45 protein-coding genes and 1 tRNA gene (2 of these 46 running past the window's edge) are annotated in these 57671 nt (G+C 34.2%); 20 read left to right on the top strand and 26 right to left on the bottom strand.

The annotated features are described in order from the left end of the window. From ACWNT5_RS02040 to ACWNT5_RS01995, 10 genes are all read right to left on the bottom strand, one after another. Positions 1–3064: the 5' portion of a DNA repair ATPase gene (locus ACWNT5_RS02040; protein WP_456516450.1), read on the bottom strand. Its footprint begins 1802 nt before the window's first position; only the first 3064 of its 4866 coding nucleotides appear in the window; the start codon lies at positions 3062–3064; its stop codon lies beyond the left edge, outside the window. Between the two features lie 71 nt (positions 3065–3135). Then, complete coding sequence (locus tag ACWNT5_RS02035; protein WP_456516449.1) at positions 3136–4140, bottom strand: tetratricopeptide repeat protein; 1005 nt, start codon at positions 4138–4140, stop codon at positions 3136–3138. Between the two features lie 106 nt (positions 4141–4246). Beyond that, complete coding sequence (locus tag ACWNT5_RS02030) at positions 4247–4600, bottom strand: DUF3592 domain-containing protein (RefSeq protein ID WP_299603646.1); 354 nt, start codon at positions 4598–4600, stop codon at positions 4247–4249. Positions 4601–4654: 54 nt separating this feature from the next. After that, positions 4655–4915: a hypothetical protein gene (locus tag ACWNT5_RS02025; RefSeq protein ID WP_299603643.1), complete on the bottom strand. Its 261-nt coding sequence runs from the start codon at positions 4913–4915 to the stop codon at positions 4655–4657. Beyond that, positions 4915–5166, bottom strand: a complete 252-nt coding sequence (locus tag ACWNT5_RS02020) for a hypothetical protein (RefSeq protein ID WP_299603640.1) — start codon at positions 5164–5166, stop codon at positions 4915–4917. The genes ACWNT5_RS02025 and ACWNT5_RS02020 overlap by 1 nt, the downstream gene beginning before the upstream one ends. Positions 5167–5363: 197 nt before the next feature. Further along, positions 5364–7454, bottom strand: a complete 2091-nt coding sequence (locus ACWNT5_RS02015) for a flotillin family protein (RefSeq protein WP_299603637.1) — start codon at positions 7452–7454, stop codon at positions 5364–5366. Positions 7455–7477: 23 nt separating this feature from the next. Next, positions 7478–8176: a hypothetical protein gene (locus ACWNT5_RS02010; protein WP_456516448.1), complete on the bottom strand. Its 699-nt coding sequence runs from the start codon at positions 8174–8176 to the stop codon at positions 7478–7480. 159 nt (positions 8177–8335) lie between these two features. After that, positions 8336–8650 carry a YbjQ family protein gene (locus tag ACWNT5_RS02005; RefSeq protein WP_299603633.1) on the bottom strand — a complete coding sequence of 105 codons (315 nt, stop codon included), beginning with the start codon at positions 8648–8650 and terminating at the stop codon, positions 8336–8338. A 255-nt stretch (positions 8651–8905) separates the two neighbouring features. Further along, complete coding sequence (locus ACWNT5_RS02000) at positions 8906–9613, bottom strand: PspA/IM30 family protein (RefSeq protein ID WP_299603630.1); 708 nt, start codon at positions 9611–9613, stop codon at positions 8906–8908. Positions 9614–9616: 3 nt separating this feature from the next. Continuing rightward, positions 9617–10012 carry a type III secretion system chaperone family protein gene (locus ACWNT5_RS01995; protein ID WP_299603628.1) on the bottom strand — a complete coding sequence of 132 codons (396 nt, stop codon included), beginning with the start codon at positions 10010–10012 and terminating at the stop codon, positions 9617–9619. A 328-nt stretch (positions 10013–10340) separates the two neighbouring features. Between ACWNT5_RS01995 and ACWNT5_RS01990 the strand changes: the two genes are divergently transcribed. The 3 genes from ACWNT5_RS01990 (at position 10341) to ACWNT5_RS01980 (ending at position 12366) form a co-directional block, all read left to right on the top strand. Next, complete coding sequence (locus ACWNT5_RS01990) at positions 10341–11099, top strand: helix-turn-helix domain-containing protein (RefSeq protein WP_456516447.1); 759 nt, start codon at positions 10341–10343, stop codon at positions 11097–11099. Positions 11100–11317: 218 nt separating this feature from the next. Continuing rightward, entirely contained in the window at positions 11318–11785 is a 468-nt protein-coding gene (locus ACWNT5_RS01985; RefSeq protein WP_456516446.1) for an ankyrin repeat domain-containing protein, read from the top strand. A 71-nt stretch (positions 11786–11856) separates the two neighbouring features. Beyond that, positions 11857–12366, top strand: a complete 510-nt coding sequence (locus ACWNT5_RS01980) for a hypothetical protein (protein ID WP_456516445.1) — start codon at positions 11857–11859, stop codon at positions 12364–12366. Positions 12367–12377: 11 nt separating this feature from the next. Here ACWNT5_RS01980 and asnS read toward each other — a convergent pair whose 3' ends face one another. The 9 genes from asnS to rplM form a co-directional block, all read right to left on the bottom strand. Continuing rightward, entirely contained in the window at positions 12378–13820 is a 1443-nt protein-coding gene (asnS, locus tag ACWNT5_RS01975; RefSeq protein WP_299894912.1) for an asparagine--tRNA ligase, read from the bottom strand. 745 nt (positions 13821–14565) lie between these two features. Next, positions 14566–16977 (bottom strand): efflux RND transporter permease subunit, encoded by a 2412-nt coding sequence (locus ACWNT5_RS01970; protein WP_343911582.1) that lies wholly within the window; start codon positions 16975–16977, stop codon positions 14566–14568. A gap of 84 nt (positions 16978–17061) precedes the next feature. Continuing rightward, positions 17062–19503 (bottom strand): DUF5686 family protein, encoded by a 2442-nt coding sequence (locus tag ACWNT5_RS01965; RefSeq protein WP_456516444.1) that lies wholly within the window; start codon positions 19501–19503, stop codon positions 17062–17064. An 88-nt stretch (positions 19504–19591) separates the two neighbouring features. Continuing rightward, positions 19592–20155 (bottom strand): ribosome recycling factor, encoded by a 564-nt coding sequence (gene frr, locus ACWNT5_RS01960; RefSeq protein WP_219007079.1) that lies wholly within the window; start codon positions 20153–20155, stop codon positions 19592–19594. Between the two features lie 60 nt (positions 20156–20215). Beyond that, the gene (gene pyrH, locus ACWNT5_RS01955) at positions 20216–20923 is read right to left on the bottom strand and encodes a UMP kinase (RefSeq protein WP_299604669.1); all 708 of its coding nucleotides are present in this window, start codon (positions 20921–20923) and stop codon (positions 20216–20218) included. A gap of 458 nt (positions 20924–21381) precedes the next feature. Further along, entirely contained in the window at positions 21382–22344 is a 963-nt protein-coding gene (gene tsf, locus ACWNT5_RS01950) for a translation elongation factor Ts (RefSeq protein WP_299894918.1), read from the bottom strand. A 165-nt stretch (positions 22345–22509) separates the two neighbouring features. Next, positions 22510–23325 (bottom strand): 30S ribosomal protein S2, encoded by an 816-nt coding sequence (gene rpsB, locus ACWNT5_RS01945; protein ID WP_456516443.1) that lies wholly within the window; start codon positions 23323–23325, stop codon positions 22510–22512. Positions 23326–23456: 131 nt separating this feature from the next. Beyond that, positions 23457–23843, bottom strand: coding sequence for a 30S ribosomal protein S9 (rpsI, locus tag ACWNT5_RS01940; protein ID WP_299603607.1), 387 nt, complete (start codon positions 23841–23843; stop codon positions 23457–23459). Continuing rightward, complete coding sequence (gene rplM / locus ACWNT5_RS01935; RefSeq protein WP_299603604.1) at positions 23843–24298, bottom strand: 50S ribosomal protein L13; 456 nt, start codon at positions 24296–24298, stop codon at positions 23843–23845. Before rplM ends, rpsI begins: the two co-directional genes overlap by 1 nt. Positions 24299–24575: 277 nt before the next feature. Here rplM and ACWNT5_RS01930 point away from each other — a divergent pair, with 277 nt between their 5' ends. The 3 genes from ACWNT5_RS01930 (at position 24576) to ACWNT5_RS01920 (ending at position 29117) form a co-directional block, all read left to right on the top strand. Continuing rightward, complete coding sequence (locus tag ACWNT5_RS01930) at positions 24576–27269, top strand: DUF5916 domain-containing protein (RefSeq protein WP_456516442.1); 2694 nt, start codon at positions 24576–24578, stop codon at positions 27267–27269. 80 nt (positions 27270–27349) lie between these two features. Further along, on the top strand, positions 27350–28543 hold the full coding sequence (locus ACWNT5_RS01925; protein ID WP_456516441.1) for a serine hydrolase domain-containing protein: 1194 nt from the start codon (positions 27350–27352) through the stop codon (positions 28541–28543). A 91-nt stretch (positions 28544–28634) separates the two neighbouring features. Beyond that, positions 28635–29117 (top strand): lipocalin family protein, encoded by a 483-nt coding sequence (locus ACWNT5_RS01920; protein WP_456516440.1) that lies wholly within the window; start codon positions 28635–28637, stop codon positions 29115–29117. Between the two features lie 73 nt (positions 29118–29190). Here ACWNT5_RS01920 and ACWNT5_RS01915 read toward each other — a convergent pair whose 3' ends face one another. Together ACWNT5_RS01915 and polA are read right to left on the bottom strand one after the other, a co-directional pair. Next, on the bottom strand, positions 29191–30045 hold the full coding sequence (locus tag ACWNT5_RS01915) for a TerC family protein (protein ID WP_456516439.1): 855 nt from the start codon (positions 30043–30045) through the stop codon (positions 29191–29193). A gap of 66 nt (positions 30046–30111) precedes the next feature. Continuing rightward, a complete protein-coding gene (polA, locus tag ACWNT5_RS01910; protein WP_299603588.1) occupies positions 30112–32925 on the bottom strand; it encodes a DNA polymerase I in 2814 nt (937 codons plus the stop codon). A 399-nt stretch (positions 32926–33324) separates the two neighbouring features. On the opposite strand from polA, the gene ACWNT5_RS01905 reads away from it, so the two are divergent. Further along, positions 33325–34563, top strand: a complete 1239-nt coding sequence (locus tag ACWNT5_RS01905) for a metallophosphoesterase (RefSeq protein WP_456516438.1) — start codon at positions 33325–33327, stop codon at positions 34561–34563. 82 nt (positions 34564–34645) lie between these two features. Then, complete coding sequence (locus ACWNT5_RS01900; RefSeq protein WP_299603584.1) at positions 34646–34942, top strand: thioredoxin family protein; 297 nt, start codon at positions 34646–34648, stop codon at positions 34940–34942. A gap of 20 nt (positions 34943–34962) precedes the next feature. Here the strand turns inward: ACWNT5_RS01900 and ACWNT5_RS01895 are convergent, their stop codons facing one another. Both ACWNT5_RS01895 and ACWNT5_RS01890 read right to left on the bottom strand, forming a co-directional pair. Continuing rightward, positions 34963–35601: a polysaccharide deacetylase family protein gene (locus ACWNT5_RS01895; protein ID WP_456516437.1), complete on the bottom strand. Its 639-nt coding sequence runs from the start codon at positions 35599–35601 to the stop codon at positions 34963–34965. A 43-nt stretch (positions 35602–35644) separates the two neighbouring features. Continuing rightward, positions 35645–38947 carry a glycosyltransferase family 117 protein gene (locus ACWNT5_RS01890; protein ID WP_299603580.1) on the bottom strand — a complete coding sequence of 1101 codons (3303 nt, stop codon included), beginning with the start codon at positions 38945–38947 and terminating at the stop codon, positions 35645–35647. Between the two features lie 213 nt (positions 38948–39160). Here ACWNT5_RS01890 and ACWNT5_RS01885 point away from each other — a divergent pair. After that, positions 39161–39233, top strand: a tRNA-Gln gene (locus ACWNT5_RS01885). 196 nt (positions 39234–39429) lie between these two features. Here ACWNT5_RS01885 and ACWNT5_RS01880 read toward each other — a convergent pair. After that, positions 39430–39621, bottom strand: coding sequence for a hypothetical protein (locus tag ACWNT5_RS01880; protein ID WP_456516436.1), 192 nt, complete (start codon positions 39619–39621; stop codon positions 39430–39432). A gap of 95 nt (positions 39622–39716) precedes the next feature. Then, complete coding sequence (locus ACWNT5_RS01875; RefSeq protein WP_456516435.1) at positions 39717–40550, bottom strand: universal stress protein; 834 nt, start codon at positions 40548–40550, stop codon at positions 39717–39719. Positions 40551–40780: 230 nt separating this feature from the next. Here ACWNT5_RS01875 and rimP point away from each other — a divergent pair, with 230 nt between their 5' ends. Genes rimP through infB form a run of 3 tightly spaced genes read left to right on the top strand, consistent with a single transcriptional unit; the run spans position 40781 to position 45363 of the window. Next, complete coding sequence (rimP, locus tag ACWNT5_RS01870) at positions 40781–41281, top strand: ribosome assembly cofactor RimP (RefSeq protein WP_456516434.1); 501 nt, start codon at positions 40781–40783, stop codon at positions 41279–41281. Positions 41282–41293: 12 nt separating this feature from the next. Continuing rightward, positions 41294–42526, top strand: coding sequence for a transcription termination factor NusA (nusA, locus tag ACWNT5_RS01865; protein WP_219007061.1), 1233 nt, complete (start codon positions 41294–41296; stop codon positions 42524–42526). Between the two features lie 44 nt (positions 42527–42570). Then, positions 42571–45363: a translation initiation factor IF-2 gene (infB, locus tag ACWNT5_RS01860; RefSeq protein WP_456516433.1), complete on the top strand. Its 2793-nt coding sequence runs from the start codon at positions 42571–42573 to the stop codon at positions 45361–45363. 72 nt (positions 45364–45435) lie between these two features. On the opposite strand, the gene ACWNT5_RS01855 is transcribed toward infB, so the two are convergent. Next, a complete protein-coding gene (locus ACWNT5_RS01855) occupies positions 45436–45888 on the bottom strand; it encodes an SPOR domain-containing protein (protein ID WP_299894953.1) in 453 nt (150 codons plus the stop codon). A 224-nt stretch (positions 45889–46112) separates the two neighbouring features. On the opposite strand from ACWNT5_RS01855, the gene ACWNT5_RS01850 reads away from it, so the two are divergent. The 8 genes in view from ACWNT5_RS01850 to ACWNT5_RS01815 are tightly spaced (at most 54 nt apart) and all read left to right on the top strand, a layout consistent with a single transcriptional unit that may run on beyond the window. Further along, a complete protein-coding gene (locus tag ACWNT5_RS01850) occupies positions 46113–47435 on the top strand; it encodes a c-type cytochrome (protein ID WP_456516432.1) in 1323 nt (440 codons plus the stop codon). Positions 47436–47489: 54 nt separating this feature from the next. Then, positions 47490–50606, top strand: a complete 3117-nt coding sequence (locus ACWNT5_RS01845) for a TAT-variant-translocated molybdopterin oxidoreductase (protein ID WP_456516431.1) — start codon at positions 47490–47492, stop codon at positions 50604–50606. A 34-nt stretch (positions 50607–50640) separates the two neighbouring features. Beyond that, positions 50641–52374, top strand: a complete 1734-nt coding sequence (nrfD, locus tag ACWNT5_RS01840) for an NrfD/PsrC family molybdoenzyme membrane anchor subunit (RefSeq protein ID WP_299604665.1) — start codon at positions 50641–50643, stop codon at positions 52372–52374. A gap of 4 nt (positions 52375–52378) precedes the next feature. Then, positions 52379–52918, top strand: coding sequence for a DUF3341 domain-containing protein (locus ACWNT5_RS01835; protein WP_299603561.1), 540 nt, complete (start codon positions 52379–52381; stop codon positions 52916–52918). A 5-nt stretch (positions 52919–52923) separates the two neighbouring features. Continuing rightward, positions 52924–53571 carry a c-type cytochrome gene (locus ACWNT5_RS01830; protein WP_299603558.1) on the top strand — a complete coding sequence of 216 codons (648 nt, stop codon included), beginning with the start codon at positions 52924–52926 and terminating at the stop codon, positions 53569–53571. A gap of 45 nt (positions 53572–53616) precedes the next feature. After that, positions 53617–54963, top strand: coding sequence for a quinol:cytochrome C oxidoreductase (locus ACWNT5_RS01825; protein ID WP_299603555.1), 1347 nt, complete (start codon positions 53617–53619; stop codon positions 54961–54963). Between the two features lie 32 nt (positions 54964–54995). After that, positions 54996–56072: a cytochrome c oxidase subunit II gene (locus ACWNT5_RS01820; RefSeq protein ID WP_299603552.1), complete on the top strand. Its 1077-nt coding sequence runs from the start codon at positions 54996–54998 to the stop codon at positions 56070–56072. Between the two features lie 48 nt (positions 56073–56120). After that, positions 56121–57671, top strand: partial view of a cytochrome c oxidase subunit I gene (locus ACWNT5_RS01815; RefSeq protein ID WP_299603549.1) — the 5' portion only. The gene runs 270 nt beyond the window's last position; 1551 of the gene's 1821 nt are visible here — the first part of the coding sequence; it begins with the start codon at positions 56121–56123; its stop codon lies off the right edge, out of view.

Raw genomic sequence — 57671 nt, 5'->3', positions numbered from 1 at the left:
TGTACTCAGTACTATCCGAGAATATAGCTAATACTTCACCTGAAGCTTTAATAGTATTGTTCCAATACTCTTTTTTGTCATCATCCAAACTATTCCAAAAATATTGTGAATACGACCTTGATTTGGAATCGTATCTTAATAAGCCGAGATCATGATCTTTCTGAACTAAAACTTTTAGAATTTTTGCAGCGTCTACATCATGTACGCCTTTTACATAACCTTCTGCATAGTTCTTGCTACTTTCTGATTTTATAATTTCTAGTAGATCTTTTTCAGATATACTAGAAAGGTCTTCTTTTGAGTTTTTGAAAATCTTGTAAGCTAGATAAGCAGCACGATACATATCTTGATTTTCGGAAATAAGTTCTTGATCCCAGTATTTTTTAGAAACTAATAAGGTCTCATTTTCAATCTCCTGATAAAAATCGGTCCCTGTAAGATGATATTGTAAGGTCTTATCTTTGTAGACAATGGTAAGGTCTAGTGGTTGCTTGTTGACACCAAACTTGTGTTTTCCTAATTTGATGATATTTTCACCATCTTCATATAGGTCTTGTTTGTCTTTTAGTTTACGAGTAGCATCTTCCTTGGCAACTTTTAATGCCGTTTCAATGGTTTCCGCTTTACCAGCATCATTTAATTCCATTAAATTGGAGATGATATCACGCAGTTTATTGATCATCAAATCCGAAGCAAAATATCCATTAATATCTGCAACAGTATCAAAACTTAATGCCTTTTTAGTAACTCCTTTGAGTATTCTGTTTGCAGCATTTTCTAAGGCAACTGCCTTTTTGTTTCTTGCCTCGATCAGACTATTTTTTCTAGCTTCAAAAGCATTGTATACTTCTTCTCGCTTTTCTATAATCTGAGTGATGAATTCTTCAAAATCTGCAAATCGACCTTCTAAATCTTCTAGTTGAACAGATACTTTGTTTAACAACTCATCTGTTTTTTCTGGAGTGTTTGCGATATCCAGATAATTGATAATACTCTGATCTACTAGTTTTAATTGGGCTGCAAACTCTGCATTGGCTTCTTTGCTGCCAAGCGATTTTATCGTGTTCTTTATTCCAGCCTTTAATTGATTAATAGTAGCAAAAATCAAAGAAATATTATCGATAATCTTAGTAGAATGAGATGTGTCTTCAATCTGAAGGTTGGAAACAATATCAATAAGCATTTCCAAGTCCGTTGCAATCTGATTTACTTCGTCTTCTAACTTTTTAGCATCGATTACTTTTTTGATGTTATCCAGCGATTGCTTTTTTTCTTCTACTCTCTCGTGATAGGGTAGTAGTGCCTTGTCATCTAGTAAGAATTGCACACAGCGCTGAGAAATTTTATCCGTTTGCTCTGCAATTTCTGTTTCAAGCTCAGTGATAAAGGTTTTATCTACATAACGAATGTCTTGTAAACCAATTACTTCACCGCGCAGGGTTCTTAGTTGTGATAAAACTTGCACAAAATCATCTATAGATCGGAAGGAGCTACTTTTTATCTTCCCAAAGATTTCTTCTGCTTTTGCTTTGGTTTCTTTGGTTACATTGGCAGCAGTTCTTCTCAGTTGGACAACTTTTTCAAATTCATCGATAGCTGCATTTGCTGCATTACTTATTTCTCCTAACGGAATATCTAAACGGAAGGTATCATCTTCTCTAATCCAATAATAGCTGTCTACAATTTCTCCCGAAGATTTAGCCAGATCATCATACAAACCATCATAACTATCTTCTTTATTCAGAAGTGTAATGAGTGCATGGCATTCTGCCATTGCTTTTACGATATCTTTATTTCCTATTTTGTAAATTAAAGTGTCTGTATGCTGAGAAGGAATTTCGTTTCCAGTTAAGAAAGGAGTTTGCCAAATTTGAATAACATGATGTTTCGTTTGCTCATCTTCAGTTTTGAAATAGCACAACTCTCCATCTTCTAAAATGGTAAACCCATTACAAACGATAGGAGTTTTTACCTCTTGCTCTATTACATTATATGAAATCAAAGTATAAAGTCCTTTTTCGCTTTCATAGAAAACATATAGAAAATCTTCACCATTAGGAGAGCTTATTTTTTCTTGAAATTGAACATCAGAAACTTCATTGGTGAACAGTTTTACTTCTCCAGATTGTAGATAATAACCATTAGGATAGATGATTCCTTGATCATCAGGCAAAAGCACACAAGCGTCTTTTATACACTCGATTTTTTTTACTTCTTGTACTTTATGATTGTATACAAAGTATCTAGGAGTTTCCTGAAATGGTTTTATTTCTAAGGCGATGAGGTTGCCTAAATCTGCATAACGATATTGACCATCATCTAAGGTTTGATCTACTTGCGCTACCGCTTCATTGTAGATTCCTTTTCCATCATCTGTGTTGTCTTCGATTTTAATGGTGAGATCTCCACCAACGGTTTCTACAAATACTTTATCTAAAATAGAGATATGCGGATGGGTTCCGTATCTATGCATATCTCGAGTTACTTCTGTCCACTCGAAATCATACTGATTCGGAAATTTAAATTCGTGCTCACTTCGGTTATCAACATAGGTAAGTGTTCCTTCATTGATTAACCATTTAAAGGTTTTAATATCGGATACGCTTTCGCTTAACTGAAAAACCATATGAAGATAGTTGCCTACAATAGCAAACTTCGAAAAAATGGTGTTTCTGTAGTACTTGTATAAATTCGTGAAATCATTTATAAAAACAGTATCCTGAATAAGGTCTAATTTTTTATTTACAAAGTGATCATCGGTGTAAGTATAAATACTAAAAACATCTTCCAGCTTGATCTCTGTTCTTAAACCAAAATGTACATTGTAACCAAAGAGACAATATTTACCAATGGTTACGATGTCTCTGGCGATACAATTATTTTCGGTATTGATGCGATTATTGGCAATTAGTTTAGTTTCTACACTACCAAAAACTTCTTTTCTTGCATCATTTAGTTGGGTAAGACGATTCTGGAGTTCACCTTTTTGTTTTTGCAAACGATTTTGGATGATCTCATAGGTTCCACCGTCTAATTGTATAGTATTTTTATTGGTTTCTTCCATAGTTGTTACCCTAGGTTTTTTTAGCTTTGATTCAAGTTTATCAATTTGTTTAAAAAAATATTATTTCAGATTTAATATTTAATTTTTATAACATCGAATCCTCCTGAATCAGTTATATATAAAATAGTTCGTTCTCTTCTCTTTAGATATTTTAATTCCGTCAATAAATCTGTATCTGGTTTATTTAGTTCTTTTATTCTTTCATAACAGTAATAATAGTTTTGTTTATCAGATTCATAGAGTTCTTGATAAGTTATAACTGCATTTGCTTTGCTTTTAATTATTTCGTAGTAATTACCGATTAACCACTTGAAATCTTTATTGATCATTGATGCTTCCTTAAGTAACTCTAAAGCTTGTTTGTACTGCTGTTTTTTGATATAACATCCAGCAATATTTGCATCATTCTTTAAGTTTTTTGTTGACTGTTTTTTTATTAAAAGAAATTGATCTAAAGCTAAGTCTATTTTATTGTTATCATAAAGAATTTCTCCTATGATAGTTTGTATTTCTATTGTCTTATTTTCTTTATGCAAGAACTTGTCATTTTTGATTAAGGAATCTGCATATTTAAGAGCATCGACAACGTTTTTGTCTGATCTTTTATAAATTTCTTGTATTCTTAAATGTAATTGAGCATTTCTTTTGTCTAATTGCTTATACAGAGGTGTTTTTTTCTGAACTTTAGAGTAATCTTTTTTGAAAGGTAATTTAATAATGTTATGTGGTACAGTATTCCATAAAATATTTGTAAACAGACCTTTATGTTTAATATAAATAATAGAATCACCTATAGAGGTGCTGTAATACATTTCCTGATTTGGGATTACATTAATAGTTTTATTTGATTCTCCTTTTATAGAGAAAGAGAAGCCCTTAGGGTCTGTTTTTTGTGCAGGTATTGGTGCAAAAGGGGTTTCTCCAGTTGAACTCCCTCCTGCACGACCAGTATTATTTTGGTATTTTTTTTCCACGATAATCCCGCCATGATGTTCTTTTTTTGAAAATACACCATCAATTACCAAAAGAATTATTAGTGAAATAATTAAATAAATACCGACTTTGAATATGGACACTTGTTAATGTTTTTTGCTCTAGTTGTAAATCCTATTTGTATTTATCATTTAAATAAGTACTTCTCGCTTTATTAAATTATACGTTTAGTTTGCGAAGTTGAACAATCTATTCTTTAATCTTCTCAATCCTTGAATTCGTTGGTTTTTCTGAATCATAGACAATTTTCAAAGAATCTCCAACTTTTCCTGGTTTTTCAAAATACAAATCATGCTCTTGTCGTACTATTTCTTGGATCTTTTGATAACTCTTTCCATTTACCTCGTATTCATATGTTACATGAAAGTTGTCAATGTCCAAACCAATATCACTATCTAATTTGTTGGTAGTGATTTTAGTTATCACCGCGGATGTTTGGACTCCATTTTTTGCTAAACCTTCTTTTTTGTAATAGGTATTAAATGCTAATACGCCAATGCATATAAATAATACTGCGATTAGTCCTAAAAATTTTCTACTCATGATTTCGTTTTTTTATTATCTAAACGATCCAAAACTTACACCTGGATCGTAATACTATTGATAAAGAACAAACCAGAAAAGCAAAATAAAAACAGCGACACTTAGTATAATTGTTAGTATGTGTTTTCTACGAGTTTGTTTTCGTTGTTTTTTTAGTTTATCCCTAATCTCTTGCAATAGCTCTTCAGAAACGGGTACGGTTTCAATGCCTTTACTTTCACTGTCAGTTTCTGTCCATCCATCATAGGCTTTTCGTTCTTTTCTTCTACTATTTTTAAGAAGATTACTTAAATTATGACCATATCCTCCCATCACTACGCTATGTATATCAGAATAGATGTTATCAGAACTATTATCATCCCAAAGACAACAACTTGTTTTCTATAAAGTACTTGCCTTTGCCTTTTTAGCTTATCTCGTATCTTTTGTAAAGTTTCTTCCGAAATGGGTTCTACTTTGATACCTCTACTTTGGGTATCCGTATTTCCATTTATATGGCTAAAAGCATCTCTTTTATTTCTTCGATCATTAAACTTAATCGAAGCAATCATTGCAGCTATACTCATAATTAAACCAGTATTAAAAGTTAAACAAATCCCATCTAGTCAATCACTCGCTACCCCAAAGAGAGTTCAAGACTTTCAGGGATTGACTTTTATGGGTCTAAAAATGTATATGTGTTAGTATGCATATATTTCATGAAAAGAAAAGGGTAGGTGATACCCTTTTCTTTTTGTTTTCTCTGCACAGAGAGAAGTTTATATTATTTCAATTTCTTGTCTGAAATTCCTAATCCTTTAGCTAGATTAAACAGGTTACTAAACAAGGTGTTTTCTTCTTCGTTAGTAGATTTCTGTTTTAAATCCATTAGGATATTGGCAATCGTTAGATTTTTGATGTCTTCAGAAGAGATTCCGTATTTGGTAGCAAAATCTCTTACTTTTTCCAAAAGGTTTCCTTTTACATCATCACTTCCTAGAATAGCATCTTTTACTTCTTGTACCGTACTAGAATGTTGTACCAATCTATCGTATCCTTTGGCTTTGGTAATTTGACCAATAATTTGCTCGAAGAACATAGTTTCACCACCTACAATATCAATATTAGCAGCTTTTAATGCAGCTCCGATAACATCTGCTTGTGCAAAGGCAATCTCTTTCTGAATATTGATCTGTGCAAGATCCACTTGTAATTCCTTATCTAATTTCAACTTGAATTCTTCGTGTTCTTTACCAACACCATCCAGCTTCTTCATTGCTTCCGCTTTCTCTTCGATTCCCGCAGCTTCTGCTAATGCAATTTCTTTATCACCTATAGCCTGTGCAAGTGCTTTTTCTTTAATCACTTCAGCTTCTGCGATTCCTTCTTCTTTAACAGCTTCTGCTTTTGCAAGAATACCTGCAGCTTCTGCTTTTGCTTTTTTCTCGATGATATTCGCTTCCACTAATCCCTGACGCTCGTTAGCATCTGCTTTGGCATGCATTACTTGTGCTTCAGACATTCCAATAGTAGCTTCTTCTTTAGCTTGTGCTTCTGCCAATGTTTTACGAGCTTCCGCTTCTTTTTCACTAGCTTCTTTTTGCGCTTGTGCTTCGATATTGATTTCTTCAGCTTTTTGCTTAGCAGCTTCTTTTTGCGCTTCCGCAGCTTTGATTGTAGAGATCAACGCTTCTTCTGCATTTGCTTCAGCAATGGTAATTTTTACTTGCTTCTCACGATTTGCAGTTTTGAATGCTTCGATATCTTTCATGTTTTCTTGCTCTTCGACCACGCCTTTTTCTAGCATCACGCGATCACGAATCACATCCTGAATGTTCTTTTTCTCTACTTCAACTACTTTTTCTTTTTCTATTTGTGCTAAGGTTACAATTCGCTCACGCTCTGTTGCTTCTAGCATTCTATCTTTTTCTACTCTTTCTGTTTCAACAGCATTAGTACGTTGCTTGTTTTTCTCAGCAACAATAATTTGACGTTGCATATTTTCTTCGGCAACTTTTACTTTCTCTTCGGTAGCAATACGTGCTGTTTCAGATTTAAGTCTTTCTTCTTCTCCTACTTTTAATATTTCAGCTTCTTCACGCGCTTTGATATTAGCAATTTCTCTTCTTTGCTGTTCTTCTTTTTCTGCCAATTGCTTATCAAGTTCTAGGATAGCTTCTCGTGCCTCTACATCTTGCTTGCGAATAACTTTTTCCTCATCCCGCTTGATCAGATTGGATTTTACATTCTGTGCAGCAGTTAACTCAGTGATTTTCTTAATACCTTCAGCATCCAGAATATTATCTGGTTTCATAACGCTTAGTGAAGTTTGTTCTAAGTCATCGATTGCGCAATCATCTAACACGTATCCATTTAGATCTGTACCAATGATATTTACAATTTCATCTCTGAATTCTCTACGCGCTTCATATAACTCTACAAATTCAAACTTTTTTCCTACGGTTTTTAAGGCTTCAGAGAACTTAGCATCGAATAAATTACGAAGAACATCGATTTCTGAGGCTCTGGCACATCCGATAGTTTGTGCTACATTGATAATATCTGCTTTTGATTTATTTACACGTACAAAAAACGCTACTTTAATGTCTGCTCGAATGTTATCTTTACAGATTAATCCATTGGTTCCTGTTCTTTCAATTTCTAGCTTCTTTACAGCGATATCCATAATCTCCATTTTATGAAGTACTGGAACTACTAATCCTGCATTAAAATAAACTTTGGTTCCGCCAGCTCCTGTTCGCACTAGGACTTTACCTTGGATTATTTTTTTGTACATGGATATAATCCATACAATTAATCCAAAAGCTACAATTACGATAGCTATTAAGACTATTATTGATGATTTCTCTAACATATTAATTTGAATTTGTCGGTTATTTATGATTGAAATTTTTCTATTAAATAATATTTCTTGTCTTTTGATTCGTTGACAATTAAAGCTTCTTCTCCAGATGAAATAGATGCTCCTTTAAAACCTTTAGCTTGAACTCTTATAGGATCACCTTTTACCACGACTTCTATTTGTCCTAGCTTATCTCCGGATACTGGGGATTTTACAATACATCTTCTTCCTAAAAAGTCAATTTCTTCTTCTCCTTTATGATCTATCATTCGATAAAGTTTAGCAATAGGCTTGGTTAACAATTTTGTAATAAACAAGCTCACTATTAGATTGGGAACTAGCATCAGAAAACCAATCCAATTAGATTGCCATCCAAATGAATAGGTGATATTTATAGATATGAACCAAATTGAAAAAAAGAGAATTGTAAGCATAAACATTAAGGGCAACTCATCAAAGTTGAAATACCTTAAAAATTGTATGCCTGCACTTTCGGTCTGAACTTCAGAATTGATATTTTTTGGTGGTAAGTCCACATCGGGATTGTAATTATCCAGATCGGCGTCCATATCTACATTAAGATCTATGTCTGTCGAAGCATCAAACTCAACATCAAAGAAGTCCAAATCCAATCCTGTAAGTATGGTTAAAATCCAGTACAACAAAAGAGCTAAACACATAATGGAGAAAAATGCGTTTACCGGTGAAAATGCTATCTCTACTAATTCTTTCAATGTTTCAGTTGTTTAGTAAGTTAATTGTTATCTCATTAATTATCCCTCTTTTCAAAATCTTCGGTTTGATAGATTTTTATTCTTCATATTGCTAGATAAATCAGAGCAACGAAGATACTTGTCCAAAAAATACCTATAAATAATGCTCCCATCTTCTTATTATTTAAGTTTTACTGCGGTTCCATACGCAAGGATTTCTGAAGCTCCTTGCATAACCATAGAAGTAGTCAATCTTACATTAATAACCGCATCTGCTCCTAATCGTTGCGCATCCTGATGCATTCTTTGTAAAGCTTGTTCTCTGGATTGTGCCTGTAGTTTGGTGTATTCTTCTATTTCTCCTCCTACAATATTTTTTAGCCCTGCAAAAACATCTCTACCAATATTTCTGGCTCTCACTGTACTTCCTCTTGCAATTCCTAAAATTTCAATAACTTCCTTATTAGGTATCTTTTCTGTCGTAGATGTTACCATGATTTATTAGTTTTTTTGTTATTATTTTTTGAGTAGACCAAAAGCATCTGATAATCAATTACTTGATTGGATTCGATAAGATCTTATAATAGTCTATTGTTTCTTTGTTTTTTGTAGGAAACATAGAAAATGTCATTAACCTGTCTTTGACCTTCAAAAAGAATAGTCAATACTTTATTTTTAAGTTACCAGTTAAGGTTGCAAGTTAGTGCCTTAAAGCTTTAAAATGTTACCCCTTTTCTGGGGTTTTTTGAATTACGAGTCTTTCATTCCAAGCTGTTCTTTTAGCTTAGCTAAATCGTCTTCTGCATTCGTTCGCGTTACATCAACAGCTTTGTCTAATTCTTCGTCTATAGATTTAGAAGCGTTTGCAATATCACCATAAGCTTCTGCTAAAGCTTCTTCCTGATTTACTTTGTCCTTCATTCTTTCCAACATAGAAACAGTACTAGAACTATCTATTTCTGCCATTTGCTTATTCACATTTTTGGTAGCAGCAGAAACTTTTACTCTTGCTTTTAAAGTTTTTAGCTCGTTTTCCCACTTGCTAATGTTTTGTTTGATTTCGTCAACATTTTTTTCTAACTGAGATACGGATTTATCAAACTTTTCTGTTTCACCCTTACCACGAGTAACATGCTGTAGTGATTCTTCCTTTTTAATTAAAGCTTCTTTAGCTAATCTATCAGCCTCTGCAGTATCTAGATCTCCGCTTTGTGCTTTTTTTAGAATTAGCATGGCTTTTTGTTGGTAATCTTCTGCTTTAGCAGCAAATTCTTCTGTATCATTTTTAGATCGAATTGCTAAAGCTTTTACCTGTGCTAAAGCTTCCAGGCTTTTTTCTAGATCAACTTTCATATCTCTAATTCCCTGCTCTGTCATCTTAATAGGATCTTCCATTTTATCGATCGCAGAATGCGCTTCAGCTTCACCTATTTTAAATAGTCTTTTGAAAAAGTTCATAATTTAATATTTTGAAAAATTTATAATTTGTTCTGAGTATTCACTTAATAATAATCCTAGTGAGTTTAATGTCCCTTCTAATTCATTAAGATCTAAGTTTTCTATTTGTAATGTATCTCTGAAGATTACCTTTTCACCAGTTTCATCTAGGACAAATGCTCCATGAACAATATCTCTGTTCTTTTGAAGCAAACTACGATACACTAGTTCATTCTTATTTTTTATATTAAAAATGTGCTGTTCAATGATCAAAATAGGTGGTGCAACACCTAGAATCAAGTTTTTAATCCCTTCGTTTTCTTTACTAATCATTATAATTCCATCACCGATATTTTCATGAATGATGTTGAAATTAAGGGTTAGTAAATATTCTTTCACCAGTTGGAAGTGATCTTGCATATGATGGTTGTTTTGATTGACAATTAGTAATTTATTCGCTGTTTATGACTTAGTATCAATATTACAAAAAGTAAGATAACTTTTCTACTATATCGACGGCTAAATTGACAATGTATTGTACTACGGATATCATGGGTATGTTGTTGTTTTATGATTAATGAATTTAGTTATGATGCTAAAATTTTTAGTATGTCCTATGATTTTGCCCAAAATCATTATACTTTTAAAAAGTATTTCTACTAAAATTAGCATTTATTAAATATATTAGCTAATATTGTTAGTGTAAAAGTACAATAATTTTTTATAATTGCAAATAAAATTAGCAAAAATGTCATTTTTTGGAAAAAATATTAAAAAAATTAGAAGTGTAAAGAGTTTGAGTCAACAAGCTTTTGCGGAGCTATTTGACTTAAAAAGAGGGACTTTGGGGGCGTATGAGGAAGGTAGGAGTGAGCCTAAAATAGATACGATAATAAAAATAGCTAATTATTTTAGCATAGCTATTGATAAGTTGCTAACTGATGAACTGACGGTAAATGAACTTTTAAAGTTTAAAGGAGATCTCACTACCTATGCAGAGGATATAAAGAGAGAACAATTTGCTGTGATACCTTGTATAACAGAAAGTACAGCTGGAGAATATATCTCCTTATATACTAAAGACAACTTTATAAAAGAGTTACCTACAATTCAATTACCAGTAAATCCTGCTAAAAAGTTTAGAGGCTATACGGTACTGAATTTAGAAATGACAAATCATGATCAAGGTTTTTATCCAAAGGATATCGTTATAGGAGAAGAAGTGCCTTCTAATGTCATTAAGAAATTGAATAATGGGACCTTGGTAGTAGCGTTAACAGATGCTAAATTAATCTTTAGAAGATTGTATATAACAAACAACAATGTTGTTTTGAGAGCGGATCATAAAAATATAGAAGACGAAGAATATCCAATTTCTGAAATTAAGGAAATGTGGCGGGTACGTTATGTGTTTTGTAAACGTATTCCTGAGTTTGCGGATGGAATGGAAGATAAATTACAAATGATAGAACAAGAGCTATTAAGAATGAAAGAAAAATTGAGATAAAACTTATCATCAAAAGCAGCGTAATTTTAAAAAGAGGTGCAACGGCTCCTCTTTTTTTATAGTAAGTATATCATTAAAAGATGCGTATTCATCTGTTTTTCATTGTAAATTATAAAATTCTCCTAATTAGCGCGTTGCTCAATATTTTTTTGATATCTTCCATTGGTTAATAAAGACATTAGCGTAAATTCCAATATAAATATTGCAACTCCATTTTGATGAATACAATTTTTGATGCGATCCGTTCTCAGAATTTAGAAGCGGTAGATAGCTTTCTAAAACAGGATCCAAGTTTAGTACATACAAAAGATCAAAGAGGATCTACACCTCTCTTACTTTCTACTTATTATGGTTTTTTGGATATAGCCAAATTGATTATAAGTCGAGGAGCGGATATTAATCAACAGGATGCTTCTGGAAATACCGCTTTGATGGGAGTTTGTTTTAAAGGGCATTATGAAATTGCAGAACTATTAATTTCTAATGGTGCAGATGTGGATATTAAAAGTTATAATGATGCCACGGCATTAATTTTTGCAGCTACTTTTGGTCAAAAAGAAATAATTAGATTATTGATTTCTAAAGGAGCAGATGTTGCCATCAAAGATAATACCGGTCGAACAGCTGAAATGCATGCTCAAAGTCATGGAATTGATTTTGCTGAATTATTGAATGAAACGGAGTGAGTTTAGATTCTCATATAACAGATATAAAATCGGTTAATATACGGTCCACAAATATTAAAAGACGGTTATTAATGTCCTCCACTACTGTAGGCACTCTCACGAAATATCTTCAAGATCATATTGGAACTGAAATATTGATTATTAATACCAATGTAGGTATGGAAATCTATTACTACGATAAGAATGATCATAGTCATTTTATAAAAGAGACTGCATTATTGCATACTATTAAGTTTGTAGATGCTTCGAAATTAAGATTTAAGAACTCTCTTAGTTCTGAAGAAGTTCGGAAAAATTTCACAGAGACTATAATTACTTTTGCACAATATCCGCAACTATTCTTGGCGTATGCAAAGAAATTTATTCATCTAAGAAATAATAATTCCCAAAGTAAATACATCATGCCTGCTTTGAATAGTTTTTTTGAAGATGCAATGGCGTTTTTGACTGAGACAGGTAAAGTGCCACACTATGATAAAATTCAAAGAGCAAAAAATAAATCCCAGAAGTTAGATGGAAATCAAAAAATAATTTACGATCTAATTTCTGAGATTTTACTTAAGAAACATAGAAAAAACTAAATATCTATGTGTTAGAATTCTGCGTTTAAAGGAGTTCTAGGGTAAGGTATTACATCTCTAATATTACCCATTCCTGTTACAAATAATACTAGTCGTTCAAAACCTAATCCAAAACCACTGTGCGTACAAGTTCCAAAACGACGAGTATCTAAATACCACCATAATTCTTCTTCAGGGATATTTAGAGCAGCCATTTTTTCTTTTAATACATCTAAGCGCTCTTCTCTCTGAGAACCTCCTACGATTTCACCAATTCCAGGGAATAAAATATCCATCGCTCTTACCGTTTTTCCATCCTCATTAAGTCTCATGTAAAAAGATTTAATGTCTGCTGGATAGTCAAATAAGATAACAGGACATTTAAAATGTTTTTCTACTAAGAAACGCTCATGTTCACTTTGTAAATCCGCTCCCCAATCATCGATAGGAAATTTAAATTTTTTCTTTTTATTAGGTTTAGAATTTTTAAGAATCTCAATTGCTTCCGTATAACTTACTCTTTTAAAGTTGTTCTCTAAGACAAACTTCAGCTTATCTCTAAGTAGCATCTCCGCTCTTTCGGCTTGAGGTTTTTGTTTGTCCTCCTGCACTAATCTGTTTTCTAAAAATTCTAGATCATCCTGGCAATTATCTAACACATATTGAATTACATATTTGATAAAATCTTCAGCCAAATCCATATTTCCATCGAGGTCACAAAAAGCAACTTCTGGTTCTACCATCCAAAACTCGGCAAGGTGACGAGAAGTATTAGAGTTTTCTGCTCTAAAAGTAGGTCCAAAGGTATATACCTGACCTAATCCCATAGCATAGGTTTCAGCTTCTAATTGTCCGGAAACTGTTAGATTAGTTTCTCCTCCAAAAAAATCTTGTTTGTAATCTACATTTCCATTTTCGTCTTTTGGAATATTGTTGAAGTCTAAATTAGTTACCTTGAATGCTTCTCCGGCTCCTTCAGCATCACTTTTAGTTATTACTGGCGTGTGTACGTAGTAAAAGTCATTTTTTTGAAAGTATTCATGAATGGCAAAAGATAATTTAGATCTCATACGCATAATTGCTCCAAACGTATTAGTTCGAACGCGTAAGTGAGCTTGTTCTCTTAACTTTTCCAAAGTATGACGCTTTGGAGACAAAATGGTAAGTTTCAATTCTTCTGGATCTGCTTCACCTTCAATAACAATATTCGAAACTTTTATTTCTACGCGTTGTCCTTTACCTTCACTTTCAGTAAGTGTTCCTTCTATAGAAAGTGCTGCACCAACATTAATTTTGGAAGTAATTTCACTATCGATCGTATTATCTTCAATTACACACTGAATGTTCTTAATAGTTGACCCATCGTTAATCGCAATAAATCGATCATTTCTAAAAGAACGAACCCATCCTTTTACAGATACAGGTTGCAATAGTTTGTCACTTGCTAGTACTTCTATTACTTTCGTATGTTTCATCTTTGTTTTTATTCTTTTTAATTGTTAGTTATAAATAACCATAATACATTTTAAGTTTATTCAAAATGATGTCATACATAAGGTTATTTATATCTATTTAGTTCATTTGTATGATAACAGGTTCATCGATTTCTGAATTTCTATTCTTCAATCAATATGGCACCTATTTCTGTTTGTACGTTATACCAAATAAATAGTATAAATTTTAAGTTAGCAAAGATAATTTTTTAATCTAATTAGGGCATTAGAATCTTACTCAAAAAATAAATGAATTATGTTCTTAGATGTTTTAATTCTTTTTTGAAGGGCAAATTGATGCTTTTTTCTTGTAGAACAGGATTTAGCGGTTTTTTCTAGAAGAATTTGATGTAAAAACCGTAAAAATAGAGGTTTTTGGGGAAAAAATCGCTTTTTTTGAAGTTTTTTTTATAATTGTATATAAAAATTCTTACATGATTATTTTTTGTAAATAATTGATAATGTGAATTTTGATTTTTACCAAATCTTTTAAGGACTACAAAAAAAAAGTTAAATATATATTTTTTTTATCGAAAGGGGGAAATTCCCCCCTAAAATGTGTTTCAAAATACAAAAAGGGAGCGTATCTTGCATATGCAATTATGACGATTGTGTTTACGTTAAGTTTAGTTCGATAGGTTTTGGGGTAATCTATCTTACACGGAGTCTCACTAGTTTGCTAGTGAGGCTTCTTTTTTTAGTAGAATTATTTTGATAAAATTAATGCTTAATTTATCGATTCTTTTTCTTCTTCTGGAAGTTCCTCATCGCTAGCAATGATCTTTAAAGAAGGTTCTTTTAAAGTCTTTTTATTAGCAATGCTACGTTCTAAAGAAAGTAATAGCGATGGTAATAATAATAGATTGGCTAGCATCGCAAACAACAAGGTTGCAGATACAAGACCTCCTAAAGCTTTGGTTCCTCCAAAACTAGAAATCATGAATACAGAAAAACCAAAAAATAAGACGGTAGATGTATAAAACATACTAACTCCCGTTTCTCTTAAAGCAGCAAATACTGATTTTCTAATTCTCCAGTGGTTTGATTTAAGTTCTTGTCTATATTTTGCTAAAAAGTGGATGGTGTCATCTACAGAAATACCAAAGGCAATACTAAATACTAAAATAGTAGAAGGTTTTATAGGTACTCCTAAAAATCCCATAAGTCCTGCTGTCATTAAAAGCGGCAATAGATTGGGAATTAATGAAATAATGATCATTTTAAAAGATCTAAACATCCATGCCATAAAAAGTGCTATCAATATAATAGCTAACCCTAAAGAAAATATAAGATTCCAGACTAGATACGTGGTTCCTTTTTGAAAGATCAGAGCCTTACCAGTAAATGAAATTTCATAACGATCTTTTGGAAACAGTTTCTCTAATTTTGGAGCAAGATTAGCTTCTATTCTTTCCATTTCTTCAGTTCCAACATCTTTCATAAATGTTGTGATTCTGGCGTACTGTCCAGTAGAGTCTACATAGCTGTTCATTGCTCCCGCTTCAGACTCAAAACTTTTGGCATAGGGCAAAATAAAATTACGCTCCTGACTTGTAGGTAGTTGATAGTACTTAGGATTTCCATTGTAGTAGGTCTGTTTAGCATACTTTACTAAGTTTACAATAGAAATGGGTTTTGATAATTCTGGAGTTTCTTCCAATAATTCTTCCAACTGTTCCATTCTGCGTAGTGTAGGTAGTTTAAGAACTCCTTGCTTACGTTTGGTGTCGATTAAGATTTCTAAAGGCATGATGCCATCAAACTCGTCCTCGAAGAACTGAATATCTTGGAAAAAACCAGCAGATTTGGGCATGTCCTCTAACAAACTTCCCGAAACTTTAATGGTATAAATCCCAATGATACTGGCAATAAGAATAATTAATGAAGTAGTGTATATGGTGATTCGTCTGTTTTTTACTGCATGCTCCATCCAGTTTACTAATCGCTCAACCCATCTCTTTCCAAGGTGTTTTAGGTGTCTTTCTTTTGGCTGAGGCATATAGCTATAAATAATAGTAATTACCAGTAAGCATAGGATAAAGAGTGCTACAATATTAATCGCAGCTACAATACCAAATTCTTTCAATAACTTACTCTCTGTTAAAGCGAAAGTAGCAAAACCTGCCGCTGTCGTCACATTGGTCATTAATGTGGCGTTACCTACTTTGGTAATAACCCTTTGTAGTGATTTAGCTTTATTACCGTGTTTTTTAATTTCCTGTTGGTATTTGTTTATTAAGAAAATACAATTTGGTATTCCAATAACAATCACCAAAGGAGGTATAATTGCGGTTAGTACTGTAATTTCGTATTCTAGTAATCCAAGTAATCCAAAAGCCCACATTACTCCAATAATCACGGCTGTCATTGATATAAATGTGGCTCTGAAAGACCTAAAAAAGAAGAAGAAAATCAAGGATGTAACTAATAAAGCTGCTAAAATAAAAATCTGAATCTCATCCATAATGTTTTGAGAATTCATAGTTCTTATATACGGCATTCCGGATACTTTTACATCCATTCCGTATTTTTCTTCAAAAGCTTCTATTCTAGGATTTAGGATATCTTCAATGAATTTTTTTCGAACAATTGTATTTACAATTTCTTTGTTTAGATAGATTGCACTTTGAATTGTCTTGGACTTGTTACTGTAGATGAGCCCTTCGTAAAAAGGTAGTTTGTTAAATAGTTCATGCTCATATTCAGAAACTTGTTTTTCTGTGTAGATACTATCTTTTATGAAAGGTATGAGTTCGAATCGAGGAGGGTTATTCTCTTTTTTAAGCGTTTTTAAATCACTTACAGAGATTACAAGATCGATTTCGCTGTATTTTTTAAATGAATCATTAAAATCATTCCAAGCTTTTAGTTTGGTTGGAGTAAATAATGTGCTATCATTTATAGCCATTACAATAAGGTTACCCTCGTCACCAAATTTATCAAGAAATTCCTGATATTTTAAGTTAACTTCATGATCATCCGGAAGTAGATTTGCTTCTGTAAAGGAAAAACGCATATTTTTCCATTGGAAACCAAGAAAAACTGTGATACCAATAATCACGATAAATATTGCTGCTCTATTGCGGAGTATAATCCCAGCTAATGTATTCCAAAACCCGAAAGTTAGTAACTTTGCCATTCTCAATTTTCCTTGTGCAAATGTAAGGATTTGAGAACTTAATCTTTAAAATTCTGAAAAGAAAAACGAATAAATAATAGGGACTTACAGCTTAAGGTAAAAAGTGAATTTAAAAGCTATGTTGTCCTCAAATTTAGGTAGGTGATATGCACCATATCTATACGCAAAACTAAGCCCAAAACCAGCAAAAAGTTTGTTGATTTCGAAACCAGATTCTTGATAACCTCTCTGCAATGAATTAAAATCAACTCCTTGATGATTGTCTCTATTACTTACATCTCCAATAGCATATCTTGTTATAAGAACCATTTCGGGCTTAAACCAACTGGCTAACTTAAATGGTCTTAATCGATGTCTTATTTGTAATGTAGCTAAACGATCACTAAAAAATTCACTAAAAAACATAGTTTCAAAACTTCTTCTGCCCGCTACTGAGAACCTTTGAAAAACAGTTTCTTTGGTAGGCGCGTTGGGATACGCATGATATAGATGTGTTAATGGAACATCACCACTTGCTATGTCAGCTTCTAGTAATAAGCTAGTGCTTGATTGATTAAGGCGGTTAATAATATATTCGGCTTTAATCCCAATCTTACTGTAATTGAAGTTGCTATCAAATATTCCTTTATAACCTTGAGTATACTGTGCAGTTATTTTAGGATATCCATCTTGTATTTCTTTAAAACCATTGGGGGTTTTTAGAAACTTGCTAAAAGGACTCCATCTCAGTGCAATTGTAGATTCTGCAGTTTTATATTGAGAAAAAGTTTCGCCGTTGTTTATGAATGTATAGCCCCCAGTTTGATCAATATTACTCACCGAAAACTGTGCTTCAGATAATAATTTAGGTAAAATTCTATGTTGTAAGCTAGAACTCCAAGTTCGGTGTTTATAATAGAAGTCTATATTTACTAAACGTGGTTCGAAAAGAGAGTACACTCTTCTGTCGGTTAAATAGAAAAAGCTTCCTACTTCTCTTAAATCGTCTGTGTAATTTACATTCAGCCAGGATCCTGAATCTTTGTTTAATAAAACTCCTCCTCCAATACCAAATTTAAATTTGGCATCTCTAAAACCATAAACTAAGTATCCTTCTGCACGAAAACGTTTTGAAAACTTCTCATTCGTTAAACCTCCTAATCCCAAACGCAATCCTTCGAAATTGTTGTATTTAATAGGGTAGGTAAGATCAAAATCGAAAAAACCCACAGGATAGTATCCTATATTAAAACTCTGAATAACATCGATTCTTCGTTCAATATTTTGTGCTTGTACAATACTGTCTACGACTGTAAAGGATTTTAGATCTTTTTCGGTTATAGCGCTGGTACGGTATTCGTTCCAGTATTCTTCACTTCTATTAGTTGCATCCGGATCAATTTCAATAGCCGATTGCTGTATTTTTATCTTGGTATCTGGTTTTGTGTTATAATCAAAAAAGTCTGTTTTGGATATTAAAAAATCATTATTTCCAGTAAAACTTTTCTTATCATTTCCTAGTCTTCCTACTGATATTTGCCCTCCGAATAAAGTGACCTTCTGTTTTCCAATTCCTGGTCGAATTGTTACTTCTTGGTCTAGGGGCAACCATAATTTCTCTTCTGAATTATATTCGAAATTATGATTTACTAATACGTTCAGTTCTCCTCGCAATTCCGCAACTGCTTTTTGAATTGCTAAGGTTTCCATATCCAAATATAAAACGCCTTCCAGACTTGCTATTCTCTTTGATCTTCTGGGTTGGAATAAAATCACATACGCAGGTCTTTTTCCTTGGGTAGTGTCTAAAACCTTATAATAATAGTTTTTTAGTGCTCTATTAGATAGAGGGCCAGCATATCGATTATTGAAAATAATATAATTTTCTTTGTATAAAGAGTTAGATTGTATTTTAATTCCTAATACATTATAAACAGGTTTATTGAAACCGGTCATTCGTGACGCTAGAACGGTTTCTTTTTCATCTCGTCCTTTATTGAATTGATGAAGGCTAATTTTTTCTGATAGGAAGGAGTGGGCGTCATTAAAAATTCTTTCCATATCAGCACCAGTAGTATCTGGAGTCTCAAATCTAGCTTGGTTATCTTCTGTGATCTTAAACTTGTTGTAAGTTTTGTAGCTATAGTTGGATAAAGCTTTGTTAGGGTTATTCTTGTCCTTGTTGGAAATTGCTTGTTTAATGATATTTGAAGCAATGCTTCCTGGAATATCTAATGTTACAGTTTCGAGATCTTCCAGTTTTGGAGACAGTTGTATTTCTACTTTTACAACATCTTCGGATTTAATGGAGAACTTTTTGGTATGATATCCTACATAGCTTATGGTAAGATTTACTGGGTAGCTATCACATCGTATTACAAACTCTCCTGTAGAAGATGTTAATGCGTACGCATTGTGATCTGTTTTAACAGTGGCAAAGGGTAAGGGTTTGTTGGTGCTTTGATCAATTACTTTTCCGGTAATGCTAATTTGTGATAGAACAACAAAATGGGTAAAAAATAATAAACAGAAAAGTTTGTTTTGCATTATCCGCGAATCATAATAATTGAGTTAAAAATGTACAAAAGTGTTTTTTTGATCAAAAAAAACACTTTTGTGTAGAATTGTAAAGAAATTATACCGTCATAATTTCTTTTTCTTTGACAGCTAGCATTTCATCAATTTTCTTAATGAAATTATCCGTTAACTGTTGGATATCTGTTTCGGCATTTTTTGCCATATCTTCAGATAGTCCATCTTTTTCTAGTTTTTTGATTTCGTTATTGGCATTTTTTCTATCATTTCGAACACCAACTTTAGAATCTTCTGCTTCAGCTTTGGCTTGTTTTACAAGATCTCTACGGCGCTCTTCTGTTAACGGAGGAACGCTTATAATTACACTTTCTCCATTATTCATGGGATTGAACCCAAGGTTGGCTACCATAATCGCTTTTTCAATTTCTTGAATAAGGGATTTTTCAAATGGTTGTATGGTAATAGTTCTTGCGTCGGGTGTATTTACGTTTCCTACTTGATTTAAAGGTGTAGGACTACCGTAATATTCTACCATAACACCACTCAGCATAGCTGGAGATGCTTTTCCTGCTCGTATTACAGTTAATTGTTTTTCTAAATGAGCGATAGCGCCCTGCATAGATTCTTTGGTTGAATCAAGAATAAAATCTACTTCTTCGTTCATTTGTGTATAATTCTTTTCTGTATTAATGTATGAATCAAAAAATGAGCCATTTTATGATTACTAAAGATTTACTTTGGTTCCAATAGATTCTCCAGAAACTACTTTAAGTAAATTTCCAGCTTTGTTCATATCGAAAACTATAATAGGTAATTCGTTTTCTTGGCTTAAAGTAAAGGCTGTTGTATCCATAACTTTAAGACCTTTGCTTAAAACATCATCAAATGTAATAAAATCAAATTTAGTGGCATCTGCATTTTTTTCTGGATCATCTGTGTAGATTCCATCTACTCTTGTTCCTTTTAGAATAACATCAGCGTTGATTTCAATAGCTCTTAATACCGCTGCAGAATCTGTAGTGAAATATGGATTTCCAGTTCCGCCGCCAAAAATTACAACTCTTCCTTTTTCAAGATGTCTAAGAGCTCGCCTTTTTATAAAAGGTTCAGCAACTTCATTGACTTTTATTGCAGATTGTAATCTCGTTGGAATATCAGCGTCTTCCAATGCGCTCTGAAGGGCTAAACCGTTGATTACTGTAGCAAGCATCCCCATGTGATCAGCTTGTACTCTATCCATACCTTTGCTGGCTCCAGCAACACCTCTAAAAATATTACCACCACCTATTACTATAGCAACTTCAACACCTTTTTCTGTTATTTGTTTGATCTCATGAGCATATTCTGCTAATCTTTTTGGGTCAATACCGTATTGGCGTTCTCCCATAAGAGCTTCACCGGATAGTTTTAGTAATATTCTTTTGTATTTCATGATTTGTTTATAGTGTGCTGCAAATATAATGATATTCTTAATTAAGAAAATACTTTGATAGCTAAAGGTAATTCCTAATAAAACCAGAAAAAATGTTAAAAATAATGGTTTGATTTAAAAAAGGGTTCTTTTCCCCTAACACCTCTATTGATTGGTGTTTGATAATGTTTTAGGTTTGCCAAAGGGAAAACAAAATAGGGGGAGATGAGAGGCGTTTTTGAAATAATGATAAAACATTTTTAGAGTTTACAAATTCACTTCGGTGTGATTTGTAATCTAGACTAATTGGGGAGTTAGTCTTTTATGGGGTAGCATTTTGGAGGGGTCCAAAATGTTTAAAGGAGATGTTTTAGAAGTTATTAGAAAATGCTTCGAAAAATGACGAAAAAAACCGCTTCAAAATGAAGCGGTTTTTGATTTTATAAACTAAAGTAACATTTCCGTTACTTTGCTGATTTTTATAAAGAAATTCTCTCGAATCCTACTACAGAAACATCACCCAATGATCCAACGTATTCTCCAACAGTTTTCTTTTCATCTTTGATGAAATTCTGGTCAAGAAGACATTGCTCTTGATCTAAGGTTGTGTTATCAGAGATGAATCTCTCTAATTTACCTGGAAGAATTCTGTCCCAGATTTGTTCTGGTTTACCTTCAGCTTTTAATTCAGCTTTTAATCTTTCTTCAGCTTCAGCAATTACAGCATCAGTTAACTGAGATCTTGAGATAAACTGAGGAACATTTTTTAAGGTTTTTCCTAATCTTACAAGTTCTTCGTTTTCTTTTTCAATGGCTGCAATTCTAGCTTGCGTCTCAGAAGCTACATATTCTGGGTCAAAATCTTTATAAGATAAAGTTGTTGCTCCCATAGAGGCAACTTGCATAGAAATGTCTTTTGCTAGTGCTTCAGCTTCATCTATACTTGTAGATAAACCTGTAAGAGCACCGATTTTATTACCATGGATGTATGATCCAACGAAAGGAGCTTCTAATACTTTGAAATCTCCAATTTCTATTTTCTCACCGATAACTCCAGTTTGCTCAATAAGCTTCTCCTGAACAGTCATTCCGTTAAAATCTGCAGCTAATAATTCATCTTTAGTTGAGCTGTTTAATGCTAACTCAGCTAATTCTTTTGCTAAAGAAACGAAAGATTCATTTTTTCCTACGAAATCAGTTTCGCAGTTAAGAGAAACGATTACACCTTTATTTTTAGCATCATTAACTTTTGCGATAACTGCTCCTTCAGAAGATTCTCTGTCAGCTCTTTTATCTGCTATTTTTTGTCCTTTTTCTCTAAGGATTTTTATTGCTTTGTCAAAATCTCCATCAGCTTCAACAAGTGCTTTCTTGCAATCCATCATTCCGGCACCTGTAGCTTTACGTAATTTACTTACTTCTGCGGCTGTTATTTTTGCCATAACGTTTTAGTATTTAATGTGTTTGTGTAAAAAACAAGTCGTTTAGTTGTAATTACTACGAAAGTAAAGAACTAAACGACTCATTAATTTTATATTAAAGTTAAGTTTTGCAAGATTAACTTTAATGTTTATAATTTTTAATGATTAAAAGCAATCAATGAATGTTTATTCTTCTTCTTGCTTAGCAGCTTCAGCAACCACAGGTGCTTCCTCAGCTTTTGGTGCAGCTTCTGCTGCCGGAGCTGGCGCTTTTTCAGCTGGAGCAGCTGCTTTTGGTTCTTCTTTAGAAGCTTTTCTTTCGTTTAATCCTTCGATAATCGCATCACTTACATAAGTCATAACCTTATCAATTGATTTAGAAGCATCATCATTTGCAGGGATTACATACTGAACCTGACGAGGATCAGAATTTGTATCTACCATTGCAAAAATAGGAATGTTTAATTTTTGTGCTTCTTTTACTGCGATGTGCTCACGAGTGATGTCTACTACGAACAATGCTCCAGGTAGACGAGTCATATCAGAAATAGAACCTAAATTCTTTTCTAATTTAGCTCTTAAACGATCTACTTGTAAACGCTCTTTTTTAGATAAAGTGTTAAAAGTACCATCTTTCTTCATTCTATCGATAGCAGCCATCTTCTTAACTGCTTTACGAATAGTAACAAAGTTAGTTAGCATTCCACCAGGCCATCTTTCAGTGATGTAAGGTTGATTAGCTTTAGATGCTTTTTCAGCAACGATTTCTTTTGCTTGTTTTTTGGTAGCTACAAAAAGAATTTTTCTACCAGAAGCTGCGATTTTCTTTAAAGCTTCACTAGCTTCGTCAATCTTAGCAGCAGTTTTGTATAGGTTGATGATGTGGATTCCGTTGCGCTCCATATAAATATATGGTGCCATGTTTGGATCCCATCTTCTTGTCAGGTGACCGAAATGTACACCTGCATCAAGTAAGTCTTTTACTTCGATATTGTTTGCCATTTTTGTAATAGTTTACGTTCTGTTGAATTAGCAATATTCAAGTGGCTATCGTTTTTCTGATAAGGCCTTGAACATTTAGATGCTAAACTAACTCCCATTTGTGGGATAACAACAAATACATTTTTAATAAATTAACGTTTAGAGAACTGGAATTTCTTACGAGCTTTCTTCTGACCGAATTTCTTACGCTCTACCATTCTTGGGTCTCTAGTTAATAAACCTTCTGGTTTAAGAATAGCTCTGTTTTCCTGATCTAGCTCACATACTGCTCTTGATATAGCAAGTCTAACAGCTTCAGCTTGTCCAGTAATACCACCACCGTATACATTTACATTTACATCGTACTTGTCCTCATTACCAGTTAAGGCAAAAGGTTGGTTCACTTTGTATTGTAATGTAGCAGTAGGAAAATAAACGTTAAGATCTTTTTTGTTGATCGTAACTTTTCCTGAACCTTCTTTTAGGTAAATTCGAGCTACAGCCGTTTTTCTACGACCAATTTTGTGAATAACTTCCATTACTTAAATTCTTTTAAGTTAATAGTTTTAGGTTGCTGAGCTTCCTGATTGTGTTCTGCTCCAGCATATACCTTTAAATTACGGAATAAAGCTGCTCCTAATTTGTTTTTAGGTAACATTCCTTTTACCGCTTTTTCGATTAAACGCTCTGGGTTTTTGTCAAATAATTCCTGAGCAGTAAGACTTCTTTGCCCTCCAGGATATCCTGTGTGACGGATATAAGATTTATCAGTCCACTTTTTTCCTGTTAAGTTGATTTTTTCAGCGTTTGTAATGATAACATTATCACCGCAATCAACATGTGGGGTAAAGCTAGGTTTGTGCTTTCCTCTTAATAGTATTGCAACTACTGAAGATAGGCGTCCTAAAGTCTGTCCTTCAGCATCGATATGTATCCATTCCTTTGAAACGGTTGCCTTGTTGGCAGATGCTGTTTTGTAACTTAATGTGTCCACACTAACTAATTTTACTAATTAAACATTCCTTTCCTATATAAAATAGGGGTGCAAATGTACGATTATATATTTAGATAGCAAACAGGTAGTTGATATTATTTTGAAAGGATGATTGCTTGGTTTTCAGATAGATCAATTATTCTATTGTTTTTTCAAAGTTTTATTTCTCTGTAAGAAAGAAATCGATGTTAATATTTTATTAAATAATAAAATAAACTGTGACAAAAAATAATTATTTAAGTCCTTGTGTAAACATCAATCAACAAAACCAATCAACATGAAGTGCACTATCCAAGTGTTAGTATTACTTCTTTTTGCTTTATCAGCGAATGCTCAAGATTCTACGAAAGTAAAAAAAAGAATATATACTACTAAACCTCTTCAGGGTTCTGAGGCACCAACCATAAATGGATTAATCGATGAGTCAAGTTGGGATCTAGTAGAATGGTCAGGAGATTTTATTGAAAATGAACCTGATGAAAACACTCCTCCTAGTCAGCAAACAAAGTTTAAAATATTATATGACCAAAAATACCTTTATATAGCATATAGGTGTTATGATACAGAGCCAGATAAAATAGAAAAAAGGCTGTCTAGAAGAGACGGTTTTGCGGGAGATTGGGTAGAGATTAATTTAGATAGTTATCACGATAAAAGAACTGGTTTTTCATTTACTATTACTGCAGCAGGAGTAAAGGGAGATGAATTTATCTCTGATAATGGGAATAATTGGGATGGTAGTTGGAATCCGATTTGGTATACCGCTACGAATATTGACGAGGAAGGATGGACCGCTGAAGTAAAAATTCCATTAAGTCAATTAAAGTTCGGAAAAAGCAAAGAACAAATATGGGGGCTTCAGGTAAATCGCAGGTTTTTTAGAAAAGAAGAAAGATCTGTTTGGCAAAGAATACCACAAGATGCACCTGGATGGGTAAGTGAATTCGGAGAGTTGCATGGTCTAATAGATATAGAACCGCAAAAGCAGTTAGAGATACAACCTTTTGCAGTGACTCAGTATGATACCTTTCCAGCTGAAGATGGAAATCCGTTTAGAGATGGAGATGATTTTAAATTAAATGGTGGTTTGGATGCTAAAATTGGTATTACCAACGACCTAACTATGGATTTAACAGTAAATCCTGATTTTGGTCAAGTTGAAGCCGATCCTGCTGCGATAGCCTTAGATGGGTTCCAGATATTTTTTAGAGAACAACGGCCATTTTTTGTAGAGAATAAGAATATTTTCGATTATCAATTTGCAAATGGTTTTGATAATGTCTTTTACTCTAGGAGGATAGGTAGAAGCCCTCAAGGTTCTATTGGGTCTAGTCCTGTAAACACAGAATTCGTAGATAGACCTAATAATACTACAATTTTAGGAGCAGCAAAATTTAGTGGAAAAACGAAAGACGGATGGTCGATAGGTATATTAGAAAGTGTAACACAACGTGAAATTGCTAAAATAGAGGATGCTGATGGTAATAGGAGAGAAACAATTGTAGAGCCACTTACTAATTATTTTGTGGGTCGAGCTCAGAAAGATTTTAATGATCGGAATACCTATATCGGCGGAATTTTTACCGCTACAAATCGTAATCTTGGTGATATTTTAAATATTGATTATGATAATCCGGATACAGATGAAACTTCTGAATTAACTGGATTGCGAGAAAATAACCTGAACTTTTTAAGAAAGGCTGCGTACTCTGGAGGTTTAGATTTTAGACATAATTGGAAAGATAGAAAGTATTTTATAGAAGGAAATTTTGTAACGAGTCATGTAGAAGGATCTAAAGAGGCTATTGAAGCAACACAAAACGAACTCACACATCTTTTTCAGCGTGTGGATGCGGATCATGTGGAGGTAGATCCAAATAGAACATCTTTAACAGGAACAGGAGGGAAATTGATTGGAGGAAAATCCGGCGGTGGTAATTGGCGATACACTGCCGGAGTTTTCTGGAGATCTCCTGAGTTAGAATTAAATGATATTGGATTTTTAAGACAGGCCGACGATATTAGACAATTTGCCAATGTGCGCTATTTATTTCTAAAACCTACAAAATTTTATAGAAGAGCTAATGTGAGTTTTGAACAAACTTCAGCTTTTGATTTTGAAGGAAATTTTAATAGGATTCAGTATGAATTTAATGGATTTATTAATTATAAGAATAATTGGTGGACAGAAGTAGGGGCAGCTCATAAGCCAAGAATTTTTACCAATACTATATTAAGAGGAGGTCCGAGATGGCGTTTTTCTGAAGAGAATTTTGCGTTTTTGTTCTTTGGTTCGGATAGTAGAAAGAAATTTAATTTTACCATGGGGTACGTTAACTCTGGAGCGAGACAAAATAACTTTACTTTTCATCGATATGTTTTAAGAATGCGATATCAGCCTTTTAATGCTTTAAGCGTTTCTCTGAATCCAGAATTTGAAAGGAACCCTAATAAGACGCAGTATGTAACTGAGGTTGACTTTAATGGAACTCCAAGATATATTACAGCTAGAATTGATCAGCAAACATTAAGTGCTAGTATACGTCTTAATTATAATATAAATCCGAACCTCACAATTCAGTATTACGGACAGCCTTTTATTTCCAGAGGGACTTATACAGATTTTAACTATGTAAATAATCCGATTGCTTCTGATTTGAACGAACGAGTAACGCTGTATGATAATAATCAAATTTCGTTAGCAGATGGAACTTATTCGGTTGATGAAGACGGAGGAGGGGTAGATTATTCATTTGGAGATCCTGATTTTGCCTTTGTTCAGTTCAGATCTAATTTGGTACTGCGTTGGGAGTATATTCCAGGATCTGAAATTTTTCTGGTTTGGTCACAAGGGATTACAGGTTCAGGGAATCCGGGAGATCATTTATTTAGAAGTTTAGATAATCAAATTTTTGGACAGCAACCAGAGAATACTTTTTTGATCAAAGCTACTTACCGGTTTGTTTTATAAAAATTTAAAAAAGGTTTCAAGAAAGTTTTTATATCGAAGTTTTTTACCTGTATTATTGCAATAATTAAGATTGTTGCTTTATGAAATGTTTTTTTAAAATTGCGATTGCTCTTTTTGCTATTGGTTGTACGGCCCAAAAAGAACAAAAAGAAGAGTTTCAGATTGAGTCAAAGCCAGTAGTTGAAAAGACGGATTCTTTGTCCTTTTTTCTAGAACATTACGAAAAGTTTTTTGCGACAAATTTTAATATTTCCGAATGCCCTGGTGCAGCGGTTGTAATCGTAAAGGATTCAACAGTTGTATATCAAAAGGGTTTTGGAGTCAAAGAAATTCATACTACTGACTCTGTTGATGTTAATACGGTTTTTAGAATTGCAAGTTTATCTAAAGGAGTAACATCTGTTTTAGCGGGTAATTTAGCAGATCGGAACGAACTTCAGTGGAATCAAAACGTAAAGCAAACTGTTAAAAATTTTAGTTTAAAAGATAAAGCTCAGGCAGAAAGGCTTACCGTTAATCATTTACTTTCTCATACTACAGGGTTGTACAAATACACTAATTCCAAATTGATTCATAAAGGGATGTCTTTGCAGAGTATTATATCTAATTTTAGATATAATGGTGTTGTGGCTAAGGAAGGAACGACGTACGATTATCAAAATGCGGTTTTTTCTGTAATCGAAAAGATAATGGAAAGTAATACTCAAAAGTCATTTGATACATTACTGGAAGAACGATTGTTTGGACCCGCTGGGATGACTAATGCTTCTAGTAGTTACTTGGGGATTAAAAATAATGGTAATGTAGCTTTGCCTCATAAATGGAATCATTATTCTAAGAAATATTCTCTAACAAATCTTCATAAAAACTATTACAATGTAGCTGCTGCAGGTGGTATTAATGCATCCATATCGGATATGGGAGCGTATCTAAAAGTATTGTTGGGGTATCGCCCGGATATTATCTCTAAAGAGAGCTTGTCCGAAATTTTTAATCCTATGATTTGTACGAGTGATAATGAAACCTATGTGAATTTATGGGATGGAGTTACTGATTCATATTATGCTAAAGGTTGGCGAATTTTGGATTATCGAAATAGGAGAATCGTATACCATGGTGGAAATGTAAACCAATACAAAACGCAGTTAATGATTGATCCAGAAAATGGAATTGGTGTTTGTGTTCTATTTAATGGTCCAAATCCGTTTAATGGGCCTGTGATACCTACATTTTTGAATTACTATGATTTTTTTACTGCAACAATGGGTAATTAGGGTTTATTGAGTGATGTTTAAAATAAATATGTGGTTCTTTTGTTATAAGAATGAGCAATGAATCTTTATTAATAATTAAAACTCAAAAACAATGAAAACCAATTTTTTTCTTTTTGCAATTTGCAGCGCACTAATCTTTACTTCTTGTAGTAATGATGATGATGGAGAAGTTTCGGATATGGTTTCTTTAGTAGGTACTTGGGAGCTTACTTCCGCGACTGGTGGATTACCGGTTGATTTAGATATGGATGGAAATGCATCCACAAACCTTTTAGAAGAACTTTCTTGTTTCGAAGATGTAATTACGGTTAATGAAGATGACACCTATAATCAGGAGGTTACAGAAATTACTGTTGATGTAGAGCCAGGTATACCACCAGTGGTGACAGCAAGTTGTACAGGGAATACGCTTATGGAAACTGGTTCGTGGAGTTTGGATGGGGATCAATTAACTTTTACTCCTACCGGAATGGATCCCACAACGGTAACAATTACGTTAACACAAACAACACTTTCTTTTACAGATACTTTAGATGATTTAGGAGAAATCGACTTAATCTTTACTAGACAGTAATACGTTGCGTGTACATAAAATAAAAAGAGCTTCTCGATAAGGAAGCTCTTTTTATTTTATTTGTATTCTTAAGTTACTTTTCTTGTTGGTCAGCTAGTAGGTCTTTAGATTCTTTTTCCGCAAGAGCTTCTTGGTGTTCCTTTTCTGCTAATAGTTTTTTCTGATAACGTCCTTGTACGATGTCTACAATAACCAATACTACAATTACAAAATAAAAGGTAGCTTTACTCATTTGGGTAACCTCATTGTTAAAAATGTATAAATGCGCAAGGTGACCTCCTTCAGATAGCAGCATAATTCCTACTATGAATAATATAAACAACCCAAGTACCTCATACATTCTATTTTTTTGAAGGAAATTAGATACTTTATCAGCCAAGACAATCATTAGAACGCCACCTAATATGATAGCAATTGACATTAAAACTAGTTGAGGAACATAATCCATATCGCTGGTTAAGGCCATTGCGCTAAGTATAGAATCAAATGAAAAAACCAAATTCATGATAACAATCCATAAAATGACTTTATTAATAGAGCCTTTTTTGTCTTCCTTATCGGTTTCTTCATGTTCTTTTAATAACATCATATGCCAAATCTCCTTTATTGCGGTATATATAATGAATACACCTCCCGCAAGTACAATAAGGCTATGAACGTTAAGATTGAATTCAAGAATACCATTATCATGGAGACTTAAAAAAGGTTCCTGAAAATATTGAATAAGCGACATCAAAACAAAAAGTAAAACTATTCTTAAGATAATGGCTAGGCCAACTCCCATTTTTCTAACAAAACTTTGTTTTTCTGGTGGTGCTTTTTTGGATTCTAAAGAAATGTATAATAGGTTATCAAATCCTAAGACTGCTTGTAGTAATACTAGCATTAAAAGGGTTACAAGGCTTTCTACGGTAAAAAGTTGTTCCATGAAAATGTTTTGATTGGTTTGTTGTTTTAATCTATTGGTATAAAATTATTAAAAGTAGTTACAATATTAATGCGCTTCGAGCCAATTAGTCCCTAAACCTAAATCTACATCTAATGGAACGGCTAGTTTATAAGCATTCTCCATTTCAGATTGAATCAGAGATTTGATTTCTTCTAATTCGGATTTAAATACATCAAAAACCAATTCATCATGTACCTGAAGTAGCATTTTGGTTTTATAATTACTTTCTTTTAGCTTTTTATGAATATTAATCATTGCTATTTTAATAATATCAGCAGCACTTCCCTGTATAGGTGCATTAACTGCATTTCGTTCTGCTGCTCCTCTCACTACTGCATTAGCCGAGTTAATATCTTTTAGGTAACGACGTCTTCCTAATACCGTTTGTACATATCCGTTTTCTCTAGCAAAATCTACTTGTTCACTCATGTAATTGCGCAGTTTCGGATATGTCTTATAATAGGTGTCTATGAGTTCTTTTGCTTCGCTTCTGGAAAGGTTGGTTTGGTTGCTTAGACCAAAAGCTGAAACTCCATAAATAATACCAAAGTTTACTGTTTTTGCATTACTACGTTGTTCTCTAGTAACCTCAGAAATTGGAACATTAAAAACCTTAGCGGCAGTAGAAGCATGAATATCTTCTCCATTTTTAAACGCACTGATCATAGTCTCTTCTTCACTCAAAGCAGCTATAATTCGTAATTCTATTTGCGAATAATCCGCAGCTAACAAGGTGTAATCTTCACTACGTGGAACAAATGCTTTTCGTACCTGTCTTCCGCGTTCGGTTCTTATCGGAATATTCTGAAGATTAGGATTGTTGGAGCTTAAACGCCCAGTAGCAGCGACGGTCTGCATATAGTCTGTATGAACTCTACCAGTATTTTCATTTACCTGATTCGGTAGTGCATCTACATAAGTGCTTTTTAGTTTAGATAAGCCTCTGTAATCTAATATGTTTTGGATAATTTTATGATCTTTTGCTAAATAAGAAAGTACATCTTCTGCAGTAGAATATTGACCCGTCTTCGTTTTTTTCGGTTTGTCTACTAGCTTCATTTTTTCAAACAGAACAATTCCCAGTTGTTTGGGAGAAGCAATATTAAATTCTTCACCAGCTTCGGTATAGATGTTTGATTCTAAGGTTTTAATATCTTTGTCTAGCTCTTCAGATAACGATTGTAAAAACTCTTTGTCTAAATTAATACCTTCAATTTCCATATCTGCAAGTACTCGTAATAAAGGTACTTCGATATCTTCGAAAAGTGATAATATGTTTGCTGCGTTAAGTTCGGGAGTGAAATGCTCTTTTAGTTGATATGTAATGTCTGCATCTTCAACAGCGTACTCTGTTTGTTTCTCCTGTGGAACTTGTCTAAAGGATAATTGATTCTTTCCTTTTTTTCCAATTAACTCTGTGATCGACACTGGAGTATAGTTTAAGTATGTTTCGGAAAGAACATCCATATTATGTCTCATATCTGGATTGATTAGATAATGAGCTAACATAGTGTCAAAGAGTTTACCTTTTACTTCTAAGTTGTATTTAGCTAAAACTTTGATGTCGTATTTTAAGTTTTGACCAATTTTTACAATATCTTCAGCTTCGAAGAAAGGTCTAAGAAGCTCGATTAATTCTTGTGCTTCATTTTTGTCTTCAGGAAACGGAATATAAAACCCTTTTCCAGCTTCCCAAGAAAAAGCAATACCAACTAATTCAGCAGTTAGAGGGTCTAAACCGGTAGTTTCTGTATCAAAACAAACATTATTTTGTTTCAATAAATTTTGTAGAAATAATTTCATCGCCATGCCAGGTGCAACACTCTGGTAAAAATGCTCGGTATTAGATATGTTTTTTCTCGATGATAAAGAATCTGTAGAAGACGATTCTTCATTGCCTCCAAATAATGAAAACTGACCAGCTCCTGCAGTACCAGTAGATTTCTTAGTCGCTGTTGCGGTAGTGTTCTCTTCTGATGGAAAAAAGATTTTGGTGAATTGATCTGTTAATCTTCTAAATTCTAACTCTCCAAATATTTCTTTTACCTTTTTCTCATCAGGCGTAGAAATCTCATAATCTTTTGCATCAAACGTAACATCACAATCTAAAATTATGGTGGCCAATTTTTTGGACAGAAGCCCTAATTCTTTATTAGCTTCTACCTTTTCTTTCATTTTCCCTTTTAACTGATCGATGTTTTCAAACAATCCTTCCATCGATCCATAGGCTGCAATAAACTTTTTTGCAGTTTTGTCTCCAACACCTGGTAAGCCAGGTATGTTATCTACGGCATCACCCATCATACCTAGATAATCAATAACTTGTTCTGGTCGTTCTACTTCAAATTTTTTCTGAACTTCAGGAATTCCCCATATTTCGATACCATTTCCCATGCGAGCAGGGCGATACATAAATATATTTTCGGAAACAAGTTGTGCATAATCTTTGTCAGGCGTAACCATATAGGTTTTGTATCCTTCTTTTTCAGCTTGTTTTGCTATAGTTCCTATAAGATCATCTGCCTCTACTCCTGCTTTTTCTATAATAGGAATATGCATTGCTTTTAAAATTTCCTGGATAATTGGGACTGCAATTTTTATGGCTTCTGGAGTTTCATCTCTATTGGCTTTATATTCAGGAAATATTTCCAATCGGTCTTTACTCCCTGCTTTATCAAACGCAACTGCCAGGTGATCTGGTTTTTCTCTTTTAATAACATCAAAAAGGGAGTTTACAAAACCCATAATCGCAGAGGTATCTTGCCCTTTAGAATTAATTCTTGGGTTTTTGATTAAGGCGTAATATCCACGAAAAATTAGTGCATAGGCATCCAGTAGAAAAAGACGTTTTTGTGACATGTTTTGAATTCTATTTTTAAAAATGCAAGATAAAAATAAGATTAATGAAAATGGGTTTAAATCATACTAAATAAGAAATGCCGCCAATAAATGACGGCATTTCGCCCCAAAATAAAATTGATAACAATGTTATCAATTGCTATAAATACGATAGTAATTTTCTATAAATAAAGTAGATTTTTTTTGTACATCCCCATGTTCTTCCTGTGAAACGAAGGTACGAATAAAAATTATACATATGAAAGAAAAATGTAAGATTTCTAACGTTAAGAATTAGGCATCATTGGTAAACCCATTATTCTATTATGATTTGGTTCTAAACAGTTAATTTTTACTTAAATATAACTGAGTTTGTTAAAAGGTAAGATAGTTTTGTTTTTTGTAATTTATTTTGTGTATATGCGTTGGATAATACCCCTTATTTTTTTTGGTTTAATAGAATTATACGCTTATCAGGTGATTCGCACACTTTCTAAAAGCCAATGGATTCAAATTGTATACCTGTTGTTGTCATTATTGGTTATTGGGTATGTTATTTATGTCTTTGCAAATTATGATAGAAGCGTTGGGCCTAATAAATATTCTCTTAGAGCAAGTGGATTATTGTTGGTAACGTTAGTACCAAAGCTGATTTTGGTATTGTTTATGTTTGGAGAGGATATTATTAGATTGTGTATAGCGGGTTATACCTATCTCACCAATACATTTTTCGATGGTAATGCTACCCAATACTTGCCAAGTAGAAGAAAATTTGTGAGTCAAATTGCGCTTGGAGTGGCTGCTATTCCTTTTGCTGGTTTAGTGCATGGAATTTTTAGAGGTAAATATAACTTTAAAGTTATAAGTCATGTACTTCATTTTGAAGATTTGCCAACAGCCTTTGATGGCTTTCGTTTAACCCAAATTTCTGATATACATTCTGGAAGTTTTGATGAGGTTGAGAAAATAGAATATGCTGTAGATTTAATAAATGAACAACAAACCGATTTATTGGTTTTTACTGGGGATATTGTAAATACAATGGCGAGTGAAATGGATGATTGGATTGATACTTTCAAGAAGTTGAAAACTCCTGAGTATGGTAAGTATTCGGTTTTAGGAAATCATGATTATGGAGAATACGTTACTTGGGATTCTGAAGAAGATAAAAAGGCAAATTTTGAGGCTATTAAACGAATACATTCTAAGATCGATTTTAATCTATTGTTAAATGATAATGCTTTTGTGGAAAAGGATGGAGAGCGTATCGCTATTGTCGGTGTAGAAAACTGGGGTCATAATTTTAAGAAAGCTGGTGATCTAACTAAAGCATCAGATGGAGTGGCAAAAGAGGACTTCAAAATATTATTAAGTCATGATCCTTCTCATTGGGAATATGAGGTTAAAAAACATGAGGATCATTATCATCTTACGTTAAGTGGACATACTCATGGATTTCAATTTGGTATCGAAATTCCTGGTTTTTTAAGATGGAGTCCAGTACAATATGTGTATAAGCAATGGGCTGGTATGTATAATGAAATGGGACGATATCTTAATGTAAATAGAGGTTTTGGTTTTCATGCTTTTCCTGGTAGAGTAGGAATTTGGCCAGAAATTACGGTGATAGAATTGAGAAAAGGAGCAAAATCCTCTTAATTCATAGAAAATGTTATATTTACAATTAGATATCTACTTTATGCGTTAATAGTAAAAAGTGAGATCATAAAATTTATAAAGCATGTCAAAGTTTGGTGATTTAATAGGTATTGAGGTTCCGGTTTTATTGGACTTTTATACAGAATGGAATGAACCATCGGTTTCCATGCACCCTGTTTTAAAAGACGTAGCTGCTGCTCTTGGTGATAAAGCTAAAGTAATCAAAATAGATGTTGACAAAAACGAAGAATTAGCAACAGCACTTAGAATAAAAGGTCTTCCTACGTTAATGATTTATAAAGCGGGTGAGATGGTTTGGAGGCAGAGTGGAGAGCAGGATGCGAATACACTCATTGGATTGATCAAGGAATATGTGTAAAAGAGTATCTTTCTCTCTTTTTATATTTTATCAAATACAAATCCTTGTTCGGTAAAATATTGCAATATTTTTGGTAAAGTTGCAATAAGGTTTTTCGAAGCTTTTACACTGTCATGAAAAATTATAATGCTTCCATTTCTAGTGTTTTTAATTACGGTTTTTGTACATTCTTCAGGAGTTATGCTATGCATCCAGTCTTTTGCTAAAACATCCCATAGTATAATTTCATAACCCAATCTTTTTAATTCTGATAGTTTTGACTTACTTAATTGTCCGTAGGGTGGTCTAAATAACTTATTTTTTAGAGAGATGTATTTAGAAATCTCACTCTCGCAACGTAATGTGTCATCAATATAATCAGAGAAACTGGTTTTTCTTGCTTTTACATGATGCATAGTATGATTTCCAATGCTGTGATCATCTTGAATTATTTTGTTAAAGATTTCAGGATGTTTTCTGATATTATCACCAATGCAAAAAAATGTAGCTTTTGCTTTAAATATATTTAATTGCTCTAGCACAAATTCCGTTATTTCAGGAATAGGACCGTCGTCAAAAGTAAGGTATATTTTTTTTTCATTTTTGGCATAAAAATCCCAAACGTAATTAGGAAATAGTAGTTTGATACTATTAGGTGTTTTGCTAGGTATAATATCCAAAATTTGTCTAAAAAAAAGAGCCTTTAAAAAAGGCTCTATATTGTTATGAATTAGGTGTTTCCTCTAGAGTATCTAATACTTTTTGACTATCCTGAAGTTCCTTCTGCATTTCTCTTTCTTCCGTTTCTAACAGATCTTGATTGTCATATTCCTCATCTTCCGAGTAAAGTTTGGTGAATAGGCGTAAATATCTGTTGAATTCCTCAGCTTTTTCTTCAATCATTTCTCTATCCTGATTAATCAGTAAAAGATCAACTACACTACGATATCGTTCTACATTACTTACGATTTCGCTTGCATATTGGTATTGGTTTTCTAATGTAAGACTTCCAAAATAAGTTAGTTGCTCTTGGTACTTTTTGGCAATTTTGTTCCATAGTTCACGAGCTTTTTCTTTTTCTCCTACTTCATAATAGCCACTTACATACGGCTCTAATAATGTATAGTACTCGTAAAACTCAATAGGCATTTTTTCCATTCCTAAATCAAGAATTTCTTTTGCCTTATCATTTTTTCCTTCGTTAATTAAAGCTTCAACCAAACGAGCTAAGTTACTTCTATAGGTAATTGCATTCTTTCTGGTTTCAGGATCATGATAAATATCTGGATTCTCACTGTTACCCCAATCCCAACTGGTTACGTTTTTATACATAACATCGGTATCTATTCTGCCTAAATCGTAAGGATTTCTCTTATCTACAGGAGTTCTGATAGGAACTAATTTATAGGTTACACCATCTAATTGTAAGTAATCTTTCATCCATAAATAATCATCGTCTCCAAAACTACCACCAGTAAAATAAATAGGTCTTTCCCAATTGTTATTAGCGATAATATCTAGCATCAATAGGCGATTCTTAAATAATAAATCTCCTTTAAGATGAATGTCTATATAAGGAACTATCAAATCAGCATCCTTTTGTGATACAATTCCGTTTCTAAGAACGGCTTCTTTATCCACTGGTATTCTAATGTGCTTTGTAGGGAAGGTGTTTACTTGTTTTCCATTTTGCAAATCTCCTTTGGTTCTTGGGTCGTCGGTTTCTATCCAGCGCATCCAGTTTTTAATAAGCATGGTGTCATTCGTAACTGGTTTGTAATAAATAGCATCATTATTACCGAAACGATAAAAATCGTGAGTCAACTGTGAAGGAATTGGTTTGCCATCATAGGCAGCTCTTTTCATCTGATCTATGTACCAATCTGTAGCAAATAAACTTGTGTTTACAGTTCTTACATCTGTTCGATATTCTTCTATGTCTTGTGCATACCATAGAGCAAAAGTATCGTTATCACCTATAGTAAAGAGAATGGCATCTTTTTGGCAAGATTGTAAGTACATTTTGGCCATTGCTTGTGCAGTATATCTATTAGATCGATCATGGTCATCCCAATTCTGCGCAGCAAGTAATACAGGTACGGCTAGTAAACATACAGTTGTCACAATTGGAGCTAGTAATTTTGGTTTTAGCGCATTTTTCAGAATATCGAACAAAGCGTAAACTCCAAAACCTATCCAAATGGCAAAGACATAAAAAGAACCTACTAAGGCATAGTCTCGTTCTCTTGGCTCAAAAGGTCTTTCGTTAAGATATACCTTTAGGGCTAAACCAGTAAAAAGGAAAAATACAAGTAAGATCCAGAAATTTTTCTTGTCCTTTTGCGCTTGAAAGATAAAGCCTATTAATCCTAACAATAATGGTAAGAAGTAGTAGGTGTTTCTGGCTTTGTTTTTAAGGGCATCGGTCGGTAAATTGTCTTGCGAACCTAAATGTAATTCGTCAATAAAATTGATGCCACTTAACCAATTACCTTCAAGATTGCCATATTTACCTTGATTATCATCTTGTCTTCCAACAAAATTCCACATAAAATATCTCCAATACATATATCCAACCTGGTATTCTAGCATATACATAATGTTAGAAGCAAAAGAAGGTTTTTCAACATTTAGATAGTCTCCAAAAGAACGTAAAAATTTGTTGTAATCATCATTATCAAGTTTACCAACTGCATATTCTCTTCTGAATTGAGTAACGGCTTCGAGTAATTCTGATTCATCCTGGTACTCAGGTTTTATAGTAAAACTAATTGGTCCTGTAAAATCCATGTAGTTTGCGATGTGTTCGGTACTCCACATTCTTGGTAAAAACGCCTTATGATCATCATCAATATTTTGTCTGGCATTCTTCCAGTCATTAACGATGTCATATTTACCCGTTTTTAAATTCTTTTCATATTTAGGTTTATCATCCTCATAAGGGTTATCCTCGTCTAGTCCAGCATAGATCTCTGTAAACTGAGGTCCATAGAATAAATGAGTTTCTGGATATTGTTCAAGATTATAATACGCTAATAACTCTCTCGCATTATTTGGGTTGTTTTCGTTGATAACAGTTCCTGCATTTGCTCTAATAGGTAACATAATCCAACAAGAGAAACCTATGAAAATGAACAAAACACATAGAACAGATGTGTTAACCAAAGGGAATTTCTTTTTGTTTGTATATTTTAGGATAAAGTAAAATGCAGTAGCAATAATGAGACCTAAAAATATAGTTCCCGAATTGAAAGGCATTCCAAAACTGTTCACAAAAGTTACCTCGAACCATCCAAATAATTTTAACGTTGATGGTAGAAGTAGTTTAAAAATGAAAAGTAATATGGCTACAACAAAAACATTTGCAATCACAAAGTTCTTTATGGTAACCTTGTAGTTTTTGAAATAATAAAGCAATCCAATCGCCGGTATGGAAAGTAATCCCATAAAGTGCACACCGAATGATAATCCAGTGATAAATGCAATGAGAATTAACCATCGGTTTCCTCTAGGTTTGTGCATGTCTCTTTCCCATAGTAATCCTAGATAAAACATAACGGATAAGATGCATGTGGCCATAGCATAAACTTCTGCTTCCACTGCATTAAACCAAAAGCTATCGGTAAAGGTAAATGCTAAAGATCCAACTAGTCCACTTCCTAATGTAGCAAATGCTTTTGCATCAGTGAAATTCTCATCGGTAATAATTAGTTTTTTTACTAAAATAGTTATGGACCAAAACATAAATAGAATCGCAAATGCACTTGCAAATGCAGAGGTCATGTTTACTACAAATGCTATTTGTGTAGGGTCTGATGCGAATATAGAAGCAAAAGCTCCAATCATCTGAAATAAAGGAGCTCCTGGTGGGTGTCCAACTTGTAATTTAGATGAAGTGGCAATATATTCACCTGCATCCCAAAAACTAGCTGTTGGTTCTACGGTTAAATAATAAACAAGTAGGGATATGGCAAAAACTACCCATCCTAAAATTTTATTCCACTTTTGAAAGTTGAATGCATTCATAAGATAACTGTTATATAACGTGTGGCGAATTTAGTAATAAAAATACTTCTCTATTAGTTTTTTTAGCAAACGCTTAACAGAAGTTTATATTTTGATGATACTCAAGGTAAATTCAATTTATTTTCCGTTAAAAATTGTGGTAAGTGCAATTTTTTTAAAAAAATGTTTGTAGAGCCGAAAGAATGTTTTAAATTTGCACCCGCAATGACGCATTGGTCTATGGTGTAACTGGCAACACGTCTGGTTTTGGTCCAGAAGAGTCTAGGTTCGAGCCCTAGTAGACCAACTTAAAAAGGAACTGATTTTTATCGGTTCCTTTTTTGTTTTATAGAACATAATAAATGTAGTTTGGTGAATATTTTGTTTTAAGATCTAATGATAAGAAGATAAAGAGAGCTTATAGAATAATAAAATCCGAATTCTGACAGGTATTCTTCAGAATTCGGATTTTTTTTAGATTTAGAACTCAGATAAATGAAGGTTTAAAAAGTTTCTTCGCAAGTGTATATCTGAGGGCAATAAACATATTTTCTGCAGTATGCAGGACCTGTTACAGATCCGCTACAAGAACATCCGCAAAGAGATGGATCTTCTGAAGCGGCTCCTTTAATCGCTTTTTGTCCTTTCTTAGAAAGAACTAGTACACCTTCGATTGATAAAATTGAATTTTGCATAATAAATATTGTTTTTGTTAGATCCAAAACTATTATTTTCAGGAAGGTTTTATTTCACGGTTTTCAGGGATGAGAGCGTTAAATTTATGTGAATTTCAAATTTTAAAAGTTAATACAGGTCTTTTGGCATGATTCACAACATCTTCTCCGAGACTTCCATTGATAAAATGAGATAGTCCTTTTCTTCCATGGGTGCTAATTCCAATTAATCCGGCATTAACTGATTTTACAAAATTTAAGATTCCTTTTTCCACGTTGATATCGTTATAAATATTTAGACTGTAGTTGTCTATAGGAAGATCAGAGATCATCAGGTTCATTTTTTCTTCCGTTTCACTAGTGGTTTTAAAACTGTTTGCGGTATTAATCCAAACTAAATGAAGTTTAGCTTCTAATTGTTTAGCAAATTGATCCGCAGCAACCAAAGAAGGTTTGTCTTCATCGTCAAAATTTGTAGCGTATACAAAGTCTTTAACTTCAAAAATGTTACAATCTTCTTTGATAACTAACACTGGTTTTTCGGATGTTCTAACTACTTTTTCAGCATTGGATCCAATGAATAACTCTTCGAAGCCTGAAGAGCCGTGAGACCCCATTACGATCATGTCAACATCATTCTTGTTGCAAGAATCCATGATGCCGTTTAATACATCTTCGAAGCTTACGGTTTCAATAACATCTAAGCCTTCTAAATAACTGCTTTCTAGGACTTCTTCGAATTTTTTATGAGTTTGCTTCATGAAAAAGACAGCTTCTGGTGCAGGAGCTGAGCTTCCAGAAGACATTAGGTCTACAAGATGCACTGGCATTTCGAGAATATGTAATAGGTATATTTTTGCATTGTTTTTTTTTGCTAATTGCGCTGCTACCTTCAGTGCACTTTCTGCTTGTGAAGAAAAATCAGTGGGTACGAGAATGTTTTTTATCATTGTTAGTTAGGTGTTAATGTAAGTAGATATTGTTAAATGTGTTATGTTTTAGCTCTTTCCGTAATGAAAACATTTAACTGTGGTTTATGCTTTTGTAATTATATCATTTGGATAACGATTTCGGTAAAAGCTTAACAGTCAATTAAATTTACGAATAAATTCATTGTTGTGTGGGTTTTGAATCTAAGATATTATTATTATCTTTGCACCGTTGAAATTAAAAAACCAGGATGAGGGGACGAAAAGTCCCCTCTTTTTATCTACTTATGTCATTAAAAGATAAAGTTCAAAACTTATTAGAAGAAGCGCTTAGTGAAAGACCTTCTCTTTTTTTAATAAATCAAAAAATACATCCAGATAATAGTATCGAAATTATTATAGATGGTGATGATGGAGTGAAGGTGGAAGATTGTATCGCAATAAGCAGAGCTATAGAACATAATTTGGATAGAGAAGAAGAGGATTTTTCATTGCAAGTAATGTCTGCTGGGGTTTCTGAAGGTTTGGTAAATCAACGCCAATACAAAAAGAATATTGGAAGAAAACTGAAAGTAAAAACGGAAGATACTACTGTAGAAGGAGAGTTAACTTCGGTAACAGAAGATCATATAACACTGGTTTGGAAAACTAGAGAGCCAAAACCAGTGGGAAAAGGAAAAATAACGGTAACCAAAGAGGTTTCTTTTGCGTATTCAGAGATAAAGGAAGCTAAAGTTATGATAACATTTTAATTATAAATTGATATGGAAAATATCGCATTAATAGAATCATTTTCAGAATTTAAGGATGATAAGTTAATCGATCGTGTTACGCTAATGGCGATCTTGGAAGATGTGTTTAGAAATGCACTAAAAAAGAAATTTGGTAGTGATGATAATTTCGATATCATTATAAATCCCGATAAAGGGGATTTAGAGATTTGGAGGAATCGTGTGGTAGTTGCAGATGGAGAGGTAGAAGATGGAAATCAGGAGATTTCACTTTCGGAAGCACAAAAGATTGAGCCAGATTTTGAAATCGGTGAAGATGTATCTCAGGAAGTTAAGTTAATTGACTTAGGAAGAAGGTCTATTTTGGCATTACGTCAAAATCTGATTTCGAAGATTCATGAACACGATAATACTAATATCTACAAGCAGTTTAAAGAATTAGAAGGAGAGATATATACAGCAGAAGTTCATCATATCCGACACAGAGCTATTATTTTGTTAGATGATGAAGGAAATGAAATAATTTTACCTAAAGACAGACAAATACCTTCTGACTTTTTTAGAAAAGGAGAGAATGTAAGGGGAGTAATTGAATCTGTAGAATTAAAAGGTAACAAGCCTGCAATTATAATGTCTAGAACTTCTCCTTTATTTCTTGAGAAGTTGTTTGAGTCAGAAATACCAGAGGTGTTTGATGGTCTTATAACGGTGAAGAAAGTTGTTAGGATTCCTGGTGAAAAAGCAAAAGTAGCAGTGGATTCTTATGATGATAGAATTGATCCGGTTGGAGCTTGTGTAGGTATGAAAGGTTCTCGTATCCATGGAATTGTTAGAGAATTGGGTAATGAAAACATTGATGTAATAAACTACACAAATAATTTACAGCTCTTTATTACAAGAGCATTAAGTCCAGCAAGAGTAACTTCCATTAAATTGGATGAAGAAGGTTCTAGAGCTGAGGTTATGTTAAAGCCAGAAGAGGTTTCTAAAGCAATTGGACGTGGTGGTCATAATATTAGGCTTGCTGGTCAATTAACTGGTTTTGAGATAGATGTGTTTAGAGAAGGTGTAGAGGAAGATGTGGAGCTATCTGAATTCTCGGATGAAATTGATTCTTGGATTATAGAAGAGTTTGCTAAAATAGGATTAGATACAGCTAAGAGTATTTTAGAACAAGATATTAAAGATTTAGTAAAGCGAACAGACCTCGAAGAAGAGACTGTTGGTGAAGTTATTAGAATATTAAAATCAGAATTTGAAGATTAATAACTTCAATTAATTTATATTTGAGCATAAAATAAAGGGCATTTATGGCTGAAGCAAAAACAATGAGATTAAATAAGGTATTACGCGAATTCAATATCTCGCTTGATCGGGCTGTTGACTTTTTGAGTTCAAAAGGTCATGAGATAGACTCGCGTCCTACCACTAAGATTTCTTCGGAGATCTATCAGCTTTTGTTTGATGAGTTTCAAACAGACAAAAGTAAAAAGGTAGCTTCAAAAGAGGTTGGTGAGGAAAAAAGGAAAGAGAAGGAGGCACTTCGAGTACAGATCGAAACAGAGCAAGAAGAGCGACGTAAGCGTGCTGAGGCTCGCGAAGTTGTGAAAGCTAAAGCCCAATTAAGTGGACCTAAGCAAGTAGGTAAGATTGAATTGGATAAGAAGGAGAAAACTGCTGAACAGCCCGAAGAAAAAGCAGTAGTTGAGCCTCCAAAAGAAGAGAAGGTAGTAGAAAAACCTAAACAGCCTGAGGTTGTGTCAAATCGACCTGAGAAAAAAGGTATAAAGATTGCCAAGGTGGCTTCTATAGATTTAGAGCAAAAGAAAGCATCTAAACCTGTAAAGCAACAAAATCAGAAGAAAGAAACACCTGCGGCAAAGGATGCTGAGGTTCCAGCAGAACCAGTTAAGGTAGAAACACAGTATAAGAAATTAGATGGTCCTAATTTTACAGGGCAGAAGATTGATTTAACTAAGTTTCAAAAACCAGTAAAAAAGAAAGAAGATAAATCTGATAAATCTTCAGACGGAGATGCGAAAAAGCGTCGTAGAAGAATTAGTAAAGATGGCGGTGCGAAATCTGGAGGTCCTGGAAATAGACAAGGAGGAAACCGAGGACCAGGTAATAGACAAGGTAATCGCGGTCCAGGTAATAGAAATAATAAAGGAAAGCGTCCTGCTATAGTAAAAGAAGAGCCAAGCGAAGAAGAAGTACAAAAGCAGGTAAGAGAGACTCTTGAAAAACTTCAAGGGAAATCTAAAAAATCTAAAGCGGCAAAATATCGTAGAGATAAGAGGGATCAACACCGTCAGAAAGCGGAGGATGATGTGGCGCAACAAGAACAGGAAAGTAAAGTTCTTAAAGTTACTGAATTTGTAACGGTTTCTGAGGTTGCTACAATGATGGATGTTCCTACGACGCAAGTAATATCTGCATGTATGTCGCTGGGTATTATGGTGACTATGAATCAGCGTCTGGATGCGGAAACTCTTTCTATAGTAGCAGATGAATTTGGATATGAAGTAGATTTTGTTACTTCTGACGTAGAAGACGCAATCGAAGAAATCATAGACGCTCCAGAGGATCTTGTTTTAAGAGCTCCTATAGTAACAGTTATGGGTCATGTAGATCATGGTAAAACATCATTACTGGATTATATTCGTGAAGAAAATGTAATCGCAGGTGAAAGTGGAGGGATTACACAGCACATTGGTGCTTATGGAGTTCAGTTAGAAAATGGGCAGAAAATTGCTTTCTTAGATACTCCTGGTCACGAAGCCTTTACAGCGATGCGTGCTCGTGGTGCTCAGGTTACGGATTTGGCAATTATAGTAATTGCTGCTGACGATGATGTGATGCCACAAACAAAAGAGGCGATCAGTCATGCTCAGGCTGCTGGTGTACCAATTGTATTTGCAATCAATAAAGTGGATAGACCAGAGGCGAATCCTGACAAGATTAAAGAGCGATTAGCTTCCATGAATTTATTAGTAGAAGACTGGGGTGGAAAAATACAATCCCATGATATTTCTGCTAAAACTGGTCAAGGAGTTAAAGAACTTTTAGAGAAAGTTTTATTAGAAGCGGAAATATTAGAACTGAAAGCTAATCCAGATAGATTGGCATCAGGAACTGTTGTTGAAGCATTCTTGGATAAAGGTAGAGGGTATGTTTCTACAATTCTTGTTCAAACTGGAACACTACGTGTGGGAGATTATGTGTTAGCAGGAAAGAACAGTGGTAAGGTAAAAGCGATGCAGGATGAACGAGGTAAGAATGTGAAAGAAGCCGGACCTTCTACACCTGTTTCTATATTAGGATTAGATGGTGCACCTCAGGCGGGTGATAAATTTAGTGTTCTTGAAGACGAAAGAGAAGCTAAAGATATTGCAGCTAAAAGAGCTCAGTTGCACAGAGAACAGTCTGTTCGTACACAGCGACATATTACATTAGACGAAATTGGACGTCGTATTGCTTTAGGTGATTTCAAAGAATTAAATATTATCCTTAAAGGGGATGTGGATGGTTCTGTAGAAGCACTGACAGACTCTTTCCAGAAATTGTCTACTGAAGAAATTCATGTAAATATTATTCATAAAGCGGTTGGTGCAATTACAGAAAGTGATGTGTTATTAGCTTCTGCATCTGATGCAATTATTATTGGATTTAATGTGCGACCAGCAGGAAATGCTCGTCAAGTTGCAGATAAGGAAGAAATTGATATCAGAACATATTCTATTATATATGATGCTATCAATGATCTTAAGGATGCGATGGAGGGAATGCTTTCTCCAGTAATGAAAGAAGAGATTACGGGTACTGCAGAAATAAGAGAAACATTTAAGATTTCTAAAGTTGGTACTATTGCAGGTTGTATGGTGCAGACTGGAAAAATTATTCGAAATGCTGGAATACGATTAATACGTGAAGGAGTAGTTGTATATACTGGTGAATTAGCTTCATTGAAACGATTTAAAGATGATGTTAAAGAGGTTTCTAAAGGTTATGATTGTGGATTGCAAATCAAGAATTATAATGATATTAAAATTGGAGATATCATCGAATCATTCCAAGAAGTTGCAGTAAAGAAAAAGTTATAGAACGTAATAATTATAAAAGTAAAAAGCCCGATCATTTGATCGGGCTTTTTGTTTGTTAAATCCTTATTGTGATTAATCTCTTCCTAATTTGAAAGGGAAAGCTGTTGGGAATTCTTTTTTAATTTCTTTTAGGGCTCTATCCATTTCTAATTTACTTCTGTAATTACCTATCCATACTTTGTGGTTAGGGGTTTCGTAAACTATCTCTGAACTCCATTGAGGAAAAGCAGTTTCTGCTTTATTTTGAACCTCATTTGCTTCATTGAGATCGCCTGTGAATAATTGCACTCGGTAATTTTCGCTTAAAACACCTTCTTTGTCCATTTTTGTTTTGATATTCAGAAGTTGTTGTATTCTTGGGTCTTGATTTATGGTTACAGTAGGTTCTGCAGGAGGAGCTATTTCTACTGTGGTAAAAACAGTAGGATTGTCAGAATTTGTAGAATCCTGCGCATTCAAAAAGTTCATCCCAACAAAACAAAATCCTAATACGAAAATGCTGTTTTTTTTGTTTAAAATTCTCATTACAAATAGATTTGACACAAAGGTAAAGTTTAATAACTCAAAATCCTTTAAAAATATTATTTAGAATTATTATAAATTAGCACTTAACAGTTCGCTAACATTTCTAAAATCGACTTATTGTAGTACTTTTGCTGTCGAATTAAATGGACGTGGTTTTTGCATCGTTTTTTTAAGAATAACGAAAAAACCATACCAAAATTTAGACGATAATTCTACTTTATAATATGAAACAGGTGAAATACCGAAATTCAGCCTCAAAACTCCTACTTCTAGGAACTGTTTTTTTATTCTCTTTAATGAATCCAGTTTTTGCTCAGGAAGAAGCAGCAACAACTGAAGCGGCTACTGCTGAATCTGCCACTGGTGGAGATGTAGCAAAAGGAGAAGCGTTGTTTAAATCGCTTTGTGCTGCTTGTCACAAAAGATATAAGAAGATGACAGGTCCAGCACTTTTTGGAGTTGCTGATAAGTATGAGAGAGAATGGATTTATTCTTGGGTAAAAAATAGTGCAGCGATGATCGCATCTGGAGATGCAAGAGCGGTTGCTATTTACGAGGAGTACAAAAGAACTCCGATGAATGCATTTCCACAATTGACCAATACCGACATAGATAATATCTTGGCTTATGTAATGGTTCCTAAAGCTGAGCCTAAAACCGCTGCTGTTCCAGATGGAGGTGGTGGGCAAACAGGTTCTGGAGACGGAGCTTCTACTACTCTTATATTAGGAGCGTTGGTATTAGTGTTCTTAATGTTGGTGGTTGTACTGTTCTTAGTGAATAAAACATTAAGAAGTTTCGCAGAAGCTAATGGTGTTGAGTTTGCTGAAGAAGAAGTAAGAACTCCAATTTGGAAAGCTTTTGTGCAGAATCAATTCTTAGTATTAGTGTCAGCGATATTTGTGTTGCTTGCAAGTGGTTACTTTGTATATGGTTATCTAATGCAGGTAGGTGTTGATCAAGGATATATGCCAATTCAGCCAATACACTATTCTCATAAGATTCATGCTGGTGACAACAAGATTGAGTGTAAGTACTGTCACTCTTCTGCTAGAGTTTCTAAACATTCGGGAATTCCTTCTCTGAATGTTTGTATGAACTGCCATAAATCTATAGCTGAAGTTGCAGAAAGCACTGCTACCGATGAATATTCTAAAGAGTTTTATGACGGTGAGATTAAAAAGCTTTATAAAGCTGTTGGTTGGGATGAAGCTGAACAAGCGTATACAGGAAAGACTGAGCCAGTGAAATGGGTTCGTATTCATAATCTACCTGATTTTGCATACTTTAATCATTCTCAGCACGTAAGTGTTGCAGGTGTTGAATGTCAGACATGTCATGGTCCTGTAGAAGAAATGGAAATTATGTATCAGCATGCTCCGCTAACAATGGGATGGTGTATCAACTGTCATAGAGAGACCAATGTGAAGGTGGAAGGAAATGAGTACTATGAGAAGATACATGCAGAGTTGTCTAAGAAGTACGGAGTGGATAAATTAACTGCTGCTCAGATGGGTGGTTTGGAATGTGGAAAGTGCCACTATTAATAAATGATTTATTCGTTTAAACGAAAAAATAAGTAAGAAGCTAATATCAATTATATGTCATCAAACAAGAAATACTGGAAAAGTGTTGAAGAGCTAAATGAAAATAGCTCTATTGTTGAGACGCTACAACAAAATGAATTCGTTCAGGAGATTCCTACGGATGAGTTTTTAGGAGATAAATCATCTCTGGAGAATTCTTCGACTACCCGTCGTGATTTTCTTAAATATGTAGGTTTTAGTACAGCAGCTGCATCATTAGCAGCGTGTGAAGGCCCAGTGATTAAGTCAATACCATATGTAGTGCAACCAGATAGAATTGTTCCTGGTGTTGCCAACTACTATGCAACTACTATTGCTGATGGTTTTGATTTCGCTAGTGTTTTGATTAAGACTAGAGAAGGTCGTCCAATTAAAGTTGAAAATAATAATCTTGCTACTTCTAATGGAGAAGCAAATGCTAGAGTGCATGCTTCTGTATTGTCATTATATGACAGCTCTAGATTGCAAGGTCCAAAGAAAGGTGCAGAGGATATTAGCTGGAGTGAACTTGATAAAGAAGTTGGAGCTAAATTAAATGGTCTTGGAGGTAAGAAGATTGTTTTGTTAACGCAAACTTTTGCAAGTCCTTCTACTTCTAAGCTAATTGCAGAATTTAAAGCGAAATATGCTAACGTTTCTCAGGTCGTTTACGATTCGGTTTCTTACAGCGAAGCATTGGATGCTTATGAAATGATGTATGGAGAAAGAGCATTAGCAGATTATGATTTCTCAAAAGTAAATACTGTAGTTAGTATTGCAGCTGATTTTCTTGGTGATTGGCAAGGTGGGGGATATGATGGAGGGTATGCGCAAGGTCGTGTTCCGAAAAATGGTAAGATGTCAAAGCATATTCAGTTTGAGGCAAATATGTCTCTTTCTGGAGCAAATGCAGATAATAGAATACAAGCAACGCCTACACAGCAAAAGCATGTGCTTGCGGCATTATACAAATATGTAACTGGAGCTGGTTCTAAAGGAGCGTTGGATGCTACATTGGATGCAGAAGTAGTGAAAGCTGCTAAACATATTCAGAAAGCGGGCAGTAATGCTGTTGTTGTTTCTGGAATCCAGGATGTGGATGCTCAATTATTAGTATTAGCGATAAACAAGCATATTAATAGTAAGGCTTTTAACGAAAATACACCTCGAAAAATCCGTCAAGGTAATTCGAAAGCAGTAGCGCAGTTGGTAAAAGATATGAACGCAGGACGTGTTGGAGCGTTACTAATCGCAGGAGTTAATCCAGCATATTCATTACCGAATGCACAGGAATTTAAAGAAGGTCTTAAGAAAGTGGATCTTTCTGTGGCTTTCAGTATGCATAATGATGAAACTGCTTCAGCGTGTAGTTATATAGCTACAACACCGCATTATTTAGAGTCATGGGGTGATGTGGAGTTAAAGAAAGGAAGTTATAGTTTGATGCAACCAACTATTCGTCCTTTGTTTGATACAAGACAATTTCAGGAAACTTTATTAAAGTGGACTGGAAATTCTGCTTCTTATAATGATTATATTAAAAATGCGTGGACAGGAGTTCTAGGTGGAACTTCATGGAGTCAAGCATTGCATGATGGAGTGCTGGTAAAACCAATATTGCCAAAGGAATCTCTAGAAGAAGCTATAAATACTCCAGAAGGAGAAGTTACAGAAGAAAAGCCAGCAGGTCCAAATGTAGGGGCTGCAGCCAGAAGATTAGCGACAGCCAAATCGAATGGATTAGAGCTTACTTTATATACAAAAACAGCTTTAGGTGATGGTCAACAGGCAAATAACCCTTGGTTACAAGAAATGCCTGATCCAATTACCAGAGCTTCTTGGGATAACTACCTAACGATATCGAGAGCAGATGCGGAGGAAATGTCTGATTTAGGTATTTTTAATGAAAATGTTGCAAATGGCGCTTTAAACGGTAGTTACGTTACGGTAGAAGTTAATGGATCAAAGGTTACCGCGCCAGTAATAATCCAACCAGGTCAAGCCAAAGGTTCTGTTGGTTTGGCATTAGGATATGGAAAGACTGCTGGGCTTAAGGAAGAAATGCAAGTAGGAGTTAATGCTTTTGCTTTGTATCAGAATCAGAATGCGGTACAGCCAGTGACTTTGGCGAAAGCTGAGGGTACTCATGAGTTTGCTTGTGTGCAGTTACACAACACGCTAATGGGACGTGGCGATATTATCAAAGAAACTACTTTAGAGATCTTTAATACGAAAGATAAGCATGTTTGGAATGCTGTTCCTGAAGTAAGTAAAAATCATATCGAATACGAGGTTACTTCTCCAGAAGTAGATCTTTGGGATGAATTTGATCGTTCTGTAGGACATCATTTTAATCTTTCTATAGATTTAAATGCTTGTACAGGATGTGGTGCTTGTGTGATTGCTTGTCATGCAGAAAACAATGTTCCTGTTGTTGGAAAATCAGAAATGCGTAGATCACGTGATATGCATTGGTTACGTATAGATCGTTATTATTCTTCTCAAGAAACTTTTGAAGGTGATAATGCTAAAAAAGATGCAATCTCTGGACTAGGAAGTTCGTTATCAGAATTTGGTGAAATGGAAGTTCCTTCGGATAATCCTGAAGTAGCATTCCAACCAGTAATGTGTCAGCATTGTAATCATGCTCCTTGTGAAACAGTTTGTCCAGTTGCGGCGACTTCTCATGGTAGACAAGGACAAAACCATATGGCTTATAACCGTTGTGTAGGTACCAGATACTGTGCAAACAACTGTCCTTACAAGGTAAGAAGATTTAACTGGTTCTTATATAATGAAAACGATGAGTTTGATTATCATATGAACAATGATCTGGGACGTATGGTAATAAATCCAGACGTTACTGTTCGATCAAGAGGTGTTATGGAAAAATGTTCTATGTGTATCCAAATGACACAAAAAACTATTCTAGATGCAAAGAGAGATGGTAGAGTTATTAAAGATGGAGAATTCCAGACGGCTTGTTCGGCTGCTTGTTCTTCGGGAGCAATGACTTTTGGTGATATCAACGATAAGGATAGTAAAGTAGCCAAATTAAAAGAGGATAATAGAATGTATCACTTACTTGAGCATGTAGGTACAAAACCAAACGTGATGTATCAGACGAAAGTAAGAAATACAACAGAAGCCTAATTAACTAAATAAAGAATCAATTCAATTATAAAGGATTATGTCTCATTACGAAGCACCTATAAGAAAACCTTTAGTAACTGGTGATAAAACCTACCACGATGTAACAGTGGATGTTGCTGCGCCAGTTGAAGGTAAAGCAAACAAATCTTGGTGGATTGTGTTTTCAATTGCCCTTGTTGCTTTCCTTTGGGGAATAGGTTGTATAATTTATACAATTTCCACAGGTATCGGGACCTGGGGATTAAATAAAACAGTTGGATGGGCCTGGGATATCACTAACTTCGTTTGGTGGGTAGGTATCGGTCACGCAGGAACACTGATTTCAGCTGTACTATTATTATTCCGTCAGAAATGGAGAATGGCGATTAACCGATCTGCTGAAGCGATGACCATTTTCTCGGTTATTCAGGCAGGTTTATTCCCAATTATTCACATGGGGCGTCCGTGGTTAGCATATTGGGTATTGCCAATTCCAAATCAGTTTGGATCCTTATGGGTAAACTTTAACTCACCACTACTTTGGGATGTATTTGCGATATCAACATATCTTTCAGTTTCATTAGTTTTCTGGTGGACTGGATTATTACCTGATTTTGCGATGATCCGAGATAGAGCGATTACTCCTTTTAACAAGAAAATATACGGTATCCTATCCTTCGGATGGAGTGGTAGAGCAAAAGATTGGCAACGTTTTGAGGAAGTGTCTTTGGTACTTGCAGGTCTAGCAACACCATTAGTACTTTCTGTACATACAATTGTATCTTTTGACTTTGCAACATCAGTAATACCTGGATGGCATACTACAATCTTCCCTCCTTATTTCGTTGCGGGAGCAATTTTTTCAGGATTTGCAATGGTGAACACACTTTTGATCATTATGAGAAAAGTGTCTAATCTAGAAAACTATATCACCATTCAACATATAGAATTAATGAACATCGTAATCATGATTACTGGTTCTATAGTTGGGGTGGCTTATATTACAGAGTTATTTGTTGCATGGTATTCTGGAGTGGAGTATGAACAATATGCATTCTTAAACAGAGCAACAGGACCTTACTGGTGGGCATATTGGGCGATGATGACATGTAACGTGTTCTCACCACAGTTTATGTGGTTCCCTAAACTAAGAAGAAGTATTATGTTCTCTTTCATAATTTCTATAGTGGTAAATATAGGAATGTGGTTTGAGCGTTTCGTAATTATTGTTACTTCTCTTCATAGGGACTACTTACCATCATCTTGGACAATGTTCTCTCCTACATTTGTAGATATAGGAATATTTATCGGTACGATTGGATTCTTCTTTGTGTTGTTCTTGTTATATGCTCGTACATTCCCTGTAATTGCGCAAGCAGAGGTGAAAACAATATTAAAATCTTCTGGAGAGAAGTACAAAAAACTTAGAGAGGCTGGGATTGATCATAGAGATGAACTTCCTAAGGTAGAAGCTAAAATCACTGCAGAAGAAGTTGAAGAGAAAGTAGAGCAAGTAAAAGAAGCTAGTCAGGAAGATATAGATAGTTTGCTTGGTAATCTGGGAACTTTTGACGCTAGTACTCAAACTGCTGATGACCTAAAGAAGGTGAATGGTATCGGTCCAGTAATGGAAAAGAAACTGAATGAAATAGGGATATTTACTTTTGATCAAGTAAGTAAAATGACCGAAAAAGAATACAATTTATTAGATAGTATTACAGGTTCTTTCCCAGGAAGAGCGCAACGCGATGATTGGGCTGGACAAGCTGAAAAATTAAAAAACAATTAGAAGTATGGCATCTAAAGTTATACATGCATTATATACAGATGATGATGTCCTAATGGACGCTGTAAAGCAGGTTCGTTCCGAGCATTATCATATAGAAGAGGTTTATACTCCTTTTCCAGTTCACGGCTTAGATAAAGCTATGGGATTAGCTCCGACAAGATTAGCAATTACATCGTTTATGTATGGATGTGTTGGTCTTACAGTTGCAATCACAATGATGAACTATATCATGATCGAAGATTGGCCTCAAAACATTGGTGGGAAACCAAGTTTTAGTTACATCGAAAACATGCCAGCTTTCGTTCCAATTATGTTTGAGCTTACTGTGTTTTTTGCGGCACACTTAATGGTAATTACTTTTTATATGAGAAGTAAATTGTGGCCTTTTAAGGAAGCTGAAAATCCTGATGTAAGAACTACAGACGATCATTTCTTAATGGAAATAGATGCTAGTCATCACGATGTAGATAAGATGACTAACTTTTTAAGCAACACAGGTGCTGTAGAAATTAAAGTAATAGATAAGCAAGAAGATAACCATTAGTTATAATGAAGAATAGTTTAAATATAATAGTAGTCGCAATAATGATGATTAGTATTGTTTCTTGTAAAAAGGATTCAAAGCCTAATTATCAGTATATGCCTAATATGTATGCGCCTATAGGTTATGAAACCTATGGTCAGTATGAGGTTTTTCCAGGAGGTCAAGAGGCTATGTTACCAGTAGAAGGATCTATTCCTAGAGGTTGGATGCCTTATGATTTTAAAAATGCTCCTGAAGGTTATCAGATGGCTAAAGATTCATTAAAGAATCCTATACGATACACTAAAGAGAATGAAGAGGAAGGAAAGTCTTTGTATGATATTTATTGTGCAATATGTCATGGAGCTAAAGGTGATGGAAAAGGAACTTTGGTAAAAAGAGAAAAGATTTTAGGTGTACCTAGTTATGATGATGCTGGAAGAGCAATTACTGAAGGAAGTATTTATCATGTAATGTATTATGGTATTAATTCTATGGGATCGTATGCTTCTCAAACAAGTGAGCACGAGCGTTGGCAAATTGTTCAGTATGTGCAGAAGTTAAAAGCAGATTTAGAAGGTAAACCAGTTCGCATAGATACTGATGTGGTAGCTCCAAAGATTGTAGAAACTGCAGAACAGTCAACAGAAGAACAGCAAGATAACGCACATTAATTTGGTGCAATTTTTAAAAGTTAAGAATAACGATATTATATAAATATGTATACGCTATCAAGTAAATTAAGATTATTTTCTATCATTTTGATGGTTGTTGGATTAGTGGGATTAACAACTGGGTTTTTAAGCACACCAAAAACTATCGAAGACGTTAAAGAAATGATGGCAGGACACGATGCACACGGTGGTGGTCATGGTGATACGCACGCAACAGCTGATGCTCACTCTTCTAATGGGCATGGAAATGAAGATGCACATGGTGGAGATGCTCACTATGAGCATACATTACATCAATTACAAAATAAGCCATGGGCGGCATTATATGTGGCAGCGTTCTTCTTTTTCATGATAGCTTTAGGTGTTTTAGCTTTTTACGCTATTCAGTTTGCAGCGCAAGCGGGATGGTCACCAGTTCTATTTAGAGTAATGGAAGCTATTACCGCCTATCTTGTTCCAGGTGGTATTATATTATTTGTGATCTTGGCATTATCAGGATTTCATATGAATCATATTTTCCACTGGATGGATGCTGATTTATTAGATCCTTCAAATGAAAAGTATGACGCTTTAATTGACGGTAAAAAAGGATGGTTGAATGTTCCTTTCTTCTTAATTAGAGCAGCAATTTTCTTAGGAGGATGGTTTTTATATCGCCATTTTGCTGTGAAGTATTCTAGAAAGCAAGACGAAGATAGTACTGGTAACAAATGGTACAAGAAAAGTTTTAAAATATCAGCAGGTTTCCTTGTGTTCTTTATTTACACAGAATCAATGGCTTCATGGGATTGGATAATGAGTTTTGATCCACACTGGTTTAGTACATTATTTGGATGGTATGTTTTTGCTGGACTATTCGTTTCAGGAATTACTACAATCGCTTTGATCACTATTTATTTGAAATCAAAAGGTTATTTAGAGTTTGTAAATAATAGTCATATTCATGATTTGGCTAAGTTCATGTTTGGAGTTAGTATATTTTGGACTTACCTATGGTTCTCTCAGTTCATGTTAATATGGTATTCAAATATTCCAGAAGAGGTTACTTATTTCATTACACGTATAGAGGATTATAAATTACCTTTCTTTGGTATGTTGGTAATGAATTTTATATTCCCATTATTAGTCTTAATGAATAGTGATTACAAACGTATTAATTGGTTTGTAGTTATGGCTGGAATTATAATTTTATGCGGACATTATATAGACGTATTTAATATGGTGATGCCAGCATCAGTAGGAGAGTCTTGGTTTATTGGGATCTCAGAGATCAGTGCTGTGTTATTGTTTTTAGGTTTGTTCCTATTCGTAGTATTTAAAGCACTTACTAAAGCACCATTATTAGCTAAGGGTAACCCTTATATTGAAGAAAGTAAACACTTTCATTATTAAAAATTAGATTGTAAAAAAGAAGATAGATAAAAATGACTGTATTCTTAACCATAGTAGTTATAGCACTAATTGGAATCTCCTTATGGCAGATGTCTAAAATATTAAAGTTATCGCAAGTAAAAGGTGCTGATAATTCTCAAGTAGCAAATGATAAGGATAATAACCTTCAGGGTAAATTAATGCTTGCTTTTGTTATATTTATATACGTCCTAACAATCTTTTGTTTTGTACAATATAACAGTTTTTTCTTGCCAGAGTCAGCATCAGAGCACGGTATAGAGTATGATAGATTGATGTTGATTTCAATGGTGTTGATAATGTTTGTTCAGATTATCACACAAGGACTTTTACATTTTTTCTCATACAAGTATAGAGGAAACAAAAATAACAAAGCATTATTTTTTGCAGACAATGATAAATTAGAGTTTATCTGGACAATTATTCCAGTAATTGTATTAGCAGGTTTAATTATATACGGATTGTTTACTTGGACTGATATTATGAATATTGATGAAGAAGAAGGTGATCCATTAATTATTGAGTTATATGCTTACCAGTTTGATTGGAGAGCAAGATATTCGGGTGAAGATAATGTACTTGGTAAGGCTAATGTTCGTTTTATCGAAGGAGTAAATACGTTAGGGTTAGATGCTTCGGATTCTTACGGGATGGATGATAAAATTGTAAATGAGTTACACCTTCCGGTGAATAGAAAGGTAATATTTAAAATGCGTTCTCAGGATGTTTTACATTCTGCTTATATGCCTTTCTTTAGAGCTCAGATGAATGTTGTTCCAGGAATGATTACTGAGTTTTCGTATACTCCAATAATGACGTCTGAAGAGATGCGTAATAGTGAGTTTATGGTTGAAAAAGTTGCAACAATTAACAAAATCAGAAGAGAGAAAAGCAAGAAATTAGTTGCAGCAGGTGATGAGGCTTTGGAGAATTATGAATTTGATTATTACTTGTTATGTAATAAGATCTGTGGAGCTTCTCATTACAATATGCAAATGAAAATTGTTGTTGAGTCCGAAGAGGATTACAATACTTGGCTAAAAGAGCAGAAGACGTTTAAAGAACAGATATCCGCTCAGGCAAGTAATTAAGAAGAAAGAAAAAGAGAAATTATAAATTTTTATTAAAAGTATAATCGTATGTCAGCAATAGCACACGTAGATGGTCATGCAGAAGATCACGATCACGGACATCACCATAAAGAGACCTTTATAACTAAATATATTTTTAGTCAAGATCACAAGATGATCTCAAAGCAGTATTTGATTACTGGGTTGATAATGGGTATCATAGGGATCGCAATGTCTTTATTGTTTAGAATGCAATTGGCTTGGCCTGATCACAAGTTTACTGTTTTTGAAGTTTTACTTGGTAAGTTTGGAGAAGATGGAGTAATGGATCCAAGTATGTATTTGGCTTTGGTAACAATCCACGGTACGATCATGGTATTCTTTGTCCTTACTGCGGGTTTAAGTGGTACGTTTAGTAACCTTTTAATTCCATTGCAGATCGGTGCAAGAGATATGGCATCGGGATTCTTAAATATGGTGTCTTATTGGTTGTTCTTCCTTAGTAGTGTTATTATGGTATTGTCTCTTTTTGCTGAGGCAGGTCCTGCTTCTGCAGGTTGGACAATCTATCCGCCTTTAAGTGCACTTCCGCAAGCGATTGGTGGTTCTGGTACAGGTATGACGTTATGGTTAGTATCGATGGCTATATTCATCGCTTCTTCATTGTTGGGATCATTGAATTATGTTGTAACAGTTATAAACTTACGTACTAAAGGAATGTCAATGACACGTATGCCTCTTACCATTTGGGCATTCTTTGTAACTGCAATTATTGGTATTGTGTCATTCCCAGTGTTATTATCAGCTGCTTTATTACTAATTATGGATAGAGGTTTCGGAACTTCATTCTATTTAAGTGATATTTATATAGCAGGAGAGGTATTGCACAATCAAGGTGGTTCTCCGGTTTTATTTGAACATTTATTTTGGTTCTTAGGGCATCCTGAAGTATACATCGTATTATTACCTGCTTTAGGTATTACTTCCGAGATTATTGCGACTAATGCTCGTAAGCCTATATTTGGTTACAGAGCGATGGTTGCTTCTATATTGGCAATTGCATTTTTATCAACAATTGTTTGGGGTCACCATATGTTTATTTCGGGAATGAATCCATTTTTGGGATCCGTATTTACATTCACAACCTTATTAATTGCAATTCCATCTGCGGTAAAAGCTTTTAACTATATTACCACGCTGTGGAAAGGTAATTTGCAGTTTAATCCGGCTATGTTGTTCTCGATAGGATTAGTATCTACGTTTATTACTGGAGGTCTAACTGGAATTATTTTAGGAGATAGTACTTTGGATATCAACGTACATGATACATATTTCGTAGTGGCACACTTCCACTTAGTAATGGGTATCTCTGCTTTATATGGGTTATTTGCTGGGGTATATCATTGGTTCCCTAAAATGTATGGTAAAATGATGAATAAGAATCTTGGATATGTACATTTCTGGGTAACAGCAATTGGAGCATATGGAGTATTCTTCCCAATGCACTTTATCGGTATGGCAGGTTTACCACGTCGTTATTATACAAATAGTGCATTCCCATATTTTGATGATTTAGCAGATACAAATGTTCTAATTACTGTTTTTGCTTTAATTACAGCA

The organism is Aquimarina sp. 433, assembly GCF_054054605.1.
Note: the sequence above shows the minus strand (reverse complement) of the source record. Positions and strands in the feature narration are given on the sequence as shown.

Excerpts from the sequence above, each read along its gene's own strand:
- ACWNT5_RS02030 (WP_299603646.1), bottom strand. The coding sequence starts at position 4,600 with ATGAGTAGAAAATTTTTAGGACTAATCGCAGTATTATTTATATGCATT.
- ACWNT5_RS02020 (WP_299603640.1), bottom strand. The coding sequence starts at position 5,166 with ATGAGTATAGCTGCAATGATTGCTTCGATTAAGTTTAATGATCGAAGA.
- ACWNT5_RS02015 (WP_299603637.1), bottom strand. The coding sequence starts at position 7,454 with ATGTTAGAGAAATCATCAATAATAGTCTTAATAGCTATCGTAATTGTA.
- ACWNT5_RS02005 (WP_299603633.1), bottom strand. The coding sequence starts at position 8,650 with ATGGTAACATCTACGACAGAAAAGATACCTAATAAGGAAGTTATTGAA.
- ACWNT5_RS02000 (WP_299603630.1), bottom strand. The coding sequence starts at position 9,613 with ATGAACTTTTTCAAAAGACTATTTAAAATAGGTGAAGCTGAAGCGCAT.
- ACWNT5_RS01995 (WP_299603628.1), bottom strand. The coding sequence starts at position 10,012 with ATGCAAGATCACTTCCAACTGGTGAAAGAATATTTACTAACCCTTAAT.
- ACWNT5_RS01990 (WP_456516447.1), top strand. The coding sequence starts at position 10,341 with ATGTCATTTTTTGGAAAAAATATTAAAAAAATTAGAAGTGTAAAGAGT.
- ACWNT5_RS01985 (WP_456516446.1), top strand. The coding sequence starts at position 11,318 with ATGAATACAATTTTTGATGCGATCCGTTCTCAGAATTTAGAAGCGGTA.
- ACWNT5_RS01980 (WP_456516445.1), top strand. The coding sequence starts at position 11,857 with ATGTCCTCCACTACTGTAGGCACTCTCACGAAATATCTTCAAGATCAT.
- asnS (WP_299894912.1), bottom strand. The coding sequence starts at position 13,820 with ATGAAACATACGAAAGTAATAGAAGTACTAGCAAGTGACAAACTATTG.
- ACWNT5_RS01970 (WP_343911582.1), bottom strand. The coding sequence starts at position 16,977 with ATGGCAAAGTTACTAACTTTCGGGTTTTGGAATACATTAGCTGGGATT.
- ACWNT5_RS01965 (WP_456516444.1), bottom strand. The coding sequence starts at position 19,503 with ATGCAAAACAAACTTTTCTGTTTATTATTTTTTACCCATTTTGTTGTT.
- frr (WP_219007079.1), bottom strand. The coding sequence starts at position 20,155 with ATGAACGAAGAAGTAGATTTTATTCTTGATTCAACCAAAGAATCTATG.
- pyrH (WP_299604669.1), bottom strand. The coding sequence starts at position 20,923 with ATGAAATACAAAAGAATATTACTAAAACTATCCGGTGAAGCTCTTATG.
- tsf (WP_299894918.1), bottom strand. The coding sequence starts at position 22,344 with ATGGCAAAAATAACAGCCGCAGAAGTAAGTAAATTACGTAAAGCTACA.
- rpsB (WP_456516443.1), bottom strand. The coding sequence starts at position 23,325 with ATGGCAAACAATATCGAAGTAAAAGACTTACTTGATGCAGGTGTACAT.
- rpsI (WP_299603607.1), bottom strand. The coding sequence starts at position 23,843 with ATGGAAGTTATTCACAAAATTGGTCGTAGAAAAACGGCTGTAGCTCGA.
- ACWNT5_RS01930 (WP_456516442.1), top strand. The coding sequence starts at position 24,576 with ATGAAGTGCACTATCCAAGTGTTAGTATTACTTCTTTTTGCTTTATCA.
- ACWNT5_RS01925 (WP_456516441.1), top strand. The coding sequence starts at position 27,350 with ATGAAATGTTTTTTTAAAATTGCGATTGCTCTTTTTGCTATTGGTTGT.
- ACWNT5_RS01920 (WP_456516440.1), top strand. The coding sequence starts at position 28,635 with ATGAAAACCAATTTTTTTCTTTTTGCAATTTGCAGCGCACTAATCTTT.
- ACWNT5_RS01915 (WP_456516439.1), bottom strand. The coding sequence starts at position 30,045 with ATGGAACAACTTTTTACCGTAGAAAGCCTTGTAACCCTTTTAATGCTA.
- polA (WP_299603588.1), bottom strand. The coding sequence starts at position 32,925 with ATGTCACAAAAACGTCTTTTTCTACTGGATGCCTATGCACTAATTTTT.
- ACWNT5_RS01905 (WP_456516438.1), top strand. The coding sequence starts at position 33,325 with ATGCGTTGGATAATACCCCTTATTTTTTTTGGTTTAATAGAATTATAC.
- ACWNT5_RS01900 (WP_299603584.1), top strand. The coding sequence starts at position 34,646 with ATGTCAAAGTTTGGTGATTTAATAGGTATTGAGGTTCCGGTTTTATTG.
- ACWNT5_RS01890 (WP_299603580.1), bottom strand. The coding sequence starts at position 38,947 with ATGAATGCATTCAACTTTCAAAAGTGGAATAAAATTTTAGGATGGGTA.
- ACWNT5_RS01880 (WP_456516436.1), bottom strand. The coding sequence starts at position 39,621 with ATGCAAAATTCAATTTTATCAATCGAAGGTGTACTAGTTCTTTCTAAG.
- ACWNT5_RS01875 (WP_456516435.1), bottom strand. The coding sequence starts at position 40,550 with ATGATAAAAAACATTCTCGTACCCACTGATTTTTCTTCACAAGCAGAA.
- rimP (WP_456516434.1), top strand. The coding sequence starts at position 40,781 with ATGAGGGGACGAAAAGTCCCCTCTTTTTATCTACTTATGTCATTAAAA.
- nusA (WP_219007061.1), top strand. The coding sequence starts at position 41,294 with ATGGAAAATATCGCATTAATAGAATCATTTTCAGAATTTAAGGATGAT.
- infB (WP_456516433.1), top strand. The coding sequence starts at position 42,571 with ATGGCTGAAGCAAAAACAATGAGATTAAATAAGGTATTACGCGAATTC.
- ACWNT5_RS01855 (WP_299894953.1), bottom strand. The coding sequence starts at position 45,888 with ATGAGAATTTTAAACAAAAAAAACAGCATTTTCGTATTAGGATTTTGT.
- ACWNT5_RS01850 (WP_456516432.1), top strand. The coding sequence starts at position 46,113 with ATGAAACAGGTGAAATACCGAAATTCAGCCTCAAAACTCCTACTTCTA.
- ACWNT5_RS01845 (WP_456516431.1), top strand. The coding sequence starts at position 47,490 with ATGTCATCAAACAAGAAATACTGGAAAAGTGTTGAAGAGCTAAATGAA.
- ACWNT5_RS01835 (WP_299603561.1), top strand. The coding sequence starts at position 52,379 with ATGGCATCTAAAGTTATACATGCATTATATACAGATGATGATGTCCTA.
- ACWNT5_RS01830 (WP_299603558.1), top strand. The coding sequence starts at position 52,924 with ATGAAGAATAGTTTAAATATAATAGTAGTCGCAATAATGATGATTAGT.
- ACWNT5_RS01825 (WP_299603555.1), top strand. The coding sequence starts at position 53,617 with ATGTATACGCTATCAAGTAAATTAAGATTATTTTCTATCATTTTGATG.
- ACWNT5_RS01820 (WP_299603552.1), top strand. The coding sequence starts at position 54,996 with ATGACTGTATTCTTAACCATAGTAGTTATAGCACTAATTGGAATCTCC.